This window comes from Burkholderia crassaminum, assembly GCF_964265005.1.
Taxonomy (GTDB): Bacteria; Pseudomonadota; Gammaproteobacteria; order Burkholderiales; family Burkholderiaceae; genus Burkholderia.
In genome coordinates this window covers 570,622-628,140 of record NZ_OZ183801.1, presented here as the reverse complement: position 1 = coordinate 628,140, position 57,519 = coordinate 570,622, and the positions used below count along the sequence as shown (strand labels likewise).

Genomic DNA, 57,519 nt, shown 5'->3' with positions numbered 1-57,519 from the left:
CGTTGCATGCGGGGCGTTTTCACAAACTCAAGTTTGAGTCCTTAATAAGGCTATTGTGATAAGAATACTTATCCCGACATCGCGATCAGATCGAAGGGCCAGGAATTTGGACAACGTGCCACCATCAATTTCCTCGCTGCGACAGGGTGGCGAGCAGTTGATGACTGACCTGCGGCGGAATTGTGTAGCCAGTTAAGCAGTGAGTCGCATGTCGATATTATCGGACGCCAGCCAAGCTCGACCGACCGTGGACGGAGGTTGGTAGCGGTGAGCTATGCGGGCGTCGCTCGTTGTAAAGCTGTCGCCACTGCTCGATGACAGCACCAGAATCACGTGCTGCGAGTGCAGGCTGGCGCCGACCTCGATCGCCAGACATTCCCGCGTGCATTCATCTATTACGCACAGCATCTTCAAGACCTGGTCGTCCACCAGCTGATCATGGACGAGGTCGTAGCGCCAGACCGAATTAGGCCACGTCGCACCGGGCAGGCGAATGTCGCTGCCTCAGCGTCGCCTGCGCGGACGCCGTCTCGGAATGCTCAGCTTCAGGGCTCGCCACAGGCGGCGCACCCGCGACTCGCCCAACGACAGCCAGGCCGAGATACGGCGATACCCAAAGCGCGGCACCTCCCGAGACGCTGCGGTCAACTGCTCGCCCAGAAGCCGATCTTTCTCTGGCCGCTTGGGTTCATAGGCCGGCACCGGCAACTCAACCCCAGGTAACGACATGCCTAGCGTTGTGACAACCCCCGCCGGATCAGGACTTCCAACGCTTCGCGCCGTCCCGTCGGGGTGTTCTTTTTTTCGGTTGAACGCGTTCAGACCATCGATCACCAGCAGTTGCTCGGCGACCAAGCGCTTGAGCCGCTCGTTTTCCGATTCAAGTTCTTTGAGCCGACGGACTTCAGCCACATCCATGCCGCCGAATTTGTTTCGCCAGTGCTAGAACGTTTGCTCCGTGATGTTGTGCTGCTTGCACAGATCTTTTACGGCTCTTCACGGCTCTCGGTTTCCCGAGGAATACGGATGGTGTATCGCTTCTTCGTCGAGTTCTCCTTGCCTCCAGGATAAGAGAACTCACTTGCCGTTTGGCTACACGATCCATCTCAGGTCACATCCCCGTGATTTCAATGCAGATTACGACGGTAGCGCCATCCAGGCGTGACAATGACTAGCGGTCACTAATCCAATATTATTTTCAATAAAATCAGATAGTTTCTGTCTGGTCTTTTTGTGTCGCTTGAGAAACGGTCTGGAGGGGATTATCCGGCTGTCAGGTGCCTGGACGGGCGTCATGTGGCATGTTTGGCATGCGTTAATTGATAAATTAATCGGTGCAACGGTGGTGGCTTTAATTACGGTTTACGGCAATGCCGGAAATATTCCCCGGCTCGCCAACGTATCTGTATACCATTGTCGGATATACATCGAACCGCACTCCTGGTGAGTGTGCATATTGATTCAGATTCAATAGCGCCACGCTCTCCCCACCTCGATCGCACCGGATGCCATGTCGACCTGTCTTGCCGCCGCAGTCGATCCGGAACTTCAGCGCAAACTTGTCGACAGCGAAAGGTCGCTGCTGCATGTCAATCCCGCCGCAGCCGGCGTGGTATCGACAACGCGCGCCCCGCCGGCCGTGCTCGACGACTGGCGCGTACTTGCAGCGGTGCGCTTCATGGAGCAGCACCTCGATGCCCGGATGCGACTCGACGATATCGCCGCCCAGGCGGATCTCAGCCCGCATCACTTCCAGCGCTACTTCAAGAAGCTGTTGGGGCAGTCGCCGGCCGCCTATCGCCGCCGTATCCAGCTGGAGCGTGCCGCCCTGCATCTATGGATCACCGGCCATCCGGTGATCGATATCGCGTTCATGGCAGGCTATGCGAGCCACGAGGCGTTCGTCAGAGCCTTCCATGCCCAGTTTGGTCGCGTTCCGTCGGAGTACCGCATCCATGCTCGCCAACAGGTCAGTTTTCCGACTGGCGAGGAGCGGGGACGCGTGGCGGAAATCCGGGTGTGCGAGCAGCAGCAGGTTCCGTTGCTGGCGATGCGTTTTTATGGACCGTATGCAAGTGTGGAAACGCACTGGCAACGGTTCGTGGAACGCCTGCACGTACTGGGGATCGCCCCCGAACGGTTCCAGGCGATCGGCATTGCGTACGACAGTCCGGAGATCGTCCATAACGCATTTATCCGCTATGACTGTGCGATTGTCACGTCCGATTACGATCATCGCCGTTCGGGTCTGGCGCGTCTGCCGTTCAGAGCAGGAGCCTACGGAGTGCTCTCGCACGATGCGCCGTACGACCGGATATTTTCGACCTATCGCGTATTGAGCACCGCGTGGCTGCCGACGATGGCGGACGAATTGCGCATGGAACTCACCTGTGTATACGAGTGTTACCGCGAACCGCCGTGGTTGAATGTGGGCGGTTCGCAGCGCTTCGATCTGATGCTGCCGGTTGCCTGGCTGCGAGCACCGCCGCGACCCACAGGTGCACGCGCCAGGACCGGAAACGTGGTTTAGCCGCCGACCACAGGAACGCAGGCTGTCACGCGGTCACGCCTGAAACGGCGCTTGTGCCGGCCTGGCCGGCTTCGCCGAGCGCGCGGGAAAACTCGATCACCGAGAGATCCTTCACGCCGCCAGGTATGCCAGGTGTGTCGTCGTTTCTTCCACACATGAAGAGGGTTAGATTCGACGCTCCCGTCACGATGCTGCCCGCCCCGTAACGAAAATGAGGGTCCCTGATCTTCGTCCGGTTTTCCGCCAGGACATGCCGGTTCGACAGCAACGTTATCGCGCGCTTGTCGAGGTCGATGCGGTACAGACCTGCCCAGTCGTCGATCGCCTTGGGGTTCAAATCGCTGCCCTCCAGATCGCCCGCCAGACTCAGCAGATAGAGCGAACCGTCTTCGGCCCTCAGCAGATTCATGTTATCCGAGCCGTGCTCCGTTCGCGCCTCGAACAGCGGCTCGAGCGCGAATTCGGGGTCGTCGAGAAGACAATTGTTGCTGAGATAAAAATGGACGTCCTTTGACTGGTTGATCGCGACAAGGTATCGCAGATCGTCGAACGAGCCGACATCGACGACTGCGATCGACGCGACACTGATACCTGGTTCGAGCAGCGCCGGCATGCGGATCGGACGATGCAGGTCGGTCAGACCGCCAAGCCAGAAGATGTTCAGGTAGCTCGAGCCCGGATCGGTGGCCGGCCACACGCGCTCCACTTCGACAAGCAGGTAGTCTCCCACCAGTTGACAGCCACCCGGATGATTCCACCAGTCCGGCTTCGTCGTGGTTCGAAGCTCGCGTCGTTCGACGGCCGCGTCGCGATTCACGATACGGATTTCTCCGTTCGGCTGGGCGATGTCGCGGGAGTCGTGGGTGAGAAGATCGAACTGGTTCCAACGGGCCATGCCCTGATAGTGGCTAATCCCGAAGTCGTATTCCATGTGGGTGTACCTATGCCGATAGACGCCGGAGCCGTCGATGTTCAGCCGCTCGAAAGCCTGTCTCGGATCGGTCAGCCGGTTCGCGGAGAGCCGCCCCGTGTCGGAGCTTTGCGCGAGGCTGCGGCCGTCGTTGTGCCAGAGGCCGCCGGGCACGTCAGTCCGGTTGTCGCACCACATCACGACGCGCGGCTCCTGATTGTTGTCGATGCCGAGCACCTGAAGATTGCCGTCTGCGCCGCCCGCCAGCCTGACGGAGATCGCCTGCGTCGACGCGGGTTGCGCTTTGGGCGTCTGCCACTTGCCGTCACCGTCGGTCCACGCGAGCGGCAGTGCGCGACCGCCGCCCTGGACGCCGACGAGATACGCTCGCTTGCCGAACAGGATCGAATGCATCGCCACATAGTTATAACCTTGCAGCGTGACCGGCGTGAACTCCTGGTGCCAGTTACCGTCAGCGTCTTGACGGGAAATCCTGACGATCTGTCCTTGGTTCGTTAGTCCGAAGACATAAAGATTGTGATGAATGTCGTGCTGAACGAGGATCTCCCGATAGGACGCGCCGGCGTTGGAGCCGAGACGCTGGTTGCGCTCGCCCACCGGATTCCATTGGTGCGAGCTGTCCTGCCACGCGATCAGGTAGGCGAAGCCGTCCGTTGCGCCTATTCCGATCAGTTGCGGAAGATCGTAACGTCCGCTGCCGCTACCGACGCCCAGCTGAAGTGTCCGGTACTGCCGTTGATACGTCAGTGGCTCGTTGCCGCCTGCGTGCCAGCTACCGTCATTCGACTGCGTGACGGCAAGGTACGGAAGCCGGTCAGTCTGTCCCAGGCCGATGACTTGCAGACCGTTGGTGCCGGGCCCGCAGGCTAGCTGTTCGACGTAACCGCGATCGGGGCCCAACGGGCCAGCCGCATAGCCGCTGGGCGCTCGCCACTCGCTGTTGTAGTACGCCGCCAGGTAAAGGCGGTGCGTGGACGAATCGGTGCCCAACGCCTGGAGATATCCGCCGTTGCCCGCTACGAGCTGAATCTGACCGTACGACCGCCCGCCGGCGAAGGCGAGCGCGTTGTAGCTCGGCATCATCCACGCACCGGACTGCGCCTGCCACGCGTAGCCGTAGAGTCGCCCGGGCGACTGGGGGTCGTTGCCGATTCCGATCAGCTGGACTATGAAAGGGGCATGGTCCGGCCGGTCGCCGAACGAACCCGCCGTTAGACTGACCGCGGTGGGGAATTGAGTGCGCATGTCTTTCTCCTTGGCAAAGATACGGTGAGCACGTGGAGCTGTGGAGCGCGCCACCTGCGATGCCGTCGAGCGGACGCGGGGCGTGTCGGTCGCGAATCTATCAAGCGGTTGAGGGCGCGGCTTGATAATTCTTGCGATCCGTATCGGGCCGGGCAGCGCGTATGCATTGCGGGTACCTTGATGCTGCAGCCGGGTCTCGTTGGTGTATGCCTGAAAACAGGCATGGACCGCACGCGGGTGACCATCCCGCTGCTGAAGTCCGTCATCTGTCTGGCTTTAATCCGATTCGGCGGCGCGGCGGCAGCCTTTGTACTCGCCTCGGCCGGTGGGGCTTGGTGGCGGCTGCGGCCCCTATCGGTTGGTGGTCGTGGCTGGCCAGGCCGGTCCCCAGGAATGCCGAAGCCGGCGGTGGCCGGATGGTGGCTGTGATCCACCCCTCTATCGCGCTGGCCTCCACTGTCGGGGGGGAGAGCGCCACCAGAAGCGCTAGCGTCCCGTGCGACGACACTAGCCGCCCGACTCGCTCGTGATGTCGTGGCGATAGGCGCGGGGAGAGCAACCCGCGATGCGTTTGAACGCGTGTCCGAACGCGCTATCCGAGTCGTAGCCGAGCATTTGCGCGATCGCCGATATCGATGCGTTCGAGCGTCGCAGTTCCCGCATCGCGAGCTGCACGCGCCAGCGCAGTACATACTCGAGCGGCCCGAATCCCAGCCGCCGCTTGAAATGCAGTGCGAACGTCGAACGCGATACGTGGCAGCAGGTCGCGAGTTCGTCGACCGTCCAGCGTCGCGCGGGCTCCGCATGAATGGCGGCCAGTGCCGTGCTCACCCGGGAATCCGCGAACCCGGCGAGCCATCCGACATCGCTGTTCGCGCCGTCGTCCACGTAGCGGCGCAGGATCTCGACCAGCATCATGTGACCGAGATGTCGAACCATCAACGACGCCCCCGGCGATGGCTTGCCGAATTCATGTGCGAGCCGCTGCAGCGCCCAGCGCAACACCGCCGCCTGCTCGGAGTCGCCGCTCACGACCACCACGGGCGGCAGGCTGCCGAGCAGCAGCGGCATGCCTTCCTCGTACGAGAAGCGGCCACCGATAAGAAAGCAGTTCACGGGTTCGCCATAGTGCGCGATGCCGCGTTCGAGGTTCCGGTACACGTCGGCGGCGGGGACCGGCATCACCGATGGATCGCTCGCCAGCGAAAATGCCCGCGGCGCTGCGAGCAGGAAGCAGTCTCCCGTGCGCAGCCGGATCGGTGCTCCGGCGCCGTCGACGGTCAGCCAGCAACTTCCTTCGACAACCGCATTGAACTTGATTCCCTCGGGCGGGGGAATGGCAACCGCCCACTGGCCGCCGGCTCTCAGGCCGGTGAAATACGAGTCGCGCGTTTCCAGCAGCGACAGCACTTCCGATAGGGGATCCACGCTCAAGCTCCGGACGATCTCGACGAAAAACCGGATTCTATTGCATTCACAGTCCGGGGGCGTCGCCGGAAAATGGCCTCGTGCAGTGACGCGACCGACAGGCGGGCGCGTGCTTCACGCATCGTTCCAGGAGCCTTCGATGACGAGCAGGCAACACCCCCTTCATTCCGGATTCGGCGCCGCATCGACGGCAAGCGACGTACTGGCCGATCTCGACCTTCGTGGCAAGACCGCCATTGTCACCGGCGGCCATTCGGGTCTCGGCCTGGAAACGACGCGCGCACTGGCGCAGGCCGGTGCGACCGTCGTGGTCGGCGCACGGCGCGTCGATGCCGCGCGCGACGCAACGCGCGGCATCGACGGTGTGGAGATTGCGGCACTCGACCTTGCCGATCTCGCGAGCGTGGCCGCATTCGCGGCGCGGTTCGTCGATGCGCGGCGCGACGTGGACATCGTCATCAACTGCGCGGGCATCATGGCGTGCCCGGAAACGCGCGTCGGCGACGGCCGGGAAGCGCAGATGGCCGTCAATCATCTTGGTCATTACGCGCTCGTCAACGGGCTGTGGCCCGTGCTCGCGCAGGGCGGCGGCGCCCGCGTGGTCGCGGTGTCCTCGCTCGGGCACCGGCTGTCGCCGATTCGTTGGGATGACGTCCAGTTCGCACACGGCTACGACAAATGGCTCGCGTACGCGCAGTCGAAGACCGCCAACGCACTGTTCGCAGTGCAGCTCGACGCACTGGGCGCCCCGTTCGGTGTCCGCGCCTATTCGCTGCATCCGGGCAAGATCGCGACGCCGCTGCAGCGTCACCTGGCACGTGAAGAGATGATGGCGCAGGGCTGGGTGGACGAGCACGGCGTGCCGGTCGATCCGACTTTCAAGACGCCGGCCCAGGGCGCCGCAACCCAGGTATGGGCAGCAACGTCGCCACGCCTTGCGGCGATCGGCGGCGTCTATTGCGAGGATTGCGACGTCGCGGTCGTCACGCAGGGAAACGAGGAATCGGGCGTGCGGTTGCATGCGATCGATCCGGAGGAGGCGGCGCGTCTGTGGGCGTGGTCCGCGAAGCTGACCGGAATCGATGCCTTTGCGGCGCGCCCCTGACGCAGGCGTTGGTACGAAACGATGCTTCGTGGCCTGGCGCCGTACGATATCGTCAGGTTTCCGTACGAAATCAGAGGCACCGGACAGGTGTTTCGCGCGCCAGCCGTCATGACATCGCGGCTGACGCGCGAGCGCCGGGGGCCGGCAGCCAGTTACCCGCGCCCCTGCCGCAGCGCGCGGCCCATCTCCGCGATCGGCATCGAGACGATCGAGTTCAGCAGGCGCATTTCCCCGGCATCGGGGCGCGCGACCTCGCGCACTTCGTCGAGCGTCTGCGCGACGCTGCGATCGAGCGGTTCGAGAAAGCGCAGCAGCTCGTTTTCGGCGGCCTTCTCCCTGAGCCCGAGCGCGTTGCCGAACGCGACCAGCGCGCCTGTGTCGATGTCGGAGAAGCGCGTTGCCGCGCCGAGCGGCATCGTCAGTTCGCAGTGCGGCCAGTGATCGCCACGATGATCGGGCCGGTGCGTGGGCGTGTGATAGACGACCGTGCTGACGATGTCGTAGAACGGCGCAAGCCGGTAGCCGCGCGCGTCGACGAAGAACGACAGGTTCTTCAGGTGCGCGTCGCCGTTGCCGACCACCACGTTGAAGATCGTCCAGCGGAACACCGACAGGCGCGCCAGCGCGCGCGTGCTGGTCTGCCCGATCGCGCGGCCGAGTTCCTCCGCGTTTGCGCGCTGGTACTTGAAGCCGCGATCGTAGTTCAGCAACTGCATCGTATCGATCGTATGCAGGCGCGTGGCCGGCTCCCATGCCGTATCGCGGTCGAAGCGGTCGATCACGTAGCACGCGGACGGCACGCGCAGAAAGTGCACGTCGGGCACGTCGAGGCCCATCCGCTTCGCGAGCTTCATGCAGAAGAACTCGTTGATCGCCGAATGCGGATAGCCGGCGGCGCGCATGTCCGGCTTCAGCAGATGCATCGACGGCTCGCTGCCGACCGGTTCGAACAGCGTGTAGTCCGGCGCGTCGCCGCGCAGGATCAGCAGCAGCTTCTGCTGCGCGCCGGCCGCCGACATGCGCTTGGGCGCGGTGGCCGTCAGCGCGCGCTCGGGCATCGCCTGGATGCGGCGTTCGAGTTCGTCGAGCGGGAGCGGCTGCATGCTGCCGGTCGCTTCCTGTTCGCCTTCCGCGAGCAGCGTGAGCGCACCGGCCGATTCGCGCCCGAAGTACGCGAGCAGGCCCCAGGCGTCGGCGGCGTCGACCCTGGCCTCGCGCGCAAGCGACGTGCGCATGCCTTCCTCGGGCAGCAGGTTGTCGAAGAACCACTGGACCGGGCGATCGGTCGAGGTGTCGGTGAACGTGCCGGCGCGCAGCGGGAAAGCCGGTGACAGCGGGTACGCGCGTGGCGATGCCAGCCACTGTGCGTCGTACGTGAACGACCAGACGCCTTTGTCGTCAGCCAGCGTGCCCATGCGCAGCCCGTTCGCGGATGCGGTCAGCGTTCTACTCGCCATGGCGACTCCTGCGGCGTTGCGCGGCCTTCAGCACGTTTGCCGCCGAAATCTCGATGGACGATTGCGCGAGCAGGCTGATGCCCAGTTCGCCGAGCAGCAGCAGGATCTTGCCGACTTGCGCGGTGGGTTTCCCGGCTTCCACCTGGCTGATGAATTTCGGCGAAAGCCCCGTGGCGTTCGCGAGCGCGTCACGCGTGAACCCCTGCTGGAGCCGGGCCGCGCGGATGAGGTTGGCGAGTGCGCCGATCGTGCTGACAGGCAGGATCTCCTGCATGACGTCCTCCGTGCTTCGTATCTGATCGGGAACAGTATTGCACAACTCGCTGGTGCGGGCAGCAATTCGTATCCGTTCGGAAACGAATTGATCGTATGGGCAATGGAATGCCTGCTTCGTTCCCGATCGGGAACCAGATGTAATGAAACGACGATCGGCGGCATGTTCGTATCCGAACGGATACGCGATGGAGCGACTGAATGTCCCGAAGACGGCCCGGGGCAGCGCACGTCGCCATGGTTGGAATGACCGCCGCACATCCGTTCATTCCGTGGCCCGTCACCAGGCCGACATGCGCCCATGACCCTGCAAGAACTCGAAAAACTGATCTGCGCCGGCGTGCGCAAGCGCGGCATCGACGATCCGGCCGGCGTGGTCAGCCTCGGCTACCGGTATGCGCGGCTCGGCGCGCAGATCCTGTACGACGGCAAGATCGTCACGAATCCCGGGCGCGTCGACGTCGGGACCGCGCGCGGTGTCTTTCACGACATGCTGATCGACGCCGACGGTCACGTGCTGTGGGGAAAGAACTACCGCAAGCCGTTGCCGGGGATCGACGTCCGAAGCCTGCGCTTTCTGAACTGGGCGTTCGCGGTCGACGACCAGCGCGTGTACTACCGGACCAACACGAACCTGGCCGTGTGCGAAGGCGTCGACCGTGCGAGCGCGGAGATCGTGCCGCCGATACGCATCCGCGACAAGCACGGGCTGATCGACATCCGGTATCCGGAGGGCGCCGTGCACGTACCCGCCCCGTCGACGGAGTCGTGACGGTCGTGACGGTCGTGATCGACCGGGTTCGGGTTCGCCACGCGCGATCGTGCTGCTCCGGGGCATCGCGCGACGGCTCGACGGCGCAATGACGTAATGACGCATTGACGCGATCGCGTGCGACCATTCCCGGCGCACGCATAACAAAAGCTGAAATCGGTTTTTCACGCGCGCCGGGGGCGTCCCTATACTTGGCGGTGCCGACCGTGCGCCGGTTCGCGGATGCCGCGATTACGCCGCGCAGCGGCATTCCCGAACTTTTCGTACAAGGAACCACCGAATGACCGCCCGTGATGCCGTCGATCCGCGCGACGCGTTGCGCGATGCGCTCGCCGCACTTCCCGATCTCGCGAACGCGATCGGGCACGATGCTGCGCAACGCGAGGCGCGTCGCGAACTGCCTTTCGAAGGGTTCGCAATCTTCCGGCGTTCGGCGCTGGGCGTGCTGCGGATTCCGGTCGCGCGCGGCGGCCTCGGCGGCACGCTGGTCGACCTGTTCGACACGATCGCGACGCTGGCCGCCGCCGATTCGAATCTCGCGCACGCTCTTCGCATCCACTACGACCAGACCGAGACGCTGCGGCTGTCGCCGCGCACACCGTTCAACGACGTGCAACTCGAACGGGCGCTGGCCGGCGCGATCTTCGGCGGCGCGTCGACCGAGCGCGGCACGTCGCGGCCGGGCGAGAACACCACCGTGCTGCGCCGCGACGGCGATCACTATCGCGTGACGGGGCGCAAATACTATTCGACCGGCACCGCGTTTGCCGATTTCGCGCGCATCAATGTGGAGAACGAGCAGGGCGACGCGGTCGCCGTGATCATTCCCGTCGCGCGCGACGGCGTGCAGGTGCTCGACGACTGGGACGGCATGGGCCAGCGCATGACCGCGAGCGGCAGCCTGCTGCTCGACGACGTGCAGGTGTTCGCGGACGAAGTGGCCGCGCGCGACGGCTCGACGCTCGTCGGCCGCCATTGCGGCGCGCTGCGCCAGCTGCATCTCGTTGCGACGGGCGCAGGCATCGTGCGCAACGTGGTTGCCGATGCGCGCCGCTATGTGCTCGCGCACGGCCGCCCGGTGCTGCACAGCCCGGCACCGACCGCGCGCGACGATCATTTCATCCAGCAGATCGTCGGCGAGCTGTCTGCGCACAGTCACGCGATCGACGCGCTCGTGCGCGAAAACGCGCGGGCGCTCGACCGTTCCGCCGACGCGATCGAAGCCGGCGACGCCGATGCGGATGCCCTTGTGCTCGACAGCGCGCTCGCAACGGCACGCACGCAGCTTATCGTCAGCAAGCTCGCGCTGCATGCGGCGGAGCGGCTGTTCGAGGTCGGCGGGGCATCCGCGACGGCGCGCGAACACAACCTCGACCGGCACTGGCGCAACCTGCGCACGATCTTCAGTCACAACCCGTTGCTGCACAAGGCGCGAGTAATCGGCGACTACGCGCTGAACGGCGTGACGACGCACCTCACTGAAGGGCGCGTGTTCTGACCCGGTCGTGTTGCAACGGTGAGGGTCGCAGTGCGCGATGCGTCCGTGGCCTGTGTCAGCGCCGCGCGGAATCTGCGCACGATCTTCAGCCACAACCCGTTGCTGCATAAGGCGCGCGTGATCGGCGACTACGCGCTGAACGGCGTGACGACGCACCTCACCGAAGGGCGCGTGTTCTGACACCGGCCGTGTCGAATCGGTGAGCGTCTCGGCACGCGATGCATCCGCTGCCTGCGTCAGCGCCGCAAGCCGGCGTCGCGCAGCAGCGGCAGCACGCGCTCGCCGAAGAAGTCGAGGTCGGGTTTGAAATCGTAGAAACTCAACTGGATCCCGTCGATGCCAGCACGGTGCAGTCGCACGATGGTGTCCGCCACTTCCTCCGGCGAACCCGTTATCGAAATATTGCCGCCGATCGCGCGTGCCGCGGCCTGCGCACGTTGCTCGAAGCCGCCGCGCCACGCATGCGCGTCGCTGTCGAAACGGTGGAAGCTGCCTTCGTCCGCATGGGCGACGATCGCGTCGCGATACGCGCGCGCTTCGGCCGTCGTCTCGCGGCAAATCACGAGCGGGTTGAGCAGCGTGCGGATCGTCCGGCCGCGCGCAGCGGCGGCCGCCTTCACGCGGGCGGTATGCGCGGGCAGTGCGTCGATCGCGCGTTCGGCGTCGGGGCCCGCCGGGCTCGTGACGAACACGATGTCCGAATAGCGCGCCGCGAACTCGATGCCCGCGTCGGAGCCGGTCGCATTGATCAGCAGCGGGCGGCCGTAGCGCGGCTTCGGCGTGACGAACGCGCCGCCCAGCCGCCAGCTCGATAGTGCGGGCGTATAGCTGAAGTTGTCCGGTTGCGCCCACAACTGCTGGACGGCATCGAGGAACTCGGCGGCCATCTCGTAGCGCCGGTCGTGTTCGATCCGGTTCCAGCCGAACATCTCATGCTCGATCGCGCGGTGGCCGGTCACGACGTTGATGCCCCAGCGCCCGCGCGAGATGTGATCGAGCGTCGCGGTGAACTTCGCGAAATGCAGCGGGTGCCACGGCCCGTACAACACGTGGTTCGTCGCGACCAGGATGATCCGTTCGGTACGCGCGGTCAGTGCGGCCAGTGTCATGAACGAGTCGAGCGCGTGGCCGTCGAACACGCCGCCGTAGCCGCCTTTCGGCAGCCACTGCGACAGCGCGAACACGAGATCGAAACCGAGCGCCTCCGCGCGCGCGACCAACTCGGCGTTGTAGTCGAACGTCCAGTCGGTCGTGCGCGGCAGCGTCGATGCGCTCCAGCCGCCGGCCTGGATCGGCAGGAACAGCCCGAGCATCAGCGGCTGCGTGAGGACGCGCGACACAGGGCTGTCGGGGAAATCCGCCGGCGAGCGAACGTCGACGAACGGCGACGACGCGACCGGAGTGGCGAGGGCGGTGGCGCTCATGATGGCTTCCTTGCGGGTTGGGCACGCACCGCACAAGAACGGCAGGCACGTGCGGCGGCGAATCGCCCGGGTGCGATGCCCGATGCGCCGGCGAGGCGGCGCAGTGCCGCGCGCCGGCTGCTGCGCGGCGCGCGGGGAGGGAAACGGGAGTCGGTCATGGTCGAACGCGTGTCGCACGCGGCGGGCCGCGCACGGAGAAAAGCACATTCTCGGCAACCGGCTACGGTGCGGCAAACAACGATTCCCGCTTTGCTTATCGTGCCAACGGCGCTTGTTACGCCGCACCGCGCTCGATGCGCGTGCCGTCAGAACTTCACGCGCAGCCCGCTGACGAGTGCGACCTGGCGGTTCGTCGACGACGCGCTGCCGATGTTCGCGATCGCCGCGATCTTGCGATAGCCGCCGGACGTCGCCGTGCTCGCATCGCCGGCCGCGAGCTGGTAGATACCCGACACGTAGATGTCGGTGCGCTTCGACAGCGCGTAGTCGAACCCGAGCGTGAACTGGTGCCAGCGCGGCTTCAGCGTCTGGCCGCCGGAGCCCGGCAGGCCGCTCGCGCGCCCGTCGGTGAACGTGTAGACGCCGATCAGCGTGGTGGCCGGCGTGAGCTGGAAGCGCGCGTTCGCGTCGTAGTTGTTGAACTTGCGCGACGAGCCGTCGACGTAGTCGAGCTGCGTGTGGCTCCACGTGAAGCCGAGCGTCGCGCGGCCGAGCGCGTAGTTCGCGCCGACGGCGCCGATCTGCTGCTTGAGCACGCCGCCGTTCAGCCCGTAGAAGAACGCGCCGCTGTAGTCGTTGCCGGTGGTCGAGGTCGCACCGCCCACCGCGCCGCTCGTGTTCGACGTCGCGTTCGGGTGATTGAGCCGCACGTAACCGCCGCCGACCGACAGCGGGCCGTTCACGTAGTTCGCCGACACGCCCCACGCGTTGTTGTTCGAGAAGCCGCTACCCGCGCCGCCGTTCGCCTGGTTGCTGAACGCATAGAGCAGGTCGGCCGTGAAGCCGGCGATCGTGTCGCTGCGGAACTTCACCGCGTTGTTCAGGCGGAAGCTCTGGTTCAGGTTGTCGTTGTCGCCGACGTGCGTGGCCGGCGACCAGAAGCCGGACCCCGAGTACTGTGCGACGAGATCGGTGATCGGCTCGTACTGGCGGCCGAAGGTCAGTGTGCCGATGCCCTTTTGCGCGACACCCACGTACGCGGAGCGGCCGAACAGGCGGCCGCCCTGGCCGAGCCCGCCGTCGCTCGGCCGGAACCCGCTCTCGAGCGTGAACACCGCCTGCAGGCCGCCGCCGAGATCTTCCGCGCCTTTCAGGCCCCAGCGGCTGCCGCTCAGCTTGCCGCTCGTCTGCTGGATGTTGCTCGCGCCGCCCTGGTTGTTCGTATAAGCGAAACCGGCATCGACGACGCCGTACAACGTGACCGAACTCTGCGCATGCGCGCTGACCGAACCGATCGAAACCAAACCCAGGATTACCGTTTTTTTGATCATGAATTTCCTCTGTTTTTATGGGTGAAACTGTGAGGAGAACGATGCTATTGGTGGCGGGTGCCCTGCTGAACGTTCGATCCGTGGTTTGTAAATCGCGGCATCGCCGATTTGTAATGTGCATTGCCGCAAGCCCGGCACGTGCGTCGCGATCACGGCCGGCACGCATGCTGCGGCGAACGCACCGCACGAACGGCGAACGTCGGGCGCAGGCAATTCGAAGCCGCCGTCATATCGATCGATGAAATCGTTCGATGACCGCAATGCCAGCGATGCAACGGGCGATGCTTTTACGCAACGGTCGTCTGTGCGGCGCACGATCGATGCGCTACGCGCGCCGGCATATCGATTTCGCAAAACGTTGGTAGGGCAGTGCGGCGCGCAACGGTACAGTCGGGCATCCGGCCGCGGGCCGGACTGCTCCGGGACCACGACGGCGCCGACGTGCGCGTTCGTCCCGGTTGAACCACGAACACGGGAGCCGTTTGACATGAGTCGCGATGTACTGTTTTTGCTGGAACCGGGCTTTGCCGACCCGAAGCATCCGGGCCAACGTTTCGTCTGTCCGCATGGACTGTCGATCGAAGGGCTGCTGGCGAGTGCGCCCGAGCACGCGGGCCGCATCGACGTGAAGCGCGTCGGCTTCGAGCGGCCGCGCCACGCGGTGATCGAGGCGCTGGACGACGCGCACCAGGGCCTGCCGGTTCTCGTGCTCGGTCGCGACCGGCCGGCGCCGGACGACGCGCAGACGCTCGGCGACGTGCGCTTCGTCACCGACGCACGCCGCATCCTCGAACTGCTGGCCGAGCGCCACGGGTTTCCGGTGCTGCATTGAAGCGGCCGCGCTGACTTCCGCTCACTTCGCAACCGATCGACAGGAGAATTCGATGGCGTCAATTTCGGCGGCGCGCCGCCGTTTGCTGCTTGCAGGTGCAGCGGCCGTGGCGGCCCCATTGGCCGCGAAGGCAGCATTCGCCGCGCCCGCCGTCAACGCCGATCTTGCCGGCACCACATTGCGCGTCGCGACCTACAAGGGCGGCTGGCGCGCACTGCTGCAGGCGGCCGGCCTCGGCGATACACCGTACCGGATCGAATGGCGCGAACTGAACAACGGCGTGCTGCACATCGAGGCGCTCAACGCGGACGCGCTCGATATCGGTTCGGGGAGCGAAATTCCGGCCGTGTTCGCAGCGCGCCAGAAGGCCAACGTCCGGCTCATCACCCGCGTGCGCGAAGACCTGAACAACCAGGTCACGCTCGCGCGCAAGGACACGCCGATCCGCAGCATCGCGGATCTGAAGGGCAAGCGCGTCGGCTATGTGCGCGCGACGACGTCGCACTATTTCCTGTATCGCCAGCTCACGGAGGCTGGCCTGAGCTTCGACGACATCCAGCCGATCAACCTGTCACCGGCCGACGGCTTGTCCGCCTACGATCGCGGCGACATCGACGCGTGGGCGATCTACGGCTACAACGGCCAGCTCGCGCGCAATCGCTACGGTGCGCGCGTGCTGAAGACAGGGAAGGGGTATCTGTCGGGCAATTTCCCGGTGTACGCGAATCCGCGCACGCTCGACGATGCGCGCCGTCGTGCGGCGACGGGCGATCTGCTGCTGCGGTTTCGACGCGCGTACGCGTGGGCGAACGGGCATTTCGGCGACTATGCGCGCGTGCAGAACCACGAGACACGCGTGCCGGTGGCCGATCTCGTCGCGATGTTCGACCAGCGCAGCGACGACTATGCGCTGCTGCCGGTGACACCCGACGTGGTTGCGCAGCATCAGCAGGTCGCGGATGTGTTCGCGCGGATCGGTGTGCTGGATGGGCCGGCGAATGTCGCGCCGTTGTGGGATACGTCGTTCAATACGCTGGTTGCGTCGGCGTGACGCGATGCGCGGGGAAGATGCGCACGTGACCCGGCGGCTTCACGCCCGGCGCAGGCCTCGTCGGGCGTTCCGGTTCGGCCGGATCAGGCGAACGTCGTCGCGACCATGATGCCGAACACGAGCCCGAGCGCGATCCCGCAGAGCCGGCCGTAGATCGATGCACGCACGTTGTCGTCGAGCACGAACGGCGAGCGCTTGTGCTTCCACACGGTGCTGAATGCGACCGGGCGGGTCAGCAGCGCCACGCAGGCGAGCAGCACCGGCGTGGCGACCAGCATCGCGACGCGCTGCCCGTTCCAGTCGACGCCGTGCATGGCGAGCGACACCAGCGCGGCGAGCGGAACCTCGACGCACAGGCCCAGCAGCGAGCCGTTGACGAATGAATCTCCCGGGGTCTGGAACATGATCGGTCGTAGCGTCCGGATGAAATCGGCACCCGGTTCAGGCACCTGAAAAATAAAAGCCACGGCCGGAGTCCAGGGTCGGTCAACCGTGATCGGCGTCAGTCGAGATGACGGCCGGATGTTAAGGCAAATTGCCGGCCCGTTGTCGGTCATTCAAGCTATTTAACAAATGTTCGGGATCGCGACGCATTTTCGGGTCGCGCGGGAATATCGCGCCGTGGTAAAAATCGTGCATCCATTTCCTGGCGACCGGCCCCGGCGAACGCGGCAGCCGCCGAATGGATATCGCTCGCAATCGTATGACGATAACGGGTGTTCGACTGCCTTCCGATAATCGGCGTCGCGCGTAAAAGAAGACCGGCAGCCGGACCGATCAGAAATCCGGACTTATCAATCTCACCACACGCATGAACACGTCCGACAACAACGAGACCCATCGCCATCACCTCGTCGCCTTCGCGATCGACGACAACTCGCAGGCCTGGTACGAGATGGTCATCCCGTTCATCGTCTCGCTGCGCGCGACGGACTACCGGGGGCGCATCGGCGTCATCGGCTACGGGTTGTCCGACGAGAAACAGCAGCGGCTGCGGGCGAACGGTATCGAGGTCTATGCTGCGGCGGGCGTCGGCGACCTTGCGTGGGACCGCTACATCTCCGCGGCCGCGATCTTCGACACCGATCCGGCGTTGCAGACGCTCGCGCTCTACGATGCCGACATCTGGTTCCCGGGGCCGCGGTTCGACATCTTCGACGTCGTGCCGCACGACGCGGCCCTTCACGTCGCGCCCGACGCGCACTTCTGTGCGTTCGTGATGGCGCCGCTCATCGGCGAACGGCGCGACGCGCTGATCCACCAATGCGTGCAGGACGTGCTCGGGCGGCTGGGGCAGCCGCTGCAGGCGGGGCTCGTCGTCGGCGGCCGCGAACCCTGGGCGCGATTCGCGCAGTATGTCCGCGAACAGGCGGGCAGGATCGGCCAGGACTTCGCGGCGATCCACGGGCTGGACACGACCTTCCTGCATCTGTGGGGCGGACTCGGGCACGTGCGGCTGGTGGGCTGCGAGCAGAATTTCGTCACGAAGTGGGGGCTGCACGAGCGGCACGATTTCGACGCGGTCCGCATCGTGCTCGAGCACCAGGGCAAACCGATCCGTGGCCTGCACATGACGGGCGACGTGCGCTTCCTGAACCACTGGCGCTACCTGGCGCGCCATGCCGAGCACGCGCTCGCGCTCGGGCAGGCGTTCGCGCTGGCGCCCGAAGCCGGCAGGCGGGCGCAGCCGGCCGACCCCGGCCTGTTTCAGCCCGAACGCTTTGCCGCGAGCGGGTTGTCGGTGCTGGCCGCGCACGAGGACGTGCTGACGAACGTTCCGCGTCTGGCCGCGGGGCCGTCGTTCCGCAACCCGCAGGGCTGTGCGCTGAATGCGTGGGCGTCGCACGCGGTCGAATTCGCGGTGACGCGCGAGCGGATGGTACTGGACATCTGGCTGTCGCATCTGAGCGGCCAGCCTTCGGCGCCCGGCGTGCAACTGGAGCACAACGGCGCGACGGTCGCGCTGCTGGCGCCGCAGAAGCTCAGCGTCGCGACGCAGCAGGGCGATCGGGTCGTGCTGCGCGCGCTGACGCTACCGGGGCAGGTATGTCACACCGCGTGGGATATCGTCGTGCGCCACGCGTGACGCGTCGCGCTACGCGCGCGATCGACCGAAAGCGGCGCGCGCCGCCGACCGGTCACGCGCGCCCCATGATCCGCGTGCCGAGCGAGATGCCTAGGTCGGACAGCGAAGTATTGGTCGCGAGCTGACGGCTTTCCCAGCGTGCCAGCGCGGCGTCGAATGCGGGGCCGTGCGCGACGCCGCGCAGCGCCTCGGCGAGCCCGACCGCATTCTCCGCCGCTTTCGCGACGCCCGCGGCCGTATGCGGCCGTACGAGGCAGGCCGCGTCGCCGAGCAGCACCGTGCGGCCGAACGCCATGCGCTCGACCGAGAGATCGAGGATCGACTGCGCGAACGGCGCCTGTGTCGCGTCGACGAGTGCGGCGAGCGTCGGCGCCAGCATCCGGCGGCCCGCGTCCACGAGTTCGAGCCGGTTGTCGTCGCGCATCGCGCCGGGCGGCAGCGAACCGTCGCGCTGCGTGCCGTCCTGCGCGAGGAACAGCGACGGCAGTTGTGCCGGTGCGAGCCGCCGGTACCAGACCCAGTTCACGCGGCGTTTGCCCGGTTCGATCGCGCCGTCGCGGCCGGGGACCAGGTAGGTGAGGAACAGATGCGCGTCGCCTTGCTGGAACGTGAAGCGGTCGCGCAGCACCTTCAGCACCGGGTCGGGCAGCCGATGCTCGTCGACGAGCCCGCGCCACGCGACATAACCTGCATACGCGGGCCGAGCATCGGGCAGCAGTTGCGCGCGCACGTTCGAGCGGCCGCCGTCGGCACCGACCAGCAGGTCGGCCGGCTCGACCCGGCCGTCCGCGAAGTGCGCGATCACGCGGTCGCCATCCTGCTCGAAGCGCTCGAACGACACGCCGCCATGCACGACGCCGGCGGGCAGCGCGCGTTTCAGCGCCGTATAGATCACGTTCCACGCGGTCTGCGTTTGCGGCATGGTCAGGCGTTGCACGATCCGGTCGTGCTCGTCGAGATAGATCCGGTCGACCGAATCGACGCCCGCATCGTGCGGCACGGACACGCCGCCGAACGCGAACGCGCGTTCGATCGGCGTTTGCAGCACGATGCCGCCGCCTCGGCTGTCGAGCTCGTTCGGCGATTGCTCGAAGACCTTGACGCGCCAGCCGGCCGCACGCAGTGAAGTGGCGGTGAACAGCCCGCCCACCGATCCGCCGATCACGACCGCCAGCGGGCCCGAAACGTCGCTCATGATCCCTCCTTCCCGATGATTTGTTGCGTGCGCATCTAATCAGCCTTCCCAGTGCTTCAGGAAGTCGAGCAGCAGCGCGTTCACGCGCTCCGGCTGCTCCTCCTGCGGCAGGTGCCCGCACTGTGAGATCGGCTCGGCGCGCAGGTGCGTCGCCATGCTTTCCCACACGGATTTCATGTCGAACATCTTGCCGGCCGCATAAAAATCCTCGCCCCAGAGCGCCATCGTCGGGCATGCGATTTTGACGTCCGCGTCGACGAGATCCTGCTGTACGTCCTCGGCGTTCGCGCGATAGTCGGCCGGCGCGAAACCGGCGCGGCCGCGAGTGCCTTTCGAGGATAGGCGAAACGTGCGACGCGCCGGATAAATTGTTCTGAATTCGCGTGATTGCGGGCACGGCCGGAACCGACTGCTTCGTCACGTTCAGGTCGTGGCGGACGTTTCCCGATCCCCGTGTGATGCGCGTGGCAAGCGGCTTGCCGCCGCGTGTACGCCCGACGAAGACGCGCGAGCGTGAATCTGACGGATGACGATTCGACCGTCGTCGGCCGGCACGCCCGCCGCCCGCGTCAGTTGCGCTTGCGCCGCCGCGCGCTCGCGTCCGACGCGAGCTGCTTCAGCGCAGCGGGCGTGCCGTGCAGGAACGCGTCGATCAGCCGTTCGATCTCGGTGTCGAGATCGTCGGGCACCGGCAGGCCGTAGACCCACTTGCGCACGCCGAAATAGAAGATGCTCGCGTGCAGGCTCCAGACCAGCTCGACCTCCGCGTTGCGCTGGGCCTCGGTGGCGGGTGTCGCGATGTCGTATTCGTGCCGCAGCTCGCGCAGCACCGGCAGGAACACGCGTTCGCGCAGCCGCGACAGGTAGCGCGTGTTGAACCCCTCGCGGCTGAGCCCCGCGAAGATGAACGTGCGGATCCATTCGCGCCGCAGAATGGTTTGCGCATAAGCGCGGTAGAACGCGACCAGCCGTTCCTGCAGCGATACCGTGCGGTCGGCGATCAGTTTTTCCCAGTCGGGGTTCCACGTGTAGATCTCGTCGTACACGCGGTCGATCAGCGCTTCCTTGCTCGGGAAGTACCGGTACAGCAGCGGCTGGGTGACCCCAATCTGCCGCGCGAGCTCGCGCGTGCTGCCGGAAAAGCCGTGCGTCGCGAAGTGCTCGATCGCCTTCTCGACGATCTGCCGCTCGCGCGCTTCCGGCGCGAGCCGGCGGCCCGGCGTGACGGTGTTGCCGTCGGCGTCCGTCCCGCGCTCGCGGGCCGGCGTGCTGCGTTTTCTTTCGGTCATGCATCGGCTCCCGATGGTGCGCCTGCGTTAACTATCGATCGAAAAATAACACGATTGACGCGCGGCATGCCGCGCGCGGCGCGGCTTTCGTCGCGGCACGGGGCCTGGTGCGGCGTCGATCCGTGTCGTGCCGGGCCGGCGCAGGACCGCCGTCGATTCAGAAAAATTCAGGCGGGCGCCATGACATTCAGGCCAGCCTTCACTAGTCTTGCTCCCGAACCGCCGCACGGGCCGGATGCCAGTCGGCAAGCCGGGCTGGTCGGCGCAACCGGAGCGGAACATGGGTTATCAGATCTCGCCGGGCGCCCGCTGTGCGTGCGCCGGCGCCGTCGGCACCATCCAGGAAACCGGGTCATGCCGTCGCAGCCGGTAACCGCGGGCGCCGTGCCCGACCGCGTGCGCGGCGAGGACGTGTTTCTCGCGTCGATCGCGGGATATGTCGACACGCTCGGCTTCGTCGCGCTGTTCGGCCTGTTCACCGCGCACGTCACCGGCAACTTCATCCTGATCGGCTCGGGGCTGGCGGGTGTCGGGCAAGGGCTCGCGATCAAGTGGCTCGCGTTTCCGGCCTTCATCGCGGGCATCGTCGTCGCGCGCGTGCTCGACCACCGGATGCGCTCGCTGGGCCACGGCGTGCGCGCACGTTCGCTCTATGCGCTGCAAGCCATGCTGCTGGCCGGGTTCATGCTGGCCGGCGTCATGGCCTCGCCGATCGCCGACGCCGACGCGCCGCGGACGATCCTGTGCGGCCTGCTCGGCGCCGCGGCGATGGGCGTCCAGAACGCGCACGCGCGGCTGACGGCCCGCTCGGTCGTCGCCAATACGGTGATGACGGGCAACGTCACGCAGGCGGTGATCGATGCATTCGACTGGCTGGTGCCGCTCGCCGCGCCGGCCGAACGCGAAGTCGCGCGCGTGCGGCTGCGGCGCACGCTGCCGCCGGTCACGGGCTTCGCGCTCGGCGCCGGCGCGGGTGCGATGGCCTATCTGTTCGCGGCGTTCTGGGCGCTCGCGCTGCCGCTCGCGGTGCTGTGCTTCCTCGCCTATCAATCCGGTCGGCCCGACGAGCGGCCGACGTCACGCTGAATGCGCGCGCGGCATGCGGCCGCGCCTGCCACTTTCAAGGAGAACCCGATGATCACACTGAAATTGCAACAGGCATGGCGGCTGACGGCCGCGTCGGCGGCCGTGCTCGGCGCGCTGCTGGCGACCGCGCCGGCCCAGGCCGACGAGACGCGCCTGCTCGACACGTCGTCCGCGAAGGTGCCGGCCGTCTCGGTCGGCCCGCAGTACGACACGACGCACGTGTGCGTCGCCCCGGAAGATTTCGATCGCTTCACCGACAGCTTCGTCGCGACGTTCGGCGGCAAGAAGTCGCAGCAGGGTGTGTTCCAGGTCACGCCGACGCCGAGCCAGACGATGTCGCAGCTCGTGTTCACGCCGGCCGGCACGATCTCGGTGTTCGGCTTCAAGACGCCGATCCCCTATCCGTTCTGCCAGGAGCGCACCGGCTACCTCGTCACCGACATGGACGTCGCGATGAAATCGGCGCGCGCGCACGGCGCGGACGTGGTCGTCGACACGTTCCCCGATCCGATCGGCCGCGACGCGATCATCCGCTGGCCGGGCGGCGTGAACATGCAGCTCTACTGGCACACGCAGGCGCCGAAATACGACCCGCTGCAGACGGTGCCGGAAAACCGCGTGTACGTGTCGCCGGAAAGCGCGAGCAAGCTGGTGCACGACTTCGTCGCGTTCTCGCGCGGCAAGGTCGTGTCCGACGTGCGCAAGGCACCGGGCATCGAGATCGGCCGGCCGAACGATACGTATCGCCGCATCCGCATCGAATCGGGTTTCGGCAAGATGACCGTGCTCGCCACCGACGGCCATCTGCCTTACCCGTTCGGCCGCGAGAAGACGGGCTACGAAGTGCCGGATCTGGCCGCGACGCTGAAGCAGGCGCAGGCCGCGGGCGTGACCGTGCTGGTGCCGACGTTCACGTCGGACGGGCGTGATGCGGCGCTCGTGCAGTTCCCGGGCGGCTACGTCGCCGAGATCCACGCGCGGTCGAAGTGATGGGGCGCAGGTCGATGGGGCGGGCCTGGCGGCGCGTGCTGCCGGCCGCCGTGCTGGCGGGCGGCGTCGCGAGCTACGCCGGTACGGCGGCCGGGGCCGAGGATGCCGCTTCAGCGGCTTCGACAGCTTCGCCGGTTTCGCCGGCTTCGACGGCTTCGACAGCTTCGACAGCTTCGATGGCTTCGGCAGCTGCGACGGTTTCGCCGGATTCGACAGCTTTGCCGGTTCCGACGGTTTCACAAGCTTCGACAGCCTCGACAGCTTCGACAGCTTCGGCCGCCGGCACGACGTGTACCGCGAAGCGGCCCACGTTGCTGTTCAACCGCTGGCAGGAAGACTGGTCGGTGCTCGCGAATCCGTGCGTGCCGCGCCAGCCCGGCGATGCGCTGAAGTACATCCCGCTCGGCGGCGACCCGTCGACCTACCTGTCGCTCGGCGCGAACCTGCGCGAGCGCTTCGAGCTGAACAACGCGCCGCTGTTCGGGCTCGGCGCCGCGCACGACGACAACTACATGATCCAGCGTGCGACGGTGCATGCGGACCTGCGTTATGCCGGGCATGTCCAGGCGTTCGTCCAGTTCGTCGATGCGCGGCCGTTCGGCAAGGACACGGTGTCGTCCGTCGACAAGGATCAGCTCGATATCGAGCAGGCCTTCGTCGCGTACGTCGACCAGATCGGCGGCGGCACGTTCAAGGCGCGGATCGGCCGGCAGGAGATGGCGTACGACCTGCAGCGGTTCGTGTCGGTGCGCGACGGCCCGAACGTGCGCCAGGCGTTCGACGCGCTGTGGGCGGACTACGAAATCGGCAAGTGGCGGCTGATCGGCTATGTGACGCGCCCGGTGCAGTATCGCGACGACGCGGCGTTCGACGACGTGTCGAACCGGCACCTGCGGTTCGACGGCGTGCGTATCGAGCGCAGCAACACGGGCCCCGGCGACCTGTCGGCGTACTGGTCGAGGTATACGCGCGACAACGCGCGCTATCTGGACGGGGCCGGTACCGAGCGGCGCGACGTGTTCGACATGCGCTACGCGGGCAAGTCCAGCGGGTTCGACTGGGACGTCGAGGCGATGCTCCAGACCGGGCACATCGGGCAGGACACGATCGGCGCGTGGGCGTTCGGCGCGCTGGGCGGCTACACGTTCGCGAAGACGCCGGGCACGCCGCGTGTCGGCATCCAGGTCGACGGCGCGTCGGGCGACAAGCATCCCGGCGACGGGCGCATGGGCACCTTCAACCCGCTGTTCCCGAACGGCTATTACTTCACGCTTGCGGGCTACACCGGCTACAGCAACCTGGTTCACGTGAAGCCGTCGCTGACGTTCAAGCCGTCCGCCAACGTGACGGTGCTGACCGCGGTCGGTTTCCAGTGGCGGCAAACGACGGCCGACGCAATCTACGCGCAAGGGATGCAGGCGGTGCCCGGCACGGCCGGTAAGGGCGGTTCGTACACGGGGATGTATGCGCAGGCCCGCGTGGACTGGCTCGTCAATCCGAACGTGGCGCTGGCCGTCGAGGCCGTGCACTTCCAGATCGCCGATTCGATTCGCGCGCTCGGTGCGCGCAACGCCGACTACGTCGGCGTCGAGGCGAAGTTCGGCTGGTAGCGTGGCTGGCAGCGCAGCGCAGCGCGCTGCGTTGTACGGCGCGACGCTACGCGCGCACCAGCGCTTCGACGAAATCGATGAACGCGGTCACGCGTTTCGAGCCGCGCTGCGTCGGCAGGTAGAGCGCGGTGACGACCGAGCGGGCCGTGCCGGGCGTCACGTCGTATTGCTCGAAGAGCCGGCGCAGACGGCCCGACTGGACGTCGGCATCGACCAGCCAGTCGGGCAGCAGCGCGATGCCGGCGCCATCGAGCGCCGCATCGCGCAGCACTTCGCTGTGGTTCGACTTCAGGCGTCCGGCGACGCGCACCTGCGTCGTGCCGTGCGCATCGGCGAACGACCACGCCTGCTGGTCGCCGCCGAAGTGAAAGCGCAGGCAGCCGTGATCGACGAGCTCGCCCGGCGTGGCCGGCGTGCCGTGCGCGGCAAGGTAATCGTGGCTCGCGACGACGTAGCGGTGGAACGTGCCGAGCGTCCGCGCGACGACTTCGGCGGACGGCGCCGCTTCTCCGAGCCGGATCGCGACGTCGATGCGGCCCGCGACGAGATCGACGCGTTCGTCGGTGAGCTGCAGGTCGAGGTCGAGCTTCGGATGGCGCGCGAGGAAGGCCGCGACGTGCGGCGCGATGCGGCGCACGCCGTACGCAACTGGCACCGACACGCGCAGCGGCCCGGACGGCTCGTCGCCGCGATCGGACACCAGCGCGTCGGCTTCCGCGAGTTCCTCGAGCAGCTGCTTCGCGCGTGCGTAGTACATCGCGCCGGCATCGGACAGCGTGACCTGGCGCGTCGTGCGGTTCAGCAGCACGGTGCCGAGCGATGCCTCGAGCGCATCCACCGCGCGTACCACCGACGACGCCGCGAGGTCGAGGCGGCGCCCCGCGCTCGAGAAGCCGCCGGCTTCCGCTACTTCGACGAACGCGCGCAGCGCGGAGAATTTGTCCATGTCGTGCTCTTCGAGTCTTCGTGTCTTTGTGCATGCCGCAACGATGCGTTGCGCGCCGTTCGCATTCTATCGCCGGCGCGCAAGCGCTATCTTCTGGGCTGCAATGTACAGGAGATGACAATGAAACCCGTCGAAGTAACCGTGACCTACGACCTGATCTGCCCGTGGTGCTGGATCGCGGAGCACCGGCTCGCGGAGGCGATCGAAGCAGCCGGCCTGGCCGGTAGCGTGAGCGTGCGGTTCGTGCCGTTCGAGCTGAACCCGACGATGCCGGTCGGCGGCATCGACCGCAAGGCGTACCGGAGCGCGAAGTTCGGCAGTTGGGCGCGTTCGCTGGCGCTCGATGCGCATGTGGCCGATGCCGGCCGCGCGGCGGGCCTCGTGTTCGACCACGCGCGGATCGCGCGCACGCCGAACACGCGGCTCGCGCACCGGCTCGTCTGGTTCGCGCAGCAGCGCGGCAGCGCGGTCGCGCTCGTCGATGCGTTGTTTGCCGCGTATTTCCGCGACGGCCGCGATATCGGCGATGCGGACGTGCTGGTTGAGATCGCGGCTGGCGCCGGCCTGCCGGGCGACGCGGTGCGTGAATTCCTCGCATCCGGCGAAGGGCTCGACGCGGTGGTCGCGCTCGAAGCGGAGGCGGTGCGTGACGGCATCGCGTCGGTGCCGTCGACGCGCATCGGCACGACGGTCGTCAGCGGCGCGCAGCCGGCCGACGTGTTTCGCGCCGCGTTGCTCGACGCGCAGCGCACGCGGAATCAGGTCGCGTGAATCGGGCCGGCGCCGTCGGGCGCCGGCTTTCAGAACGATTCATGCCGCGTTCGGGATTAGTGTGAAACCGGCCGGTAAGCTCGGTGTCGCGCGCCGTGACGCGCGGGGTGCGCGCGTAGCGGCGGCGCGCGGCCGCTGCCGCTACGCGTCAGCGCGTCAGTTCGCGCCGCCAGGCGCCGGGCGGGTGGCCGACGATGCGCGCGAACACGCGGTTCAGGTGGCTCTGGTCCGCGAAGCCGCACACGGCCGCGATTTCCGCGAGCGACATGTCGGTCGTCTCGATCAGTTGCCGCGCGCGGATCACGCGCTGTTCGAGCAGCCATTGATGCGGCGTGCGCCCCGTCGTGCGCGAGAACGCACGGATGAAATAACCGCGCGACAGATCGCATTCGCTCGCGACTTCCTCGATCGACACGCCGAGATCCGCCTTCTCCATCAGCAGCTCCTTCGCGAGCGCCGCCTTCGCCGGCGACAGCAGGCCCTTGCGCTGCAGGTCGCGCGCACTCGTGTTGCCGTACTGGCGCGCGAGATGCGTGCCGATCGCGAGCCCCATTTGCTCGACGAACAGCGCATTCAGCGCGCCGGGCCCGTCGAGGCTGTCGGCGACCGCGTGCGCGAGATGGCCCAGCACCATGTCCTGCACGTCGGGCGCACAGGTCAGGCCGCCGATTTCCGTACCGTCGTGCTCGCGGCCGAGGCTGTCGAGATAGGTGTGCGACAGCTCGACCAGCAGAAAGTCGAACTGGCCGTACAGGTCGGCACGGAAATTCCGGGAAAAGTCGCGAATGTAGATCGAGTTGTGCTGGAACCGTCGCTCGGAACGGGATTGGCCGGCCCCGCCGTAGATCGTGCGCCGATGCCCGCCGTTGAGCGACACGCCGATCAGGAAGCCGCGATCGCTGGCCGCCATCTCGATGCGCTCGAACTGTTCGTCGCGCATGCATTTGCGATGGAGCGTGAGGCCGCCGACCGACCGTTCGACATCCTTGGACAGCAGGCTCGACAGGCAGCCGAGCGTGTCTTTCGGCAGTGCGGCCGGGGGCGCGACGAGGGGATCTGGCATGGCGGAACAATCCTTCGTTGGGGGCGGCACGCGAGCATTTTGACGCGAAGTTTATACGGTGTGCCCGATCGGCCCAAGTTAACTTGAACAAATGTCCACTTGCTGACGAAATGCTTGCTATTGGCTTGCCCCGTGCCGCGCGGGCCTCGACGGGCACGCGAATGCGCTGCTGCGGCCACCATGCGGCCACTATTGCCCTATTTATGACTGCGCGGTGCGCGCCGGTGCGGATAAGGCCAGCGCATTTTCCTTCAAGATTTTTGTTTATACGGCGTTTACACTCCGTCCACATTTTGAGACTTTGCACCCGCCCGCAGGGCAGGCCGGGTGCGGACTCCCGCCCCGGTGAACGGCCGTGTTCACATGGCGGTCATCGTGGGGAACCTGGAGGCGGCCATGATCCAGATCGGGACGTTGTCGGTGGATTTCGAGCAGCGGGACATTCGCCACCACGGCGCGTCGCTGCGCATTGGCGCACGCGCGCTTGACATACTGGAAGTACTGCATCGCGCCAACGGTTCCATCGTGTCGAAGGACGACATCATGGATGCCGTGTGGCCGGGCCTGATCGTCGAGGAAAACCGGCTGCAGGTCCATGTCGCGACGCTGCGCAAGGCGCTGGGCGCGGACCGCGGCCTGATCAAGACGGTGCCGGGCCGCGGCTACCTGCTGATCGCGAATCCCGCCGTCGCGCACGAGGCCACGCCGCGCGCGGCCGCGTTGCCGGCCGACCCCGTCGCGACGGCCCGTCCGGTTCCGCTCGTCGGACGCCAGGCGGAGATCGGGCAGATCGTCGACATGCTCGAACGCGCGCCGGTCGTCACGCTCGTCGGCGCGGGCGGCATCGGCAAGACGAGCCTGGCCGGCCGCGTCGCCCACGAGCTGCGCGAGCGGTCCGGCGAGCGCGTGCTGTTCGTCGCGCTCGCGAGCGCCGCGACGCGCGACGACGTACTGCTCGCGATCGCCGCGGAACTCGGGCTCGGCACGGACGGCGTGCCGGGCATCGACCGGATCGCCGAAGCGTTCGCTGCGTCGCCGGCCCTGATCGTGCTCGACAACGCGGAACACGTCGTCGATCTGGTGGCCGACTTCGTCGATACGCTGACGTCGCGCGCCCCATCGCTGCGCGTGCTCGCGACGAGCCGCGAACCGCTGCATATCTCGGCCGAAGCCGTGTTTCGCGTGAGCCCGCTGGCGGTGCCGGAAGGGGGTACGCCGGTCGACGAGATCGTGCGTCATTCGGCCGTCGAACTGTTCCTGGCGCGGATCCGCGCCGCCACGCCCGACTGCGAGGTCGATGCAGCCGGCATCCGGCTGGTCGGCGACATCTGCCGGCGTCTGGACGGGCTGCCGCTCGCGATCGAACTGGCTGCCGCGCGCGTCGCGACGCTCGGGCTCGAGATCGTCGCCGCGCGTCTGGACGACCGGCTGAACCTGCTGACCGGCGGGCTGCGCTCGGCGCTGCCGCGCCACCAGACGTTGCGCGCGACGTTCGACTGGAGCTACGTGCTGCTGGATGCGGCCGCGCGCTCGCTGTTTCGCCGCATGGCGTGCTTCGTCGGCCCGTTCACGTTCGATGCCGCGCGCGAGGTCGCGATGGATCCCGGCATGTCGGCCGCCGAGACGATCGCGGTGCTCGGCGAACTGGTCGCGAAGTCGTTGGTGACCGTCGAGTTCCATGGCGCGCAGGCGCGCTACCGGTTGACGGAATCGACGCGCGCGTACGCGTTCGAGAAACTGCACAACGAAGGCGAATTCGACGTCGTCGCCGAGCGTCATGCGCGCTATGAACGCGAGCAGGGCGAAGCGCGGATGCCGCCGCAGGCCCCGGACCTCGCGAGCCCGCGTGTCGCCGCGGGCGTGTCGGCGCCGCGCGAGCCCGTCGCGGCCGAGCCGCGGGTGCGGGAAGCGGACGCGCTGGCGCTCGCGTTGCTGGAGCCGGCGCGGATGCGCGAATGCGCGCAACCGGCGCGGCGGGCGCTCGACGCGATCGAGGCCGGCGACGCCGGCGGCATCGACGCGGCGCGCGAGATGCGCCTGCGCGCGGCGTACGCGACGGCGCTGCTGCATACCGACGGCGATACGCACGCGGCCGCCGCGATGTGGGACCGGACGCTCGTGCTCGCAGGCCGGATCGGCGACGAGGCGTTCGACGCGTGCGCGCTGGTCGGGCTGTGGAACACGATGCTGACGCGTTCCGACATCCACGAATCGCTGCGCTACGCGACCCGCTTCGAGCGCGCGGCCGAGCGGCGCGGCGACCGCCCGCAGCGGCTGCTGGCGAACGCGATGGTCGCGACGTCGCTGCATTACTTCGGCGAGCACGCGCAGGCCCGCGAGCGGCTGGAGGCCGCGACCGCCGAACTGGCCGTGGCCGGCGAACCGTCCTGTGCGGAAGCCGCGCTCGGGATCGACGTCGCGACGCTCGGCCGCACGATGCTGACGCGGCTTGTCTGGATGCAGGGCGATCCGGAATATGCGATGCGGCTGGCCGCGCAGGCGGTCGAATCCGCGCGCCGCACCGGGTCGGGGCCGGCACTGTGCGTCGTGCTCGGCGCCGCGGCCGTGCCGATCGCGTTGCGCTACGGCGATCACGACGTGATTTCCGACTATCTCGGCACGCTGCGCTCGACGGCGGAGGCGAACGGGTTCGACATCTGGCTCAGCCACGCGGAAGGCCTTGCCGGACAGTTCGACATGCAGGCCGGGCATCCCGGCGCCGGTCTCGCGCGGCTCGAGCCCGCGCTGCGGCGCATCGAGGCGAGCGGCTTCCGGCGCCTGCTCGCGCCGCTGGTCGTCGCATACGCGGAAGGGCTGACGCGCACGGGGCGCGCGGCCGAGGCGTGCGCGAAGCTCGATGCGACGCTCGCGCGCTGCCGCGCGCACGGCGAGCACCTGTTCGTGCCGGAACTGCTGCGCGCGCGCGGGCTCGCGATGCTCGAACAGGCCCGCACCGCGGACCCGGATGTCGCGATCGCGTACGAAGCCGACGGGCACCGGCATCTGCTGGCTGGAATTCATACCGCGAACGGTCAAGGGGCCGCGATGTGGGCGCTGCGCGGCACGCTCGATCTCGCCGATCACCTGATCGAGCGCGGGCGGACCGGCCAGGCGTCGTCGCTGGTGGCGAACCTGTCGGGGCATTTCGATCCGCAATCGCGCGCGTTCGACGTGCGCCGGCTCGCACGCCTGCAGAACTTCGTGCGCCCGGAGCCGGCACCGCCGGCGGGCCGGCCGCGCATGCGGCACGAGGCGGCGGACGCGATGCAGCAGGTGGCGTAACGTCATGCCCGGTTCGCGCAGGACGACACCGCGCCATCGCGCCGCGGCCCGTCGGTCCGATCGTTCAATGTTCAAGGGGGAGTGGATGGTCCGTGTATCGTCGAACCGGAGGCAGGCGGCGTGCGGCCGCGTGCCGGCTTGCGGCGCAAGCGGAGGGCCGGACGGTGCTTAAGGCGACGGATTCCGCCGCGGCGGCGGACCTCATCGTATGCAACGGCAAGATCGCGACGCAGGACGACCGGCAGTCGTTCGTGACCGCGCTCGCCGTGAAGGACGGCCGGATCCTCGCGGCCGGCAGCGGGCACGACGTGATGCGCCATGCACACGCGGGCACGCAGTGCATCGACCTGAACGGGCGCACCGTGATCCCGGGGCTGAACGATTCGCACCTGCACATGATCCGCGGCGGCCTGAACTTCAACCTGGAACTGCGCTGGGACGGCGTGCCGACACTGGCCGACGCGCTCGCGATGCTGCGTCGCCAGGTGCTGCGCACGCCCGCGCCGCACTGGGTGCGCGTGGTCGGCGGCTGGACCGAATTCCAGTTCGCCGAAAAGCGCGGGCCGACGGCGGCCGAACTCAACGCGATCGCGCCCGACACGCCGGTTTTCATCATGCACCTGGGCGACAGCGCGCTCCTGAACGCGGCCGCGCTGCGCGCGATCGGCTACGGCCGCGATACGTCGAACCCGCCCGGCGGCGAGATCCAGCGCGATCGCCTCGGCCGGCCGACCGGCATGCTGATCGCGCGCCCGGACATGGCCGTGCTGCACGAGGCGCTCGAACGGGCCCCGAAGCTCGGCCACGACGACCAGATGAATTCGATGCGGCACTTCATGCGCGAGCTGAACCGGCTCGGCGTGACGAGTGCGATCGACGCGGGCGGCGATTTCCAGGCCTATCCGGATGACTACGGCGCGATCCTGGCACTCGCGCAGCGCGGTGAAATGACCGTGCGCGTCGCGTACAGCCTGTTCGTGCAGCATGCGGGACGGGAACTCGACGACTACGCGCGCTGGGTGACGCTCGCGAAGCCCGGCGACGGCGACGCGTTCCTGCGGATGAACGGCGCCGGCGAACTGCTGGTGTATTCGGCCGCCGATTTCGGCAATTTTCTCGAACCGCGACCCGACCTGCCGGCGGCGCTGGAAGCCGAACTGGCCGCGGTGGTGCGGCTGCTGGTGCGGCACCGCTGGCCGTTCCGGCTGCATGCGACCTACGACGAATCGATCGGCCGTTTCCTGAACGTGCTCGAAGCCGTGAACCGCGAGATGCCGTTCGACGGGCTGCGCTGGTTCTTCGATCACTGCGAGACGGTGTCGGATGCGAACATCGCGCGCATCGCCGCGCTCGGCGGCGGCGTGACGGTCCAGCACCGGATGGCGTTCCAGGGCGAGTACTTCATCGCACGCTACGGCGCGCAAGCCGCGATGCGCACGCCGCCGATCCGCGCGATGCTGGCGGCCGGGCTGCCGGTCGGCGCGGGTACCGACGCAACGCGTATCGCGAGCTACAACCCGTTCGTGTCGCTGTACTGGATGGTGTCGGGGCGCACGGTCGGCGGCACGGCGCTGTATCCGGAACGCAACCGGCTCAGCCGGATGGAAGCGCTGCGCTGCTATACGGTCGGCAGCGCGTGGTTCTCCAACGAGGACGACTGCAAGGGCGCGCTGGTGCCCGGCCACTACGCGGATTTCGCGGTGCTGACGGACGACTACTTCACGATCGACGAAGCGCGGATCAAGTCGCTGTCGTCGGTGCTGACGGTCGTCGGCGGCAGGATCGTGCACGCGGACGACGAGTTCGCGCCGCTCGCGCCGCCGCCGCTGGCGGTCAGCCCCGCGTGGTCGCCGGTGGCCGAATTCGGCGGCGCCGGCCAGCGTCGTCCGGCCGAGTCGCCTTCGTTGCGCGCGGCGGCCGGCGCCGGCACGCAGGTCGGTGCCGCGCGCGGGCTCGGTATCGGCATCGTGCAGCGCCTGCATGCGGCCGCGACGGAAACCGTCGAGCAGTGCGAAGCATCGGCTTACCCCGGTTTCGCGTTCTAGGGCGACGCCGTACCGGCCGATACGCCGGCTGCGTCGGCGCGTGCCGCACGAAGCATGGACAATTTTCCGCCTCCGGTTGGGGGGCAGAAGGAGAAGAGATGAGTTCTGCGCATACGTGCGCACCGGCCGACGACGAAGTCGCCGGCATCCGCATTCCACGGACGCCGATGGCGATCGAAGCCGCCGAAGCGGCCTGCGCTTCGCTGCCGCACACGATCACCGAGCATGCGAGCCGGGTGTTCGTGCTCGCGTCGCTGGCCGCGCAGCGTGCCGGCGAGACCTGCGATGCCGATGCGCTGTACGTGGCCGCGATGTACGCGAATATGGGATTGAGCACCGCGTACGGCCGCTCGAGCGCGCGCTACGAGCTCGACAGCGCCGATGCCGCCGATGCGTTCCTGCTGCGCCATCAGACGTCGCAGCGCATGCGCGACGACGTGTGGCGTGCGATCGCGCTGCATACGACGCCCGGCGTGGCCGCGCGCGTGTCGCCGCTCGCGCGTGTGCTGGCGGCCGCCGTCTCGACCGACCTGATGGCCACCGATTTCGACGCGTATTCGGCCGACGAGCGGCGCGCGCTGCTCGCCGCCTACCCGCGCGGCGAAGGCTTCAGCGACGCGTTCCTCGATGCGGTCGCGCGCGGCGTCGCGCACCGGCCGGCATCGACGTTCGGCACGTGGAGCGCCGATGTGCTCGAACGCGCCGATCCGGATTTTCACCGGCCGAATTTCTGCGGGCGCGTGCTCGGCGCGCGCTGGAAGGACGCCTGACGGCGTTCGGCTAGGTCCGGCGAGGTCCGGCGGCGCGCGCGGGGCGCGACGCTGCCGGTTCAATGCTCAAGCGCCCAAGTGCTCAAGTGCTCAAGTGCTCAAGTGCTCAAGTGCTCAAGTGCTCAAGCGCCCAAGCGCCCAAACGCCGAAGTGCCGAAGTGCTCAAGTGCCCAGGTGCCCAAGCACCCAAGTGCCCAAGTGCCCAAACGCTCAAGCACTCAAGCACTCAAGCACTGACCCCCGCCGCATCGTGACGCGCATAGTCGACGTAGCCCGCGCGGTCGCCGCCGTACCAGCCGACCGCCTTCGGCGCGGCGAGCGGCGCGTTCGCCGCGATGCGTTCGACGAGGTCGGGGTTCGCGATGTACGCGCGAGCGAATGCGACGAGATCGGCGTCACCCGTGTCGATCAGCGCGTGCGCGGCATCCGGTGCGATGCCGCCGTTGACGATCAGCGTGCCGCCGAAGTGCTTGCGCGTGTTCGCGACGATGCGCGGCAGGTCGGGCTCGCCGCTCCAGCCGTTGGTGTCCGCCGCGTGCACGTACGCGACGCCGGCTTCGTCGAGCATGCGGCCGACGTAGGCGTACGTCGTATCCGGATCCGCGTCGCGCACGTTGTTGTACTTCGCGTACGGCGAGATGCGCACGCCCACGCGGCTGAGCGGCATCACGCCGCCGACCGCGTCGACGATCTCCTCGAGGAAGCGCGCACGGTTCGCGACCGAGCCGCCGTACCGGTCGTCGCGGCGGTTCAGCGTCGACGACAGGAACTGGTGCGGCAGGTAGCCGTTGGCCGCGTGGAGCTCGACGCCGTCGAAGCCGGCCGCCATCGCGCGGATGGCCGCGTCGCGGAATTCGTCGACCGTGTCGGCCACCTCGTCCGTCGTCATTGCACGCGACGGCGTCGCGTGAATCTTCGTGTAATAGCCGTTCTGCAGCTGCGCCCACACCTGCAATTGCTCGAGATCGTCGTTGACGCCGGACGGCGACAGCGGCGCGTCGCCGCCGAGCAGCGTCAGCGAGCTCACGCGGCCGCCGTGCCACAGCTGCGCGAAGATGCGGCCGCCGTTCGCATGCACAGCGTCCGTGATCTGCTTCCAGCCGGCCGCCTGCTGGTCGGTGACGAGCCCCGGCGTCAGTTCGAACGATGCGGAAGCCGGGCTGACGTTGGTCGCCTCGGTCACGATCAGGCCGGCGGACGCGCGCTGCGCGTAGTACTCGGCCATCAGTTCGGTCGGCTGGCCGCGCGACGGCGCGCGCGAGCGCGTCATCGGCCCCATCACGACACGGTTGGGAAGCGGCAGGCCGCGCAGGTCGTAGTGGCTGAGCAGGGTAGACATGATGGATTCCTTTTTGCGTGAGGCAGGGCGGTGCCGCGTGTCGCGCGACAGCGACCGGTCAGGCGGCGGGCCCTGCGGATAGTTCGGGAAAGACGGGGATGACGTGCCGGCAGCGTTCCGGCGCGCGAGCGGCCCCGGGGGGCGTCGCGCGTGAACCGGTGCCGGCGCCGGTTCAGGACTGTGCGTGGCGTCGTGCGTGCGGACGCCCGATCACGAGGTAGTGGGCGAGCGCGATGATCGGGAACGTGCCGGCGACCGCGGCGACGAGCGGCCAGCCGCCGTGTTCGTACAGCGGGCTCGCGAGCGCGGAGCCGATCGCACCGCCGACGAAGATGCTCGTCATGTACAGCGCATTCAGGCGGTTGCGGCTGGCCGCGTGCAGCGCATAGATCTCGCGCTGGCCGAGCACCATGTTCATCTGCACCGCGAAGTCGAGCACGATGCCGGTGACGACGAGGCCATACAGGCCGGCGCCGTGGATCAGCGCGACCGCGTACGACAGCGCGCCGGCGATCAGCGCGATCAGCGTCGCCCGCACGCCGTGGCCGGCATCCGCGAGGCGGCCCGCGACCGGTGCCGACGTCGCGCCGATCGCCCCGACCAGCGCGAACAGGCCGATGGCCGATTGCGACAGGCCGTAGTGACGCGTGAGTTCGACCGGCACGGCGGTCCAGAACAGGCTGAACGACGCGAACATCAGGCCCTGGTAGAACGCGCGATGGCGCAGCACCGGCATCGTGCGAACCAGGTGCAGCAGCGAACCGATCAGCTCGAAGTAGGTGGCGCGGTGATCGGGCTGGCGCGACGGGATCGTCAGCGCGAGCACGGCGGTCACGAGCGTCATCAGCACCGCGGCGGCCGCGAACACGAAGCGCCAGCCGAACGCGTCGGCCACCACGCTCGACAGCGGGCGCGCGAGCAGGATGCCGAGCAGCAGCCCGCCCATGATCGTGCCGACCACCCGGCCGCGCGAATGATCGGGCGCGAGGTGCGCGGCGAGCGGCACCAGGATCTGCACCGCGACCGAGCTGAAGCCGATCAGCAGCGAGATCGCGAGGAACAGCCCGGGCGTCTGCACGACGGCCGCCGCCGCGAGGCTCGCGATCGACACGACGGCGGTGATGATCATCAGCTTGCGGTTCTCGAGCAGGTCGCCGAGCGGCACGATGAAGAACAGGCCGAACGCGTAGCCGATCTGCGTCAGCGACACGATCAGGCTCGCGGTTCCGCCGGACATGTGCAGGCTCGGCGCGATGAGTTCGGTGATCGGTTGCGCGTAGTACAGGTTCGCGACGATCGCGCCGCAACTGAACGCGAACAGCATGATGAGGCCCTGCGTGAGCTTGGCCGCGTGCCCGTGGGGCGCGAGCGGGGTGGATTCTGCTGACATGGTCGACTCCTTCGAAAGAGATGTCGGGTGCCCGGTCGTCGGGCGGGCGTGGCGTTGTTGGGTGTTCGGGTGTTCGACGCGGCGTAACGGAAGCCGCCGCATTGCCGTCAAGATTATTGATCGATCGATAACAAGGGAATACGCCCGGTGCGCAATCGAGCTTTGCGCGCCACGCAAAGGGGTCGGACCGCGGCCGGATTCATGCGCATGCGCCGAGGCCGAGATCGGTCGCGAACCGCACGCCGGCGTCGGCGAGGCCGGCCGACGCGACCCGGCGCGCGGCCGCCCAGGACGCGGTGCGTCTCGTAACGTCGTGCGCGCACGACGGCAGCGCCTGCGCGAGGGTGACCGCGTCGGCGAGGGCTTTCGACATGCCGGATGCCGTATGGGGCCGCAGCGTGCAGGCCGCGTCGCCGACGAGCGCGATGCGGCCGTTGGCGAAAGCGGGGCTGAAGACGTCGAAGACGGCCTGGACGGACGGCGCGGCGGTCGCCTCGACCAGTTGCGACAGCACCGGCGGCAGACGCTCGCGCGCGAGTGCGCCGAGCGCGGCGTGTGCGCGGGTCGACAACAGGCCCGGTTCGGCCGACGCGTCGTGCAGGCGGCCGCCGAGGTCGGCCAGATGGTCGCGCAACGTGTCGAGGTTTGCTTCGGAGCGGTACCAGATCCAGTTGAAGCGTTGCGCGCGAGGCCCCGGCATGCCGTCGGCGGCGGGAATCTGGAACGCCATGAACAGTTCGCCGGGCTGCCGGTAGAGCGTCAGGTTCTCGACGAGCATTTCGATGGTCTCCGCATCGAACGCGGCTTCGTCGACGACGCCGCGCCACGCGAAGTAGCCGGCATAGCGCGGCGCGTAGCCGGGAAACAGCGCTGTGCGGATGCGCGAGCCCGCGCCTTCCGCGGCGACGAGCAGGTCCACCCGCTCGCGCGTCGCGCCGATCTGCAAGTCGACACCGTCCGGGTCGCGGTGCTCGACCGTCACCGGGCTGCCGTAGCGGATCATCCCGTCCGGCAGCATCGCGCACAGCGCGCGATAGACGATGTCCCACGACGAAAACGGCAGCCATTGGCACGCGTCGTCGACGATTCCGCCCGCGCGGTCGATCCAGCGCCGGCGGCGCGTCGGGACCGTCGCGATCGACAGCCGCTGGCCGCCGTGCGCATCGAGAAATGCCGTCATGCGGCGCAGTACCGCGACACCGCCGCCATGATCGGGCACGCGCCGGTCGCGGCGCTCATGGACGACGACCTCGTGACCGATGCAATTCAGCGTGACGGCGGCGGCCAGGCCCGTGATGGAGCCGCCGGCGATCGCGATCTTCATGATGCGCCTCTCGAAACGGGCTTCCGGCGCGGATATCGCGGGTAGCGAAGCCCCATGAGAGCAGTCTGGATCGAGCCGACTGAATAGTCCTAAACCGCGTCTTAAATCACTTGATTTCTGCGGTGCGCGCGGCGGTGTTGAGTCGGAGGACGACACAATGCCGCTGGTGCTCGGCCATAGGTCGGAATCCGAGTGCTTCGTAGGCGAGCTTCTGGTGGTTGGCGAGCGTGTCAGTGGGGCGTCGTACCGCGCGAGCAACGTACCCAAGTCAGGCGGGGCGATGCACAGTTGTGTACCGAGATGCTGACACAGCCGTTCCGGCATGAGCCTTGTACGGCGCCCTTTGCAGGCTGACCTGCCTGCACAGCCCGAATCGTGAATCTGATGTGCAGTCAATCGGCTGACAAGAACGATTCAAGCCTGGACTGACAATCGCAGGAGGCATGCAAAAACGACGCCAGGCGCGGTACCGGTCACGTTTGTGAAGATATTGGCATCAAAATCGTTGCGAATTCAATCATGTATTATTAGAATTTTTTGTCACGGGTAGGTGAATTTAATTTCGGCAAGAGGTGCTCATGAAAATTGCTTACATCTTGGCGTCAACGAGTCACGGGATGCTTATCGTCAACAGGAACGACGAAAACCATAACGTAGAATATGGAAATTATGGTGTGGGATGGAATATTCTGGAAACTGGAGGTTTTTATACGAGTGATGTTGAATTACTGACATCGATTCTGAAACTAAAGAAGCGCAAGGCGGATGGTAGACGTCCGGTTATCGCAATCGACTGCGGCGCCAATATCGGAGTGCACACGATTGAGTTCGCGCGGGTACTTGGCGAAGCAGGAAGTGTTATCTCGATTGAGGCGCAGAGATCGGTGTACTATGCGCTATGCGGGAATATTGCCATTAATAACTGTTTCAATGTCGATGCAAAAAATGTTGCGATCGGCGGAGAAAATGGATTGTTGAGAATACCATTCGTTGATTATCATAAGAAATCAAGCTTTGGAAGCCTCGAGCTTGTCAGGAGTTCTGTCAATGAAGATATCGGGCAGCGGATTGATTACGACTGCGGATATGATGTTCCGTTAATTACGCTTGATTCCTTGGGGCAATCGAATGTCGATCTCATAAAAATCGACGTCGAAGGCATGGAGGAGGCCGTCATTGATGGTGCATTGGCAACATTGAACGCTTCTCGTCCGATCATGTTCATCGAAAAGATCAAGTCGAATTCCGGCAGGATGTATCAGACGTTGGTCGATCTCCAGTACGAAATCCATGACCTCGGCCCCAACATACTCGCGATCTCGAGCGGTGATCCGATATCGGAGGATGTCCACCGCCTGCTTGACGGTCAGGGCTGATTGCCGTCCTCGGAGAATGCCGGGTCGGATTCCCTTGACAGCGTCACGTCAGGCACCGGACGCGATCGGTAAGGTAGTTGGGACCCCGTCGACTGCGTGCTTCAGCGGCGCTGGCCCTGCAGCGTCGGAATCTGCGCGAACAGGCCAGCGAGCCAGTCGACGAAGATCTTGAGCTTGACGGGCGTATGCCGGTTGGGCGGATACAGGATCGAGATCGGCCGCGGCGGCGTGTTGAAATCCGTCAGCACCTCGCGCAGGCGCCCCGATTGCAGGTACGGCTCGACCAGGTACAGCGAGGTCTTGATCAGGCCGATGCCCGCGACGCCGCACGCGATGTAGGTGTCGGCATCGTTGACCGCGACGGTGCCGCACATCTGCATGATGCGCGTTTCGCCGTCGACCACGTAGTCCCACGGCCGCGGCCGGCCCGTGTCGGCCGAGATGTGGCTGACCGCGATGTGTTGCGTGAGATCGTCGACCGTTTCAGGCGCGCCGCAGCGTTCGAGATACGCGGGCGCCGCGCACGTGCAGGTGGTCAGGCTGCCGATCCGCTTCGCGACCAGCCCCGAATCGTCGAGCGCGCCGACGCGCACGACGCAGTCGACGCCTTCGCCGACCAGATCGATCTGGCGGTCGGTCACGCCGAGTTCGACCGAGATGCCCGGATTCGCGGCGAGAAATTCGGGCAGCGCGGGCACCATGATCTGCTTGGCCATCGCCGGCGGCAGGTTCACTTTCAGGCGGCCGCGCGGCACGTTGCGCGCCTGCGAGACGGCCGCTTCCATGTCGGCGATTTCACGCAGCACACCGACGCAGCGCTCGTAGTAGGCCTGCCCGTCCTCGGTCAGCGAGATCCGGCGGGTGGTGCGGTTCAGCAGCCGGCAGCCGAGATGCTGTTCGAGCGTGCTGAGCAGCGCGGACACGCGCGGCGTCGTCAGCCCGGTGGTGTCGGACGCGCGCGTGAAGCTGCCCGTCTCGACGATGCGCGTGAACACGCGCATCGAAAGCAAGGTATCCATCGTTGAGAAATCTCCAACCTGTTCGTTGCCGGCGCCGGTCTGTGCCGGCGCGGCTTTTTTGTTGAGGTGCCGCCGCTACGCGTCGATGCGCTTCCTGAGCCCGTCGCCCGCAAACGGCATTTCGCGCAGCCGCTGGCCGGTCGCATCGAAGATCGCATTGGCCAGCGCACCCGCGGTCGGCCCCATCGACGCTTCGGCCGCACCGAGGAACGGCGCGCCGGGACGGTTGATCAGGTGCACCTTGATGCTTTGCGGCGCCGCGCCGAAACGCAGGATCGGGTAGCTGCTCCAGTCAAAGCTGCGGATGCGCTGCGTATCGTATTTCAGCGCCTCGTACAGTGTCCAGCTCGCGGCCTGCACGATGCCGCCTTCGATCTGGTTGCGGATGCCGTCCGGCGACACGACCTGGCCGGCGTCGACGGCCACTTCCGCGCGGTCGAGCGTCACCTGGCCCGTTTCCGGCACGACCGTGATCTCGATCGCCATCGCGACGTAGGCCATCAGGTTCTTGTAGCGGCCGAACGCGAAGCCGACGCCACGGTTGCGTTCGCGCGGCGGCCGCGGCCAGCCGAACTTCGTCGCGACGAGCTGGATCACCTGGCGCGCACGGTGGTCCTGCATGTGCCGCAGCCGGAATTCGACCGGATCGACGCCGGCGGCGTGCGCCAGCTCGTCCATGAAGCTTTCGATTGCCCACACGTTGGTATGCGCGCCGAGCGAGCGCATCGCCGAGGTCTGCAGCGGCATCGTCGGCGAGAAGTTGTTGACGATGTGCATGGTCGGCAGCGCGTACAGCGGAATCGCGTTGCGATCGCCGCCGCCTTCGGGCTGCAGCATCGGCGTCGACGGCGCGGACACGAACGGCGGCTCGAGCATCCGCGCGGGCAGCAGCCGGCCGGCATTGACGATCCGCTCGTTGTGCGAGCTGCTCCACAGCGCGTAGTTCCAGTCGACGATATGGCCGCTCGCGTCGAGCGACGCGCTGAGCTCCGTGACCATCGCGGGCGTGAAGTGGTCCCACGTATGTTCCTGCTCGCGCATCCATTGCACGCGGATCGGCTTGCCGGGCAGCGCCGCCGCGATCAGCGCCGCATGCGCGGCCACGTCGTCCGCGCCGTTGTGCCCGTAGCAGCCGGAGCCTTCGGTATGGATGCAGCGCACGCTCGTCTTCGGCATCGACAGCATTTCGGCGAGCGCGTCGCGCAGCGGATACACGCCCTGCGAGTGGGTCCACACGGTCAGCATGCCGTTCTCGAGATGCGCGACCGCACACGACGGCCCGATCGAGCCGTGCAGCAGGTAGTTCTTCAGGAACGTCGCGGAGAGGGTCTTCGTCGCCGGTGCGGTGTCGCCCTTCGTGTTCGCGATCTCGATGCGCTGCGTCGCGATCCGCTTCAGGTCCTGGTGCACCGTGTCGCGCTCGGGCAGCGCGCGGCCGGGCGACCAGCGGCTGCCGGCGGCCAGCGCGCGCTGCGCGACGACCGCCTGCCATTCGCCGCGCGCGACGACCGCGAGGAGGCTGCCGTTGCGCACGATCCGCACGACGCCCGGCATCTTCAGGATCGCGGCTTCGTCGAACGACAGCAGCTTCGCGTCGTACACGGGCGGCATCACGACACGCGCATGCAGCATGTCGGGCAGTGCCATGTCCTGCACGTAGCTGACGCCGCCCGTGACCTTGTTCGGGATGTCGACGCGCGGCAGCGACGTGCCGATCACCGAGAACGTGGCGGGCGGCTTCAGCGGCGACGTCGGCGTGGCGCTGCGGTGCAGGTCGACCGTGCGCACCGCGTCGCCGTAGCGCATCGTGCGGCCATCCTGCGCCTTGATCACCGCATCGGCGACGGTGAGCGTGCGCGGATCGACGCCGAACTGCTTCGCTGCGCCGTCGACCAGCAGCCCGCGCACCTGCGCGGCCGCGTTCAGCAACGCGGAGCCGCTGTCGGCCATCGTGTGGCTGCCGGCCGTCAGGCCCTCGTCCGGCGACGCGCCGGTGTCGGCCGTCAGGAACGTGATCAGCGAGGGCTTCATGTTCAGCTCCTCGGCCGCCACCTGCAGCAACGCGGTACGCACGCCGGTGCCGAGCTCGACCTTGCCGGTGAACACGGTGACCTTGCCTTCGGGCGTGATCTTGATCCACGCGTCCAGCAGCGGGTTGGTCTTCAGGCTGCCGGCCAGCGTTTCGGTCGCCTTGCCGACGTGGACGGCGGCGCCTTCGTCCGCGATCACGAGCTGCGCGGCGGCACGCGTGACCGGCGCGAGGCTGAACGCGACGAAGAGCGCGCCGGAGACCATGAAGTGCCGGCGGCCTTCGTCGATGTCGTCGGGTGGGTTCATCAGAGTCCCTTGCTGATCATGACGGGCGCGCCGGCCGGCTCCGGGTCCGGCAGGCCGGCGACCTGGCGGATCGCCGCCAGGATCCGCATGTGGGTGCCGCAGCGGCACAGGTTCGGTTCCATCTGCGCGCGCAGTTCGCGTTCGGTGGGCTTCGGGTTGCGTTCGAGCAGCGCCTGCGCGCGCATGATCATCCCCGCGATGCAATACCCGCACTGCGCGGCCTGGTGATCGATGAACGCCTGCTGCAGCTTGCCCGGATGCTCGGCGGTGCCGAGGCTTTCGAGGGTCCGCACGCGGCGCTCGCCGAGCGCGGCCACCGGAATCAGGCACGAGAACATCGGCTTGTCGTCGACGATCACGGTGCATGCGCCGCATTGCCCGAGGCCGCAGCCGAACTTCGCGCCGTGCAGGTGCAGGTCGTTGCGCAGCGCGTACAGCAGCGGCGTGGACGGATCGATGTCGAGCGTGTGCCGCACGCCGTTGACGGTGAGGGTAATCATCGCGCGCTGTCCTCCTTTCTGAGCTTCGCGGCCAGGGTGTCGACGCCGCTCCATGCGGGACGATCGGAGTACGCTTCGCGCAGGTACGCGGCGAGGTCCGCGATCTGCGCGTCGTCGTACTGGTCGATGAACGAAGGCATGTAGTTCAGCGTGTCTTCGCCGTGCCAGCCGATCCCGTTGAACATCATCTGGATCGCGTTGCGCGGCGTATCGGCGGCGACCGCCGTGCTGAACGCGAGCGTCGGCCGCTCGCCGATCGCCTGCATCGGCGACGCCGGCCCGTGGCATTGCGCGCACGATGCCTGGAACAGCACCGCGCCGCGCTGGCCGGCGGGCGTCGTCGGGCCGTGTCCGGCACCGGCGGTCGCGGGCCTTGTTGCGGCCGGCTTCTGGATCGACAGGATGTACGCGGCGATCGCCTCGACGTCCTCCTGCGGGACGGTCGCGAGATCGCGCGTGACGGGCAGCATCGGGCCGGCCGCCGCGCCGTGCTCGTTCGCGCGGCCGGTGCGCAGGTAGGTGACCAGCTGCGCCTGCGTCCACGGCTTGACCGCGTTGCCGAGCGCATTGAGCGGCGGCGCCTCCCAGCCGTCGACGATGCCGCCGTCGAACGCCTTGCCTGCCTGTTCGCCGCCGATCGCATTGAGCGGTGAGTGGCATGACGCGCAGTGCCCGAGGCCGTCGACGAGCAGCTTGCCGCGATTCCATTGCGCGGATTGCGACGGGTCGGGCCGATACGCGCCTTCGCGCAGGAACAGCACGTTCCAGAACGCGACCAGCGGCCGGAAGTTCAGCGGAAAGATCAGCTCGTTCGGCGGCGTCTTCGTCTGCACCGGCTCACGGGTCATCAGGTACGCGTAGGCGGCCGTGATGTCGTCGTCGGACATGCGCGTGAAGTGGATGTACGGAAACGCCGGGTAGAGCGGATGGCCGTCGCGGGCGATCCCGCTGCGCAGCGCACGCGCGAACGCGTCGCGCGACCAGCGGCCGATGCCGGTGTCGGCATCCGGCGTGATGTTGGTCGCGTAGATCGTGCCGAACGGCGTCGCGAGCGGCAGCCCGCCGGCGAACGGTTTGCCGTCCTTCGCGGTGTGACACACGATACAGTCGCCGAGCGCGACCACACGCGCGCCGGCGCGAACGAGTTGCGGATCGAACGACGCGCGGGCTGGCGGATCGATCGGCGCAATCGACGGCTTGAACATGATGCCGATCGCGATCGCCAGGCCGACAACCGCGATGCCGGCCGCGCCGAACCAGAGTCGTTTGTGTTTCATGCGTGCTCCACGCAAACCGGTCCGCCTGCGATCGTTCGACAGGCGGGGCAATGGAGCGGATGCCTGTCGCGCCCGGCGGCGCGGATCCGGCTGCCGCGACAGGCGGGCCAGCGTGGGAGGCCGGGCGCGCGTGTGCCGGCGGCGGTCGTTCCGGTCGGCGTCGCCGGATGACGGCGACGCATCGCCGGGCGATCCGGCCATGACAAGCCGGCCCGGCGGCAGCGATTCGCGGCGGAGATCATGTCGTTGCTCCAGGTGTGGGGAGGCCGCGCAAGCAAGGGCGCAATCGCGTCATCGTGTGCACGGCGGATGATGGAGGCAGTCTACGCGCGCACCGGCGCCATTTCCTGAAGCTGCGCTGAAACGTTCTGAACCCTGCCGAGACGCTCGCCCGGCACGGGCGTCGCCGTGTCAGCGCGGCGTGCCGAGGCCGAACGCCGCGGCCAGTTGCGGGCCCTTTTCGAGCAGCGACGTCACTTCGTCGCGCCGCCGCGCCGACCATTGCGCGAGGCGCGCGACAACATCGGTCGTATCCGTCGGCAGCGCTTCGGCAAGCGACACCGCATCGCTCGCGGCCTTCGACGTGCCCGACGCCGTGTGGGGGCGCACGGTGCACGCCGCATCGCCGATCAGTGCGACGCGACCGTCGACGAACGCGGGACTCAACGCATCGAAGATCGCCTGGTTGAACGGCATGCGCGTCGCGTGAACCAGTTGTGCGAGCGTGGCGGGCAGGCGTTCGCCGGCGAGTTGCCGCAGCGTCGCGACGACGTCGTCGGCGAGTTGCCCCGGATGCACGGACGCGTGATGGACATGCCCGGCCCGATCGGTCAGGTGGTGGCGCAGCGCATCGCGATCGGCTTCGTTGCGATACCACAGCCAGTTGAAGCGACGCGTGCCCGGCACGAGCGAGCCGTCGAGTGCGGGAATCAGGAACGCCATGAACAGCTCGCCCGGCGCCTTGTGCAGCGTCATGTTCTCGACCAGCGGCGCGATCGACGCGGCGTCGAAATCCGCTTCGTCGACGATCCCGCGCCACGCGAGGTAACCGGCAAACGACGGCGCATAACCGGGAAAGAGCTGCGCGCGCAGGGTCGAGCCGGCACCGTCGGCGGCGATCAGCACGTCGGCGCGGATCCGTTCGTCGCCGAGATGGACGTCGACGCCGTCCGCGTCCTGGTCGAAGCCGGTGACCGTGCGGCCGTACCGGATGTGCCCGTTCGGCAGCGTTTCGCACAGCGAGCGGTAGACGGCGTCCCATGACGAAAACGGCAGCATCTCGGGCTCGTCGCGCGTGACGCTGCCGTCGCGATCGATCCAGCGCCGCCGGTGCGTCGGCACGCTGATCGCGTGGCGGCAATGCCGGCCGTGCTGTTCGAGAAACGCCATCATCCGGCGCAGCACGGCCACACCGCCGCCCTGGCCGCGCAGCGGCGACGGCGAGCGTTCGCAGACCGTCACGTCGTGTCCGACGCAGTCGAGCGTCAGCGCGGCCGCGAGACCGGCGATCGATCCGCCTGCAATGACTATCTTCATCGTGGGTGACTCCGGTGTACGGCCGGCGACGTGCGCCACCGGCCAGGCGTCGTGACGCGCGGCGCCGCGCGCCCGCGCATCACGGTTCGGCGGATCATGCCATGTCCGGCCACGCGCTGCGCCGACCGTGCAAGCGCGGCGGTCAAGACGCCGCGCGCCCGCCCGCTAGATCCGCAGCAGCTTGCCCGCATTGCCGCCGAGGATCATCGTGCGCTGCTGCGCGCTCAGGCCGACACGGTCGAGAAAGCGGACCGGCTGCTCGTAGCCCATGTCGAAACAGTAGTCGCTGCCGAGCACGAGCCGGTCCACGCCGACGTTCTCGATCAGGAAGTTCAGCACGGGCCCCGAATGCGACACCGTGTCGTAGCTGAAGCGCCGCAGGTAGCTGCTGGGCTTTTGCGCGAGCCGGCGGGTTTCGGGCCGCACGGTCCAGCCCGCGTCGAGACGCCCGACCAGGATCGGCAGCGCGCCGCCCGCGTGCGGCAACGTGACTTCCAGCGTCGGGTAGCGGTCGAGCACGCCGCCGAGGATCAGGTGCGAGCCCGCGATCGCGGTATCGAACGGGTTGCCGAGCAGGTTGCTCAGGTAGAAATCGCCGAGCCGTGCGCCGCCGACCGTCTGCTGCGGATGCAGGAAGACCGGCAGGCCCAGCTGCTCGATGCGGGCAAACACGGGCGCGAACAGCGGATCGTCGAGATCGCGGTTGTCGATGTTGGTGCCCATGTACACGCCGCGTACGCCCGGCAATTGCGCGGCGCGTTCGAGCTCGTCGATCGCGTCGGCCGCGTTCAGCATCGGCAGCGTCGCGAGCACGACGAAGCGCGTCGGGTGCCGCTGGTAGACGCGCGACGCGGATGCATTCCAGTCGCGCGCGAGCTTCGCGTTGAACGGCCGGTCGCCCCAGTACGCCATCGGCACGCTGAGCGACAGCGCCTGCACGTCGACGCCGGACGCATCCATGTCCTTGAGCCGCGCATCGATGTCGATGAACTTCATCGGCAGCGGCCCGAGGCCGCCGGCGGGCGTGCGGAACGTGAACGACGCGTCGTCGCACACGAACGAACCGCCGAAGCGCTTGCCTTCGCCGCCGACCAGGTCGCAGAAGCTTTCAGGGTAGTAATGCGCGTGGATGTCGATCGAGCGCGGCCGGTGCGTCGGCAGCGCGGCCGGCGTGGCCGGGGCGTCCGGTGTGCTCGCGGTGCCGGCGGCCGACGCGGACTGTCCGGCGACGGCGGTGCCCGCGAACGCGGCAAGCGCGCCGAGCAGGCGGCGACGTCCCGGCGACGGGCAGCAGGTGCAATTCAGCATGGTGTCTCTCATGGTGTATCGAGGGTGCGTGGCGTGCGGCTCAGCCGCGTTGCGTGATGCCCGTTGTGAGGGCCGTTGTGGTGCCGGCTGTTGTGCCCATCTCGCACGCGACGAGCTGCGTGTCGAATTGCGCGCGCTCGCGTTGAGCGCGCGCCGAGCGATCGGTGACGGAGAACACGAAGACGCCGACGAACGCCGCCGCCATCGAGAACAGCGCCGGATATTCGTACGGATAGATCGCGTGCGCGTGGCCCAGTACCTGAACCCAGACGGTCGGGCTCAGCACGGTGAGCGTCACCGCGGTGGCGAGCCCGAGCAGGCCGCCCAGCACCGCGCCGCGCGTCGTCAGGCCGCGCCAGTAGATCGAGAGCAGCAGCACCGGGAAGTTCGAGCTGGCCGCGATCGAAAACGTGAGGCTGACGATGAACGCGATGTTCTGCTTCTCGAACGCGATGCCGAGCAGGATCGCGAGCACGCCGAGCACGACGGTCGTGCCGCGCGCCACGCGCATTTCGTCCTGGTCGGACGCGTGCCCGCGCCGCAGCACGTTCGCGTAGAGGTCGTGCGAGATCGCCGACGAACCCGCGAGCGTGAGCCCGGCGACCACGGCCAGGATGGTCGAGAACGCGACCGCGCAGATGAAGCCGAGGAACACGTTGCCGCCGACCGCATGCGCGAGGTGGATCGCCACCATGTTCGCGCCGCCGGCGATCGCGCCGGACGCGTCGTGGTATTGCGGATCCGACGCGACGAGCGCGATGGTGCCGAAGCCGATGACGATGATCAGCACGTAGCCGGCGCCGACGATGCCGGTCGCATAGAGGATGCTCTTGCGGGCCGCCTTGACGTCGCCGACCGTGAAGAAGCGCATCAGGATGTGCGGCAGGCCCGCAGTGCCGAAGATCAGCGCGAGACCGAGCGACACGGCCGAGACCGGATCGGACACCAGCCCGCCGGGGCGCATGATGGCCGCGTGTTTCGGGTGGACCAGAATCGCCTGCGCGAACAGCGCGTCGAGGCTGAAGCCGAAGCGGCTCAGCACCATGATCGCCATGAACGCGGCGCCGGCGAGCAGCAGCACCGCCTTGATGATCTGGATCCAGGTGGTGGCCAGCATTCCGCCGAAGAACACGTAGACGACCATCAGCACGCCGACGATCAGCACCGCGACCGTGTAGTTCAGGCCGAACAGCAGCTCGACCAGCTTGCCCGCGCCGACCATCTGCGACACGAGATACAGCAGCACGATGACGATCGAACTCGACGCGGCAAACGCACGGATCGGCCGTTGCTGCAGGCGATACGACACGACGTCGGCGAGCGTGTACTTGCCGAGGTTGCGCAGCGGCTCGGCGATCAGGAACAGGATGATCGGCCAGCTCGCGAGAAAGCCGACCGAATAGATCAGCCCGTCGTAGCCGCTCGTGAACACCAGCGCGGAGATGCCGAGCAGCGACGCGGCCGACATGTAGTCGCCGGCGATCGCCCAGCCGTTCTGCAACGCGGTGATCTTGCCGCCCGCCGCGTAGTGGTCGGCCACGCTATGGTTCTTGCGCGCGGCCCAGCGCGTGATGAAGAGCGTCGACGCGACGAATACCAGGAACATGCCGATCGCGACCGGATTGTGTCCGTGCGCGAGCGCGGCGGGACCGGCCGCGAACGCCGGTGCACAGCCGCAGGCGGCGAGCAGCGCGAGGAGCAGGCGTTTCATGATGCGTCTCCGTGGCGAAGGGCCGCGACGATCGTGTCGTGCTCCGCATTGGCGCGGAACACGTAAAGCGCGACCAGCGCGAAGGTCGCGACGAACATGCCGAACCCGACCGGGATGCCCCACGGGGTCGGCCGGCCCGGCACGATCGGCGTGCCGAGCAGCGTCGGCGAAAACGCCAGCGTCAGGATGAACGCGAAATAGAGGGCGAGCATGACGAACGTCAGCGACCAGGCGAACCGCCTTCTGCGCCGGACGTGCTCGCGAAAGCGGGCATCGCGCAGCAGCGGGTGCGTGGCGTGTGACGGTGCGGCTGGTTCGGGCGCGGTGCCGGCGGTAGCCGGAAGCGGGTGGTTCACGGTGTCTCCTTCTGGTCTGGAATGGCCGGGCGACGGGCGCCGCGCGTGTCGCGCACGGCGCCCGCGCGTGCTCAGAAATGCGGCGGAACGGCGGTTTCCCGCATCACGACTTCCGGCGTGCGATAGCGCTCGGCCATTTCGCGCTCGGTGTCGTTCTTCAGTTGCGCCTGCATGTAGGCGCCGAGGTGGCGCGCGTGCTGCACGATCGCCGCGCCGAACGCCGTGCGCGTCTCGCTGTATTCGCACAGCGCGTCGAGCGTGTCGGCGCGCGTGGCGAGCGCGGTGACGAGCGCGAGCGCATCGCCGGCGGCCTTCGTCACACCCATCCCGCAATGCGGCCGAGCGACGAACGCGGCGTCACCGAGCAGCGCGATCCGGCCGAACGCCATGTTCGGCACTTCGAGGTCGTAGATCGGCTGGAACAGCGGCTGCGTCGCACGCGCGACGACCTCGGCGAACTGCGGCGCCAGCAGCGCATGAGCGGCTTCTTCCATGTCGTCGAGGACTTCGCGCCGGATCAGCGTCGGCGGAATGCCGCCCGCCCACAGCTTGCCGGTCGCGTCGGTCAGCAGGTTCGGCAGGTCGGTGTCCTCGCGGGTTGCGCGATACCACACGTAGTTGTAGCGGCGCTCGCCCGGCTTCGTGCTGTTGCCCTGGCCGGCGACCGGATAACCGAGGATCTGCTCGTGCGGCGGCAGGCCGAACGCGAAATTCCCGAACAGCGTCGCGTGGGTGGACTCCGACAGCCCGAGTTCGTCGACCAGCCCGCGCCACGCGACGTAACCCGCGTACTGCAACCGCGCGTCCGGCAGGAATTTCTCGCGGATCGCCGAGCGGAAGCCGTCGGCCGCGATGACCAGGTCGGCGTGCACGACCGAGCCGTCGGACAGCGTGACCGACGCGTGCTCGGGACCGTCCGCGACGTCGGTGACGACCGCGCCCGCGCGGTAGTGCTGGTCGGGCAGCGCCGCGCGCAGCACGTGGTACATCTTGCTCCACGCGGTAAGTGTCTGCGGCATCCTGCGTTCCGACACGACGGTGCCGTCGCGGCCCAGCGTGATCCGCGATTCGACCTTCACGCCGATCGATGCGTCGATGCGCACGCCCGCGGCGAGCATCACGTCGAACAGTTCGGGGTGCGTGACGATGCCGGCGCCGCGGCCCGACAGCGCCTCGGGCACCCGTTCGAACACGTCCACGTCCCAGCCGTTGCGCAGCAGGAGATTCGCGGCAAACAGGCCGCCCAGCGAGCCGCCGACGATCGCGGCCCTGCGTTTGCTCGAAGTGCTGTGGTTCATGTCAGTCTCCGTGTCCGTGGGAGTCGCCGGCCGGTGCGGCGGCGGGAAGGGTCAGCCCCGCGACTTCGGCGGCAGGGAAGTTGAGTTCGATCGTCACGCCGGACGGATCCTCGACGAACACCTGGTGCAGCCCGAGGCTCGGCACCGTGCGGTCGCGCCACGCGACGTTTTCGGCGCGCAGCGTGTCCCACATCGCCTCGACGCCGGTCGCGAGGAACGCGATGTGATCGACGGTGCCGGTGCCCGTCGCCGGCAGCGCCTTGTCGCCGAGGTAGGCCGCGAGCCCGTCCGGGTTGGCCGGGTCGACGCCGATGATGTGGACCGTGCCGTAGTCGCTTTCGTCGTCGCCCTTGTAGAGCCATGCGCCGGGAAAGTCGAACGGCGGCCGGTAGCCGCGCCTGAAGCCGAGCACACGTTCGTAGAACCGGCACGATCGCTCGAGATCGAGCGTGCGGATCGAGTAGTGCGCCAGTCTGGATACAGTCATGGTGGACCTCTTGTTTATCGATAGATAAGTTATCGTTCGATAAATATTAGTCGAAAAAAGCGGCGGGAAGAAGCCGCGATCGAACCGTGTATACCCTCGGTCGAAAACGGTGCCGGATGCCGGTGCGCGGGGCGTTACGGCGTGATTTCGCCGGCCATCACGTCGTCCGCATAGCACCAGACCCAGTGCTCGCCGGGCTCGATCGAACGGGCGAGCGGGTGAGTCGTTTCATGAAAATGCCGGCTGGCGTGACGATTCGGCGACGAATCGCAACAGCCGACGTGCCCGCAGCTCAGGCACAGGCGCAAATGCACCCATCGGCTGCCGGACTTCACGCATTCCTCGCAGTAGTCCTTGTCGGTGTTCAGGATGTGCGCTTCACCGAGATGGGTGCAGGTCGTGGTCATCTTCCGCTCCGATGCCGGCACCGCGGGGCGCTCGCAGCGCGGCCGGCGCGAAGCTGCGAGCGGGGGGACACGATTCATTGTGGACGGCGCGCATCGCGCGCGGACCTTAATTCTTATGAAACGTGGCGGCCGCGACAGGATGACGACGTACAGTCACACGTACGGCCGGCGCGGGAACCGGCCGGGATCCGACACGCGGTCACCGGGAGACGCTCATGGCGCAGTCGCAGCATGTCAAGGTCATCGGCCTGCCTCACAGCAAGGAGGCCTACGCGATCCGCGACTTCCTGAAGCGCGGCGTGGTCGAGTACGAATGGTGCGAACTGACGTCCGACACCGATTGCGTGCGCGAGCTGGGCATCGCGCCGCTGCGCGACGTCCGGCTGCCGGTGGTCGTCTTTCCGGACGGCACCTGCATCTACCAGCCGACGCTGCCGGAGATCGCCGCGAAGCTCGGCTGGGTCGCCCGGCCGCGCTTCATCGAATACGACGTTTCGATTTACGGCGCCGGCCCGGCCGGCCTGTCGGCGGCTGTCTACGCGGCGTCCGAGGGGCTGCGGGCCGTCGTGATCGAGCGCGACGCGATCGGCGGGCAGGCCGGCACGAGTTCGCTGATCGAGAACTACATGGGGTTTCCGGAGGGCATTCCGGGCGCCGAGCTGGCGGAGCGCGCGCGCCAGCAGGCGGTGAAGTTCGGCGTCGAGCTGCTGATGATGCGCGAGGGCGTGCACGCGACGTTCGTCGACGGCAAGATCCGCGTCGACATGGCCGACGGCTCGATCCTGACCGCGCGCTCGAACATCTGCGCGACCGGCATCGAATACCGCAGCCTCGGCCTGTCCGACGAACCGAAGTTTCTCAACGCGGGCCTGTACTACGGCGCGGGCTCGAGCGAAGCGCCGATGTGCGAGGGCAAGCACGTGTTCGTCGTCGGCGGTGGTAATTCGGCAGGCCAGGCCGTGATGAACTTCGCGCGTCACGCGCGCGAAGTCACGATGATCGTCCGGGGGGCGTCGCTCGCGGCGACGCTGTCGCGCTACCTGATCGACCGGATCGAGCGCATGCCGAACGTGACGGTGCGCTATGGCACGACCGTCGATGCGCTGCAAGGCGACGGGCGGCTCGAGGCGATCGTGCTGCGCACGGAAGACGGCGCGCGCGACGTGCTGCCGGCCACACACCTGTTCGTTTGCATCGGCGGTGCGCCGAACACCGAATGGGCGCGCGACACGAACATCATTCGCAATCCGGGCGGGTACCTGGTGACGGGCAGCGATCTGTACGACTGCCCGGACTTCGAGCGCGTGTGGCCGCTCGAGCGCCGGCCGTACTACCTGGAAACCAGCGTGCCCGGCTCGTTCGCGGCGGGCGACGTCCGTTCGGGGTCGGTCAAGCGGGTGGCGTCGGCGGTCGGAGAAGGGGCGATGGCCGTGACGTTCGTGCACCGGTTCCTCGGCGAGGACGCACACCGGCCGAGCGGGACCTGAACCGCGCGGCGCGGGTGACGGCCCGCGTCGGTGCGTTACATCAGCCCGCCGTCGACACCGGCAGCCGGAACGTCAGGACGGACCCGCCATCGCCGCGCGGCGCGGCTTCGAGCGTGCCGCCATGCGCTTCGACGATCGAGCGGCAGATCGCGAGCCCCATCCCCATGCCGTGCGATTTCGTCGTGAAGAACGGATCGAAGATCCGGTTCGCGATCCCGGCATCGATACCCGCGCCGCGGTCGGCAATGGACACGGTCGCGTAGCCGTTGCCGGCCTGCGACGCGATGTCGAGCTCGCGCGACGCGGCCAGCCCGTCCATCGCGTCGAGCGCGTTGGTGACCAGGTTCAGGATCACCTGCTGGATCTGCGTGCGATCGGCCATCACGCGGATGCCGGCGCAATGCAGGTCGACACGCAACGTGACCTGCTTCGCGTCGATTTCGGTCGCGGTGAGGCGCAGCATGTCGCGGATCAGGTCGTCGATCGCGAGCGGTGCGAGCGCGGGCGGCGTCTGGCGGGCGAGTGAGCGCAGCGCGCGCACGATGTCGGCCGCGCGCAGGCCGGACGCGCGGATGTCGTCGAGGCTCGCGAGCGCCTCGCCGAGATCGGGCGGCGTGCCGCGCAGCCAGCGCGCGCACGCGCCGACGCTCGACACGATGCTCGTCAGCGGCTGGTTGATCTCGTGCGCGATCGACGCGGCCAGCTCGCCCATCACGGTCATGTGCGCGGTGCGCGCGAGCTCGGTGCGCGCATGCCGCAACGCGGCTTCGGTTTCGAGCCGGCGCGCGTTCTCGTCGATCAGTTCCGCATAAAGCCGCGCGGATTCCAGCGCGTTGGCCGCCTGCGGCGCGAGCATTTCGAGCATCGCGATGCGGCGCGGCGAAAACACGCCGTTGCTCAGTGCGTTCTCGAGATACAGCACGCCGATCAGCACGCCCTGTTTCAGCAGCGGCAGGCAGAACAGCGACCGCGTGGGGTGCGCGTGCAGGCTGTCGACGTGATCGGGCAGGCCTTCGCGCTGCGCGTTCGCGAGCACGACCGGCTTGCGGGTTCGCGCGACGGTGTTCAGGATCGACAGCGGCACATCGTGTTCGGTGGGTTCGCTGCGGGCGATCTCGACAACCACGTCGCTGTCGACGATCCGCGCGGCGGCCTCGATCGTCAGCCGGTCGTTGCGGGCGAGCAGCAGCAGGCCGTAGCCGGCGCCGGCGTACACGATCATGTTGCGCATCAGCGTCTGGATCAGGCGCTCCAGCACGATTTCTTCGGATAACGAATGGGATGCGCGCATCGCGAGCGCGAAATCGAGGTCTTCGCGCGCGGGCACGGACGCACCGCCCGGCGGCGACTCCATCACGAGGAATGCATGCTGCGCTTCCAGCGCCTGCGCCTTGCCGGTCGCGCCCCAGCGCCGGTAGCACGCGTGCGCGAGCCGCCATTGATGGCGCGCGGGGCCGGTGAGCCCGAGCGACATCGCGTGGCGCGCGGCCAGTTCGTGCGCGAGCGCCTGTTCGTGCACGAAACCGCGCTCCGCCGCAAGGCTGGCCGACGCCTCGTACTGCTGCATCGCCACGACGTGGTCGCCGCGCACGCGTGCGAATTCGGCGTCGATCAGCGCGAGCTTGTTGCGGAACGTCGCCGGATTGCGTTCGCTCCAGTCGACGAAGCGCGCGTGCTGCGGCGCGAAGCGTTCGAGCAGCGGCTCGGGCGGCGTCGCGCCGCCGTCGGCCGCGATGCCGGCGAGCACGCTGAACAGGTGGAAATCGGACAGCATGATGTGCGCGGGCGTCGACCACGCGCTTGCCGCGGCCGCATCGAGTGCCGCGCGTGCCGCGCTCGCATCGCCGAAGATGAACGCCGCCTGGCCGGCGAGCACGTCGGTCCAGAACTGCAGGACCGACATCGGCGTTTTCGTCGACACGCGCATGCGCCAGGTGCCGACCGGCTGGTCGTAGCCGAACTGCAGCGCATCGACGAATTCCGACTGGGTGGACACGAGGTCGACGATGTCGTCGTAGCGCGCGCCGCGCGCGATCGCGAGCAACGGATCGATCTCGTCGCGAATCGCCGGCAGCGCTTCGCCCATCGACAGCAGGTCGCTGACGATGTGGTTGCAGCTGTAGCACATCCAGCGCAGCTCGGCGCTCGCATTGCCGGCCGCCTTTGCTTCGCGCGCGCGGTCGAGCGCGTACGACAGCGGCCGGGTCCACACGCTCACCTGGTCGAGCGCGATCAGCGTTGCGGAGCGGTAGCGCTCGAAGCCGTGGCGATCGACCAGCGCGAGCGCAACTTTCGCGAATTCGAAACCGTCTTCATACGCGCCGTGATGCTCGGCAATGCTCACGCCGTACCACGCGAGCCCCTGTACCGATGCGGCGGTGACGCCGTGCTGCAGCGTCAGCCGGACCATCGTCGCGAAATGCAGCAGCATCAGCCCGCCGCTCGGGTAAAACATCGCCGCTTCGAGCGCGGTCAGCAATGCCATCGTCGCTTCGACGCGCGTGTCGGTCGTCACGGGCAGCTCGACCAGATCACCGATCGCGCGGCCGGCGAGCGCGTCGCGCACGGCGTCGCAGGCCGCCGCGAGATCGGCGGCGCTCGGCTCGGCCGGCAGCGTCACGCCGAGCAGCGAGAGCCCCTGCAGCGCGACGTCGACCGCCTGCCGGTAGCGCGACTCGACGGTGAGCTGCGCGGCCTTCAGCCGGTGGGCCTCGGCGCGGTCGGCCGGCGTGCGCGTGCGCGCCATCAGCTCGTCGATCGCGGCGGAGGCCAGCGCGGTCGCGCCGGTCGCGAGCAGCAGGCCGCCGCGCAACATGCCGATGCGGCTCGCGAGGCCGTAGTGCTGCGACCACGCGTGCGGGCCGAGCAGCGTTTGCGCACGCGAGAGAAACGACAGCGCGCGATCGCGCGCGGCAACCGTGGCCGCCGCTTCCGCGGCTGCGACCAGCGCGTCCGCGAACGCGAGCGCGAGCGTGCGGTCGAGCGGCGCGGTGTGTGCCTGCTCGATCTGGGCGGCCAGTTCCAGCAGCGCTTCGGTCGATCGCGCGTTCGTGCGCGCGAGCATCGCCGTGGCGATCCGGGCGTGGCACTGCGCGCGCTCTGCGCGCCCGGCGAGCGCGTGAGCGGCCTCGAGGACGCGGTCGTGCACGCAACGCCATCGGTCGTCGGAGCTCGACACGAGGCCCGCCTGGCGCGCGGGGGCCATCCAGAACGCGAGTTCGGCGCGCGTCTTGCCGGCGGCGGCGCACAACAGCGCGGCGTCGGCATCGGTGCCGGTGCAGGCGAGCAGCGACAGCAGCGTTCTCGATTCATGCGGCAGCCGCTGCATGCGGACCGCGAGCAGGCTCACGACATTCTCGGCGAGGTGGTGCGCGTCGAGGTCGGCCGGCTGCCACTGCCACGTCCGTCGCACCGGGTCGTACGCGAGCAGCCGCTCGTCGATCATCGTGCGCACGAACTGCTGCACGTAGAACGGATTGCCGCCGGTCCGGCGGGTCACGACGTCGCCGAGCCCGGACAGCCGGTCCGGCGTTTCTCCGAGCAGGCCGGCCAGCATGTGCGTGACGCCGGGCGCGTCGAGCGGCGCCAGCGTCAGCGCCGACACGCGGGCGGGATCGAGCTGCTGCAGGAAGCGGCGGAACGCCGGCGGCTGGTCGAGCTGCGATCCGCTGCGATAACCGGCGACGATGCAGACGTGGGCCGGCGGATCGAGCGCGATCGACGCGAGAAACGCGAGCGTCGCGTCGTCGGCCCACTGGATGTCGTCGAGCGCCATCACCAGCGGCTCGACTGGCGTCGCGAATGCGCGGAACGCATTCGCGACGATCCGGCACAGGTGAAATTCCGGAATGGCATCGGTATGGCCGAACGCGACGGGCTCGACATCGAGTAGCCACGCGATCTCCGGAAAGAGGCCGGACAACAGGCTGGCCTGATGGCCGACGCTTGCGCGCAGCCGCGCGACGATCGCGGCGATTTCGTCGTCGCGCCGGGCGAGCGCGCTGCCGAACAGCGCGCGCAGCGCCTGCAGCACCGGCGCGTAGGGCCGGGCGGGCTGGAACCGGTCGACCTTCGCCGACGTGCGCCAGGCCGTGGGCGATGCCGCGCGCGCCCCGCGCATGAAATCCTCGGCCAGCGCGGTCTTGCCGACCCCGGCCGGCCCGTCGATCAAGACGATGGCCGTCTCGCCGGTTTGCAGGACGGCGGCGAGCGCGGCCGCGAGCCGGCCGGATTCGGCTTCCCGGCCGACCAGCCGGTCGGGCGTACGCAAACCGGCGAGCGGATCGCTGCCGCCGAGCGCGAACGGCTCGACCCGGCCGGCGGCCTGCCGGTCGCGCCGGATACGTTCGAGATCGTGCTGTACCGCGTCGCAGGACGGGTAGCGTTCAGCGGGCTCCTTCGCGATCAGTTTCAGCAGCAGGTCGCTCAGGATCGCGGGCAGGTCGTTGCGCAGGCTCGTGGCAGGCGACGGCTGCATCGCGACGTGCGCGTGCACCCATTCGGACGTCGACGCGGCCTTGTACGGCAGCGCACCCGTCAGCAGCCGGAACAGCGTGATGCCGAGCGCGTACAGGTCGGAGCGCTCGTCGATGCACGTGCCCTCCGAGACTTCGGGGGCCGCGTACGCGGCGAATTCCGCGCGCAGCGGATCCGTCGCGGCGTGTTCCGTCCGACGATTTTGCGCATGCGCGAACGAGCGAAGCATGACCGTGCCGTCGGTTGCGGCGACGAAACTGGCCGGTTGCAGGTCGCCGTGCAGCCAGCCGCGCCGATGCAGCGCACCGAGCGTGCGCACCGCCTGGATCGCCGTGTCGAGGAAGGCGTCGAGCGGCAGCCGCCCGTCCGCGAGCGTGTCGAACGCATCGCCGTCGACGCGCGGATAGACGAGCACCGGGCCGTCCGCCGCGCGGATCAGCGCGACCGGCAGCAGTGCCCATGCAGGGTCCAGCACGCCGTTCAATGCGTACTCTCGATCGAATTGCCGGCAGCGCCGGTCGGATTCCCAGCCGGTCCGGCACGCGGACCACACGCGCCCGGTTTCGGCATCGGTCAGGTCGAAACACAGCACGTCGTCCGCGCGGACCGCATTCGACAGACGGGCACGCGCCAGCCAGTCGGCATCCATTCGCTTCGTGTCGTCGGGGTTATGCAAGGGTGGGTTCACGATCAGGGCAGGCTGGGTGGAACGGAGCAAAAAC

43 protein-coding genes and 2 pseudogenes are annotated in these 57,519 nt (G+C 67.7%); 17 read left to right on the top strand and 28 right to left on the bottom strand.

The genetic code is table 11. The features are described from left to right. Nucleotides 1-192 precede the first annotated feature (192 nt). Nucleotides 193-1,028 (bottom strand): annotated as a pseudogene (locus ACPTTF_RS36005) (transposase). A 482-nt stretch (nt 1,029-1,510) separates the two neighbouring features. On the opposite strand from ACPTTF_RS36005, the gene ACPTTF_RS36000 reads away from it, so the two are divergent. Next, a complete protein-coding gene (locus ACPTTF_RS36000; protein WP_423372303.1) occupies nt 1,511-2,530 on the top strand; it encodes an AraC family transcriptional regulator in 1,020 nt (339 codons plus the stop codon). A 25-nt stretch (nt 2,531-2,555) separates the two neighbouring features. Here the strand turns inward: ACPTTF_RS36000 and ACPTTF_RS35995 are convergent, their stop codons facing one another. Together ACPTTF_RS35995 and ACPTTF_RS35990 are read right to left on the bottom strand one after the other, a co-directional pair. Further along, the gene (locus tag ACPTTF_RS35995; protein ID WP_423372302.1) at nt 2,556-4,706 is read right to left on the bottom strand and encodes a hypothetical protein; all 2,151 of its coding nucleotides are present in this window, start codon (nt 4,704-4,706) and stop codon (nt 2,556-2,558) included. Between the two features lie 507 nt (nt 4,707-5,213). Continuing rightward, nucleotides 5,214-6,134 (bottom strand): AraC family transcriptional regulator, encoded by a 921-nt coding sequence (locus ACPTTF_RS35990; RefSeq protein ID WP_423372301.1) that lies wholly within the window; start codon nt 6,132-6,134, stop codon nt 5,214-5,216. A gap of 139 nt (nt 6,135-6,273) precedes the next feature. Between ACPTTF_RS35990 and ACPTTF_RS35985 the strand changes: the two genes are divergently transcribed. Next, nucleotides 6,274-7,239, top strand: a complete 966-nt coding sequence (locus ACPTTF_RS35985; protein WP_423372300.1) for an SDR family NAD(P)-dependent oxidoreductase — start codon at nt 6,274-6,276, stop codon at nt 7,237-7,239. A gap of 152 nt (nt 7,240-7,391) precedes the next feature. Here the strand turns inward: ACPTTF_RS35985 and ACPTTF_RS35980 are convergent, their stop codons facing one another. Further along, entirely contained in the window at nt 7,392-8,696 is a 1,305-nt protein-coding gene (locus ACPTTF_RS35980; RefSeq protein ID WP_423372299.1) for a HipA domain-containing protein, read from the bottom strand. Continuing rightward, nucleotides 8,686-8,970, bottom strand: a complete 285-nt coding sequence (locus ACPTTF_RS35975) for a helix-turn-helix domain-containing protein (RefSeq protein ID WP_423372298.1) — start codon at nt 8,968-8,970, stop codon at nt 8,686-8,688. The genes ACPTTF_RS35980 and ACPTTF_RS35975 overlap by 11 nt, the downstream gene beginning before the upstream one ends. 300 nt (nt 8,971-9,270) lie before the next feature. Here ACPTTF_RS35975 and ACPTTF_RS35970 point away from each other — a divergent pair, with 300 nt between their 5' ends. From ACPTTF_RS35970 to ACPTTF_RS35960, 3 genes are all read left to right on the top strand, one after another. Continuing rightward, entirely contained in the window at nt 9,271-9,741 is a 471-nt protein-coding gene (locus ACPTTF_RS35970) for a hypothetical protein (RefSeq protein ID WP_423372297.1), read from the top strand. Nucleotides 9,742-10,021: 280 nt separating this feature from the next. Next, nucleotides 10,022-11,239 carry an acyl-CoA dehydrogenase family protein gene (locus ACPTTF_RS35965; RefSeq protein WP_423372296.1) on the top strand — a complete coding sequence of 406 codons (1,218 nt, stop codon included), beginning with the start codon at nt 10,022-10,024 and terminating at the stop codon, nt 11,237-11,239. A gap of 30 nt (nt 11,240-11,269) precedes the next feature. Beyond that, nucleotides 11,270-11,419: a hypothetical protein gene (locus tag ACPTTF_RS35960; protein ID WP_166966218.1), complete on the top strand. Its 150-nt coding sequence runs from the start codon at nt 11,270-11,272 to the stop codon at nt 11,417-11,419. Nucleotides 11,420-11,475: 56 nt separating this feature from the next. Here the strand turns inward: ACPTTF_RS35960 and ACPTTF_RS35955 are convergent, their stop codons facing one another. Together ACPTTF_RS35955 and ACPTTF_RS35950 are read right to left on the bottom strand one after the other, a co-directional pair. After that, nucleotides 11,476-12,663, bottom strand: coding sequence for an LLM class flavin-dependent oxidoreductase (locus ACPTTF_RS35955; RefSeq protein WP_423372295.1), 1,188 nt, complete (start codon nt 12,661-12,663; stop codon nt 11,476-11,478). 305 nt (nt 12,664-12,968) lie between these two features. Next, nucleotides 12,969-14,153 (bottom strand): porin, encoded by a 1,185-nt coding sequence (locus ACPTTF_RS35950; RefSeq protein WP_423372294.1) that lies wholly within the window; start codon nt 14,151-14,153, stop codon nt 12,969-12,971. A 487-nt stretch (nt 14,154-14,640) separates the two neighbouring features. Here ACPTTF_RS35950 and ACPTTF_RS35945 point away from each other — a divergent pair, with 487 nt between their 5' ends. After that, nucleotides 14,641-14,985 carry a DUF3088 domain-containing protein gene (locus ACPTTF_RS35945; RefSeq protein ID WP_059524355.1) on the top strand — a complete coding sequence of 115 codons (345 nt, stop codon included), beginning with the start codon at nt 14,641-14,643 and terminating at the stop codon, nt 14,983-14,985. Nucleotides 14,986-15,037: 52 nt separating this feature from the next. Continuing rightward, nucleotides 15,038-16,036, top strand: coding sequence for an ABC transporter substrate-binding protein (locus ACPTTF_RS35940; protein ID WP_166966225.1), 999 nt, complete (start codon nt 15,038-15,040; stop codon nt 16,034-16,036). 83 nt (nt 16,037-16,119) lie between these two features. On the opposite strand, the gene ACPTTF_RS35935 is transcribed toward ACPTTF_RS35940, so the two are convergent. After that, complete coding sequence (locus tag ACPTTF_RS35935; protein ID WP_423372293.1) at nt 16,120-16,440, bottom strand: hypothetical protein; 321 nt, start codon at nt 16,438-16,440, stop codon at nt 16,120-16,122. A 407-nt stretch (nt 16,441-16,847) separates the two neighbouring features. Here ACPTTF_RS35935 and ACPTTF_RS35930 point away from each other — a divergent pair, with 407 nt between their 5' ends. Further along, on the top strand, nt 16,848-18,122 hold the full coding sequence (locus tag ACPTTF_RS35930) for a hypothetical protein (RefSeq protein ID WP_423372292.1): 1,275 nt from the start codon (nt 16,848-16,850) through the stop codon (nt 18,120-18,122). 52 nt (nt 18,123-18,174) lie between these two features. Here ACPTTF_RS35930 and ACPTTF_RS35925 read toward each other — a convergent pair whose 3' ends face one another. From ACPTTF_RS35925 to ACPTTF_RS35915, 3 genes and pseudogenes are all read right to left on the bottom strand, one after another. After that, nucleotides 18,175-19,317, bottom strand: coding sequence for an FAD binding domain-containing protein (locus tag ACPTTF_RS35925; RefSeq protein WP_423372291.1), 1,143 nt, complete (start codon nt 19,315-19,317; stop codon nt 18,175-18,177). A 39-nt stretch (nt 19,318-19,356) separates the two neighbouring features. Next, nucleotides 19,357-19,623 (bottom strand): annotated as a pseudogene (locus tag ACPTTF_RS35920) (alpha/beta fold hydrolase); the annotation flags it as partial. A gap of 263 nt (nt 19,624-19,886) precedes the next feature. Beyond that, on the bottom strand, nt 19,887-20,606 hold the full coding sequence (locus ACPTTF_RS35915) for a TetR/AcrR family transcriptional regulator (RefSeq protein WP_423372290.1): 720 nt from the start codon (nt 20,604-20,606) through the stop codon (nt 19,887-19,889). A gap of 354 nt (nt 20,607-20,960) precedes the next feature. On the opposite strand from ACPTTF_RS35915, the gene ACPTTF_RS35910 reads away from it, so the two are divergent. Genes ACPTTF_RS35910 through ACPTTF_RS35900 form a run of 3 tightly spaced genes read left to right on the top strand, consistent with a single transcriptional unit; the run spans nt 20,961 to nt 24,292 of the window. After that, complete coding sequence (locus ACPTTF_RS35910) at nt 20,961-21,692, top strand: YoaK family protein (RefSeq protein ID WP_423372289.1); 732 nt, start codon at nt 20,961-20,963, stop codon at nt 21,690-21,692. 48 nt (nt 21,693-21,740) lie between these two features. Then, nucleotides 21,741-22,682 carry a glyoxalase gene (locus tag ACPTTF_RS35905; protein WP_423372288.1) on the top strand — a complete coding sequence of 314 codons (942 nt, stop codon included), beginning with the start codon at nt 21,741-21,743 and terminating at the stop codon, nt 22,680-22,682. Then, nucleotides 22,682-24,292, top strand: coding sequence for an alginate export family protein (locus tag ACPTTF_RS35900; RefSeq protein ID WP_423372287.1), 1,611 nt, complete (start codon nt 22,682-22,684; stop codon nt 24,290-24,292). Before ACPTTF_RS35905 ends, ACPTTF_RS35900 begins: the two co-directional genes overlap by 1 nt. Before the next feature lie 46 nt (nt 24,293-24,338). Here ACPTTF_RS35900 and ACPTTF_RS35895 read toward each other — a convergent pair whose 3' ends face one another. Beyond that, nucleotides 24,339-25,238: a LysR family transcriptional regulator gene (locus ACPTTF_RS35895; RefSeq protein ID WP_166966240.1), complete on the bottom strand. Its 900-nt coding sequence runs from the start codon at nt 25,236-25,238 to the stop codon at nt 24,339-24,341. Between the two features lie 120 nt (nt 25,239-25,358). Between ACPTTF_RS35895 and ACPTTF_RS35890 the strand changes: the two genes are divergently transcribed. Further along, the gene (locus ACPTTF_RS35890) at nt 25,359-26,009 is read left to right on the top strand and encodes a DsbA family oxidoreductase (RefSeq protein WP_423391203.1); all 651 of its coding nucleotides are present in this window, start codon (nt 25,359-25,361) and stop codon (nt 26,007-26,009) included. 148 nt (nt 26,010-26,157) lie between these two features. Here ACPTTF_RS35890 and ACPTTF_RS35885 read toward each other — a convergent pair whose 3' ends face one another. After that, the gene (locus tag ACPTTF_RS35885) at nt 26,158-27,072 is read right to left on the bottom strand and encodes a helix-turn-helix domain-containing protein (RefSeq protein ID WP_166966244.1); all 915 of its coding nucleotides are present in this window, start codon (nt 27,070-27,072) and stop codon (nt 26,158-26,160) included. A gap of 396 nt (nt 27,073-27,468) precedes the next feature. On the opposite strand from ACPTTF_RS35885, the gene ACPTTF_RS35880 reads away from it, so the two are divergent. From ACPTTF_RS35880 to ACPTTF_RS35870, 3 genes are all read left to right on the top strand, one after another. After that, complete coding sequence (locus ACPTTF_RS35880) at nt 27,469-30,354, top strand: ATP-binding protein (protein WP_423372285.1); 2,886 nt, start codon at nt 27,469-27,471, stop codon at nt 30,352-30,354. A 164-nt stretch (nt 30,355-30,518) separates the two neighbouring features. Continuing rightward, nucleotides 30,519-32,399 (top strand): amidohydrolase, encoded by a 1,881-nt coding sequence (locus tag ACPTTF_RS35875; RefSeq protein ID WP_423372284.1) that lies wholly within the window; start codon nt 30,519-30,521, stop codon nt 32,397-32,399. 98 nt (nt 32,400-32,497) lie between these two features. Then, entirely contained in the window at nt 32,498-33,169 is a 672-nt protein-coding gene (locus tag ACPTTF_RS35870) for a phosphohydrolase (RefSeq protein ID WP_166966251.1), read from the top strand. A gap of 226 nt (nt 33,170-33,395) precedes the next feature. Here the strand turns inward: ACPTTF_RS35870 and ACPTTF_RS35865 are convergent, their stop codons facing one another. The 3 genes from ACPTTF_RS35865 to ACPTTF_RS35855 all read right to left on the bottom strand — a co-directional run bounded on the left by ACPTTF_RS35865 (nt 33,396) and on the right by ACPTTF_RS35855 (nt 37,222). After that, a complete protein-coding gene (locus ACPTTF_RS35865; protein ID WP_423372283.1) occupies nt 33,396-34,508 on the bottom strand; it encodes an alkene reductase in 1,113 nt (370 codons plus the stop codon). 172 nt (nt 34,509-34,680) lie between these two features. After that, on the bottom strand, nt 34,681-35,898 hold the full coding sequence (locus ACPTTF_RS35860) for an MFS transporter (RefSeq protein WP_166957931.1): 1,218 nt from the start codon (nt 35,896-35,898) through the stop codon (nt 34,681-34,683). A gap of 199 nt (nt 35,899-36,097) precedes the next feature. Further along, nucleotides 36,098-37,222 (bottom strand): FAD-dependent monooxygenase, encoded by a 1,125-nt coding sequence (locus ACPTTF_RS35855; RefSeq protein WP_423372282.1) that lies wholly within the window; start codon nt 37,220-37,222, stop codon nt 36,098-36,100. Between the two features lie 578 nt (nt 37,223-37,800). Here ACPTTF_RS35855 and ACPTTF_RS35850 point away from each other — a divergent pair. Beyond that, a complete protein-coding gene (locus ACPTTF_RS35850; protein ID WP_423372281.1) occupies nt 37,801-38,598 on the top strand; it encodes an FkbM family methyltransferase in 798 nt (265 codons plus the stop codon). A 101-nt stretch (nt 38,599-38,699) separates the two neighbouring features. Here ACPTTF_RS35850 and ACPTTF_RS35845 read toward each other — a convergent pair whose 3' ends face one another. The 11 genes from ACPTTF_RS35845 to ACPTTF_RS35795 all read right to left on the bottom strand — a co-directional run bounded on the left by ACPTTF_RS35845 (nt 38,700) and on the right by ACPTTF_RS35795 (nt 50,834). Further along, the gene (locus tag ACPTTF_RS35845) at nt 38,700-39,617 is read right to left on the bottom strand and encodes a LysR family transcriptional regulator (RefSeq protein WP_166957937.1); all 918 of its coding nucleotides are present in this window, start codon (nt 39,615-39,617) and stop codon (nt 38,700-38,702) included. Nucleotides 39,618-39,692: 75 nt separating this feature from the next. Next, nucleotides 39,693-41,954, bottom strand: a complete 2,262-nt coding sequence (locus tag ACPTTF_RS35840) for a molybdopterin cofactor-binding domain-containing protein (protein ID WP_423372280.1) — start codon at nt 41,952-41,954, stop codon at nt 39,693-39,695. Continuing rightward, the gene (locus ACPTTF_RS35835; protein WP_166957941.1) at nt 41,954-42,454 is read right to left on the bottom strand and encodes a (2Fe-2S)-binding protein; all 501 of its coding nucleotides are present in this window, start codon (nt 42,452-42,454) and stop codon (nt 41,954-41,956) included. The genes ACPTTF_RS35840 and ACPTTF_RS35835 overlap by 1 nt, the downstream gene beginning before the upstream one ends. Further along, complete coding sequence (locus ACPTTF_RS35830; protein WP_423372279.1) at nt 42,451-43,731, bottom strand: c-type cytochrome; 1,281 nt, start codon at nt 43,729-43,731, stop codon at nt 42,451-42,453. The genes ACPTTF_RS35835 and ACPTTF_RS35830 overlap by 4 nt, the downstream gene beginning before the upstream one ends. Nucleotides 43,732-44,142: 411 nt before the next feature. Continuing rightward, nucleotides 44,143-45,267: an FAD-dependent monooxygenase gene (locus ACPTTF_RS35825; protein WP_423372278.1), complete on the bottom strand. Its 1,125-nt coding sequence runs from the start codon at nt 45,265-45,267 to the stop codon at nt 44,143-44,145. 165 nt (nt 45,268-45,432) lie between these two features. After that, nucleotides 45,433-46,587, bottom strand: a complete 1,155-nt coding sequence (locus tag ACPTTF_RS35820) for an amidohydrolase family protein (protein ID WP_423372277.1) — start codon at nt 46,585-46,587, stop codon at nt 45,433-45,435. 28 nt (nt 46,588-46,615) lie between these two features. Further along, complete coding sequence (locus ACPTTF_RS35815; protein ID WP_423372276.1) at nt 46,616-48,286, bottom strand: cation acetate symporter; 1,671 nt, start codon at nt 48,284-48,286, stop codon at nt 46,616-46,618. After that, entirely contained in the window at nt 48,283-48,642 is a 360-nt protein-coding gene (locus tag ACPTTF_RS35810; protein WP_423372275.1) for a DUF485 domain-containing protein, read from the bottom strand. Before ACPTTF_RS35810 ends, ACPTTF_RS35815 begins: the two co-directional genes overlap by 4 nt. Before the next feature lie 71 nt (nt 48,643-48,713). Further along, entirely contained in the window at nt 48,714-49,940 is a 1,227-nt protein-coding gene (locus ACPTTF_RS35805; protein WP_423372274.1) for an FAD binding domain-containing protein, read from the bottom strand. Nucleotide 49,941: 1 nt separating this feature from the next. Next, a complete protein-coding gene (locus ACPTTF_RS35800) occupies nt 49,942-50,427 on the bottom strand; it encodes a VOC family protein (RefSeq protein WP_423372273.1) in 486 nt (161 codons plus the stop codon). Nucleotides 50,428-50,561: 134 nt separating this feature from the next. Beyond that, nucleotides 50,562-50,834: a ubiquitin carboxyl-terminal hydrolase 14 gene (locus ACPTTF_RS35795; RefSeq protein WP_166957955.1), complete on the bottom strand. Its 273-nt coding sequence runs from the start codon at nt 50,832-50,834 to the stop codon at nt 50,562-50,564. A gap of 215 nt (nt 50,835-51,049) precedes the next feature. Between ACPTTF_RS35795 and ACPTTF_RS35790 the strand changes: the two genes are divergently transcribed. Then, on the top strand, nt 51,050-52,321 hold the full coding sequence (locus ACPTTF_RS35790) for an NAD(P)/FAD-dependent oxidoreductase (protein ID WP_423372272.1): 1,272 nt from the start codon (nt 51,050-51,052) through the stop codon (nt 52,319-52,321). A 40-nt stretch (nt 52,322-52,361) separates the two neighbouring features. Here ACPTTF_RS35790 and ACPTTF_RS35785 read toward each other — a convergent pair whose 3' ends face one another. After that, entirely contained in the window at nt 52,362-57,446 is a 5,085-nt protein-coding gene (locus tag ACPTTF_RS35785) for a trifunctional serine/threonine-protein kinase/ATP-binding protein/sensor histidine kinase (protein WP_423372271.1), read from the bottom strand. Between the last annotated feature and the right edge of the window lie 73 nt (nt 57,447-57,519).

What these genes read in the sequence shown, in the direction of transcription:
- ACPTTF_RS36000 (WP_423372303.1), top strand. Translation starts at nt 1,511, where the DNA reads ATGTCGACCTGTCTTGCCGCCGCAGTCGATCCGGAACTTCAGCGCAAA.
- ACPTTF_RS35995 (WP_423372302.1), bottom strand. Translation starts at nt 4,706, where the DNA reads ATGCGCACTCAATTCCCCACCGCGGTCAGTCTAACGGCGGGTTCGTTC.
- ACPTTF_RS35985 (WP_423372300.1), top strand. Translation starts at nt 6,274, where the DNA reads ATGACGAGCAGGCAACACCCCCTTCATTCCGGATTCGGCGCCGCATCG.
- ACPTTF_RS35980 (WP_423372299.1), bottom strand. Translation starts at nt 8,696, where the DNA reads ATGGCGAGTAGAACGCTGACCGCATCCGCGAACGGGCTGCGCATGGGC.
- ACPTTF_RS35975 (WP_423372298.1), bottom strand. Translation starts at nt 8,970, where the DNA reads ATGCAGGAGATCCTGCCTGTCAGCACGATCGGCGCACTCGCCAACCTC.
- ACPTTF_RS35970 (WP_423372297.1), top strand. Translation starts at nt 9,271, where the DNA reads ATGACCCTGCAAGAACTCGAAAAACTGATCTGCGCCGGCGTGCGCAAG.
- ACPTTF_RS35965 (WP_423372296.1), top strand. Translation starts at nt 10,022, where the DNA reads ATGACCGCCCGTGATGCCGTCGATCCGCGCGACGCGTTGCGCGATGCG.
- ACPTTF_RS35955 (WP_423372295.1), bottom strand. Translation starts at nt 12,663, where the DNA reads ATGAGCGCCACCGCCCTCGCCACTCCGGTCGCGTCGTCGCCGTTCGTC.
- ACPTTF_RS35950 (WP_423372294.1), bottom strand. Translation starts at nt 14,153, where the DNA reads ATGATCAAAAAAACGGTAATCCTGGGTTTGGTTTCGATCGGTTCGGTC.
- ACPTTF_RS35945 (WP_059524355.1), top strand. Translation starts at nt 14,641, where the DNA reads ATGAGTCGCGATGTACTGTTTTTGCTGGAACCGGGCTTTGCCGACCCG.
- ACPTTF_RS35940 (WP_166966225.1), top strand. Translation starts at nt 15,038, where the DNA reads ATGGCGTCAATTTCGGCGGCGCGCCGCCGTTTGCTGCTTGCAGGTGCA.
- ACPTTF_RS35935 (WP_423372293.1), bottom strand. Translation starts at nt 16,440, where the DNA reads ATGTTCCAGACCCCGGGAGATTCATTCGTCAACGGCTCGCTGCTGGGC.
- ACPTTF_RS35930 (WP_423372292.1), top strand. Translation starts at nt 16,848, where the DNA reads ATGAACACGTCCGACAACAACGAGACCCATCGCCATCACCTCGTCGCC.
- ACPTTF_RS35925 (WP_423372291.1), bottom strand. Translation starts at nt 19,317, where the DNA reads ATGAGCGACGTTTCGGGCCCGCTGGCGGTCGTGATCGGCGGATCGGTG.
- ACPTTF_RS35915 (WP_423372290.1), bottom strand. Translation starts at nt 20,606, where the DNA reads ATGACCGAAAGAAAACGCAGCACGCCGGCCCGCGAGCGCGGGACGGAC.
- ACPTTF_RS35910 (WP_423372289.1), top strand. Translation starts at nt 20,961, where the DNA reads ATGCCGTCGCAGCCGGTAACCGCGGGCGCCGTGCCCGACCGCGTGCGC.
- ACPTTF_RS35905 (WP_423372288.1), top strand. Translation starts at nt 21,741, where the DNA reads ATGATCACACTGAAATTGCAACAGGCATGGCGGCTGACGGCCGCGTCG.
- ACPTTF_RS35900 (WP_423372287.1), top strand. Translation starts at nt 22,682, where the DNA reads ATGGGGCGCAGGTCGATGGGGCGGGCCTGGCGGCGCGTGCTGCCGGCC.
- ACPTTF_RS35895 (WP_166966240.1), bottom strand. Translation starts at nt 25,238, where the DNA reads ATGGACAAATTCTCCGCGCTGCGCGCGTTCGTCGAAGTAGCGGAAGCC.
- ACPTTF_RS35890 (WP_423391203.1), top strand. Translation starts at nt 25,359, where the DNA reads ATGAAACCCGTCGAAGTAACCGTGACCTACGACCTGATCTGCCCGTGG.
- ACPTTF_RS35885 (WP_166966244.1), bottom strand. Translation starts at nt 27,072, where the DNA reads ATGCCAGATCCCCTCGTCGCGCCCCCGGCCGCACTGCCGAAAGACACG.
- ACPTTF_RS35880 (WP_423372285.1), top strand. Translation starts at nt 27,469, where the DNA reads ATGATCCAGATCGGGACGTTGTCGGTGGATTTCGAGCAGCGGGACATT.
- ACPTTF_RS35870 (WP_166966251.1), top strand. Translation starts at nt 32,498, where the DNA reads ATGAGTTCTGCGCATACGTGCGCACCGGCCGACGACGAAGTCGCCGGC.
- ACPTTF_RS35865 (WP_423372283.1), bottom strand. Translation starts at nt 34,508, where the DNA reads ATGTCTACCCTGCTCAGCCACTACGACCTGCGCGGCCTGCCGCTTCCC.
- ACPTTF_RS35860 (WP_166957931.1), bottom strand. Translation starts at nt 35,898, where the DNA reads ATGTCAGCAGAATCCACCCCGCTCGCGCCCCACGGGCACGCGGCCAAG.
- ACPTTF_RS35855 (WP_423372282.1), bottom strand. Translation starts at nt 37,222, where the DNA reads ATGAAGATCGCGATCGCCGGCGGCTCCATCACGGGCCTGGCCGCCGCC.
- ACPTTF_RS35850 (WP_423372281.1), top strand. Translation starts at nt 37,801, where the DNA reads ATGAAAATTGCTTACATCTTGGCGTCAACGAGTCACGGGATGCTTATC.
- ACPTTF_RS35845 (WP_166957937.1), bottom strand. Translation starts at nt 39,617, where the DNA reads ATGGATACCTTGCTTTCGATGCGCGTGTTCACGCGCATCGTCGAGACG.
- ACPTTF_RS35840 (WP_423372280.1), bottom strand. Translation starts at nt 41,954, where the DNA reads ATGAACCCACCCGACGACATCGACGAAGGCCGCCGGCACTTCATGGTC.
- ACPTTF_RS35835 (WP_166957941.1), bottom strand. Translation starts at nt 42,454, where the DNA reads ATGATTACCCTCACCGTCAACGGCGTGCGGCACACGCTCGACATCGAT.
- ACPTTF_RS35830 (WP_423372279.1), bottom strand. Translation starts at nt 43,731, where the DNA reads ATGAAACACAAACGACTCTGGTTCGGCGCGGCCGGCATCGCGGTTGTC.
- ACPTTF_RS35825 (WP_423372278.1), bottom strand. Translation starts at nt 45,267, where the DNA reads ATGAAGATAGTCATTGCAGGCGGATCGATCGCCGGTCTCGCGGCCGCG.
- ACPTTF_RS35820 (WP_423372277.1), bottom strand. Translation starts at nt 46,587, where the DNA reads ATGAGAGACACCATGCTGAATTGCACCTGCTGCCCGTCGCCGGGACGT.
- ACPTTF_RS35815 (WP_423372276.1), bottom strand. Translation starts at nt 48,286, where the DNA reads ATGAAACGCCTGCTCCTCGCGCTGCTCGCCGCCTGCGGCTGTGCACCG.
- ACPTTF_RS35805 (WP_423372274.1), bottom strand. Translation starts at nt 49,940, where the DNA reads ATGAACCACAGCACTTCGAGCAAACGCAGGGCCGCGATCGTCGGCGGC.
- ACPTTF_RS35800 (WP_423372273.1), bottom strand. Translation starts at nt 50,427, where the DNA reads ATGACTGTATCCAGACTGGCGCACTACTCGATCCGCACGCTCGATCTC.
- ACPTTF_RS35795 (WP_166957955.1), bottom strand. Translation starts at nt 50,834, where the DNA reads ATGACCACGACCTGCACCCATCTCGGTGAAGCGCACATCCTGAACACC.
- ACPTTF_RS35790 (WP_423372272.1), top strand. Translation starts at nt 51,050, where the DNA reads ATGGCGCAGTCGCAGCATGTCAAGGTCATCGGCCTGCCTCACAGCAAG.
- ACPTTF_RS35785 (WP_423372271.1), bottom strand. Translation starts at nt 57,446, where the DNA reads ATGGATGCCGACTGGCTGGCGCGTGCCCGTCTGTCGAATGCGGTCCGC.